General features: G+C 70.3%; 52 protein-coding genes (2 of these 52 only partly in view). 28 read left to right on the forward strand and 24 right to left on the reverse strand.

What is annotated here, in order from left to right; translation table 11 throughout:
- Together ACO0LV_RS14985 and ACO0LV_RS14990 are read left to right on the forward strand one after the other, a co-directional pair.
- On the forward strand, positions 1–2,326 hold the 3' portion of the coding sequence (locus tag ACO0LV_RS14985) for a circularly permuted type 2 ATP-grasp protein (RefSeq protein ID WP_424788722.1). The gene continues 281 nt to the left of window position 1, outside the view; the window shows 2,326 of its 2,607 coding nt (coding positions 282–2,607); the start codon falls outside the window, past its left edge; its stop codon occupies positions 2,324–2,326.
- Complete coding sequence (locus ACO0LV_RS14990; protein WP_424788723.1) at positions 2,323–3,315, forward strand: transglutaminase family protein; 993 nt, start codon at positions 2,323–2,325, stop codon at positions 3,313–3,315. Before ACO0LV_RS14985 ends, ACO0LV_RS14990 begins: the two co-directional genes overlap by 4 nt.
- Positions 3,316–3,327: 12 nt before the next feature.
- On the opposite strand, the gene ACO0LV_RS14995 is transcribed toward ACO0LV_RS14990, so the two are convergent.
- The 4 genes from ACO0LV_RS14995 to ACO0LV_RS15010 are packed head-to-tail and all read right to left on the reverse strand — an operon-like array spanning position 3,328 to position 7,590.
- Positions 3,328–4,755, reverse strand: coding sequence for a glucose-6-phosphate dehydrogenase (locus ACO0LV_RS14995; RefSeq protein ID WP_424788724.1), 1,428 nt, complete (start codon positions 4,753–4,755; stop codon positions 3,328–3,330).
- Positions 4,756–4,814: 59 nt separating this feature from the next.
- Entirely contained in the window at positions 4,815–7,118 is a 2,304-nt protein-coding gene (locus ACO0LV_RS15000) for a heavy metal translocating P-type ATPase (RefSeq protein WP_424788725.1), read from the reverse strand.
- Positions 7,119–7,159: 41 nt separating this feature from the next.
- Positions 7,160–7,381: a hypothetical protein gene (locus tag ACO0LV_RS15005; protein WP_424788726.1), complete on the reverse strand. Its 222-nt coding sequence runs from the start codon at positions 7,379–7,381 to the stop codon at positions 7,160–7,162.
- Positions 7,381–7,590, reverse strand: a complete 210-nt coding sequence (locus ACO0LV_RS15010) for a heavy-metal-associated domain-containing protein (protein WP_424788727.1) — start codon at positions 7,588–7,590, stop codon at positions 7,381–7,383. The genes ACO0LV_RS15005 and ACO0LV_RS15010 overlap by 1 nt, the downstream gene beginning before the upstream one ends.
- Before the next feature lie 166 nt (positions 7,591–7,756).
- Between ACO0LV_RS15010 and ACO0LV_RS15015 the strand changes: the two genes are divergently transcribed.
- Entirely contained in the window at positions 7,757–10,030 is a 2,274-nt protein-coding gene (locus tag ACO0LV_RS15015) for a heavy metal translocating P-type ATPase (RefSeq protein ID WP_424788728.1), read from the forward strand.
- A gap of 25 nt (positions 10,031–10,055) precedes the next feature.
- On the opposite strand, the gene map is transcribed toward ACO0LV_RS15015, so the two are convergent.
- From map to ACO0LV_RS15035, 4 genes are all read right to left on the reverse strand, one after another.
- Positions 10,056–10,823, reverse strand: coding sequence for a type I methionyl aminopeptidase (map, locus tag ACO0LV_RS15020; RefSeq protein WP_424788729.1), 768 nt, complete (start codon positions 10,821–10,823; stop codon positions 10,056–10,058).
- Positions 10,824–11,542: 719 nt separating this feature from the next.
- Complete coding sequence (locus ACO0LV_RS15025) at positions 11,543–12,169, reverse strand: TetR/AcrR family transcriptional regulator (RefSeq protein ID WP_424788730.1); 627 nt, start codon at positions 12,167–12,169, stop codon at positions 11,543–11,545.
- A gap of 32 nt (positions 12,170–12,201) precedes the next feature.
- Positions 12,202–12,666 (reverse strand): (deoxy)nucleoside triphosphate pyrophosphohydrolase, encoded by a 465-nt coding sequence (locus tag ACO0LV_RS15030; RefSeq protein WP_424788731.1) that lies wholly within the window; start codon positions 12,664–12,666, stop codon positions 12,202–12,204.
- 205 nt (positions 12,667–12,871) lie between these two features.
- Positions 12,872–15,622, reverse strand: a complete 2,751-nt coding sequence (locus tag ACO0LV_RS15035) for a glycosyl hydrolase (RefSeq protein ID WP_424788732.1) — start codon at positions 15,620–15,622, stop codon at positions 12,872–12,874.
- A 103-nt stretch (positions 15,623–15,725) separates the two neighbouring features.
- Here ACO0LV_RS15035 and ACO0LV_RS15040 point away from each other — a divergent pair, with 103 nt between their 5' ends.
- The 3 genes from ACO0LV_RS15040 to ACO0LV_RS15050 all read left to right on the forward strand — a co-directional run bounded on the left by ACO0LV_RS15040 (position 15,726) and on the right by ACO0LV_RS15050 (position 18,254).
- The gene (locus tag ACO0LV_RS15040; RefSeq protein WP_424788733.1) at positions 15,726–16,436 is read left to right on the forward strand and encodes a dienelactone hydrolase family protein; all 711 of its coding nucleotides are present in this window, start codon (positions 15,726–15,728) and stop codon (positions 16,434–16,436) included.
- A 115-nt stretch (positions 16,437–16,551) separates the two neighbouring features.
- Positions 16,552–17,274 (forward strand): DUF2993 domain-containing protein, encoded by a 723-nt coding sequence (locus tag ACO0LV_RS15045; RefSeq protein WP_424788734.1) that lies wholly within the window; start codon positions 16,552–16,554, stop codon positions 17,272–17,274.
- A complete protein-coding gene (locus ACO0LV_RS15050) occupies positions 17,271–18,254 on the forward strand; it encodes an acetylxylan esterase (RefSeq protein ID WP_424788735.1) in 984 nt (327 codons plus the stop codon). Before ACO0LV_RS15045 ends, ACO0LV_RS15050 begins: the two co-directional genes overlap by 4 nt.
- Positions 18,255–18,301: 47 nt before the next feature.
- Here the strand turns inward: ACO0LV_RS15050 and ACO0LV_RS15055 are convergent, their stop codons facing one another.
- Positions 18,302–20,359 carry a cytochrome c oxidase assembly protein gene (locus ACO0LV_RS15055; protein WP_424788736.1) on the reverse strand — a complete coding sequence of 686 codons (2,058 nt, stop codon included), beginning with the start codon at positions 20,357–20,359 and terminating at the stop codon, positions 18,302–18,304.
- Between the two features lie 331 nt (positions 20,360–20,690).
- Between ACO0LV_RS15055 and ACO0LV_RS15060 the strand changes: the two genes are divergently transcribed.
- From ACO0LV_RS15060 to ACO0LV_RS15085, 6 genes are read left to right on the forward strand one after another with little or no spacing between them, the layout of a single operon-like run.
- Positions 20,691–21,713 carry an AAA family ATPase gene (locus tag ACO0LV_RS15060; RefSeq protein ID WP_424788737.1) on the forward strand — a complete coding sequence of 341 codons (1,023 nt, stop codon included), beginning with the start codon at positions 20,691–20,693 and terminating at the stop codon, positions 21,711–21,713.
- Positions 21,710–22,612 (forward strand): DUF58 domain-containing protein, encoded by a 903-nt coding sequence (locus ACO0LV_RS15065; RefSeq protein ID WP_424788738.1) that lies wholly within the window; start codon positions 21,710–21,712, stop codon positions 22,610–22,612. Before ACO0LV_RS15060 ends, ACO0LV_RS15065 begins: the two co-directional genes overlap by 4 nt.
- Positions 22,599–23,099: a hypothetical protein gene (locus tag ACO0LV_RS15070; RefSeq protein WP_424788739.1), complete on the forward strand. Its 501-nt coding sequence runs from the start codon at positions 22,599–22,601 to the stop codon at positions 23,097–23,099. Before ACO0LV_RS15065 ends, ACO0LV_RS15070 begins: the two co-directional genes overlap by 14 nt.
- Positions 23,096–24,121 (forward strand): vWA domain-containing protein, encoded by a 1,026-nt coding sequence (locus tag ACO0LV_RS15075; RefSeq protein WP_424788740.1) that lies wholly within the window; start codon positions 23,096–23,098, stop codon positions 24,119–24,121. Before ACO0LV_RS15070 ends, ACO0LV_RS15075 begins: the two co-directional genes overlap by 4 nt.
- Positions 24,118–25,242 carry a vWA domain-containing protein gene (locus ACO0LV_RS15080; protein WP_424788741.1) on the forward strand — a complete coding sequence of 375 codons (1,125 nt, stop codon included), beginning with the start codon at positions 24,118–24,120 and terminating at the stop codon, positions 25,240–25,242. Before ACO0LV_RS15075 ends, ACO0LV_RS15080 begins: the two co-directional genes overlap by 4 nt.
- On the forward strand, positions 25,239–26,135 hold the full coding sequence (locus tag ACO0LV_RS15085; RefSeq protein ID WP_424788742.1) for a hypothetical protein: 897 nt from the start codon (positions 25,239–25,241) through the stop codon (positions 26,133–26,135). Before ACO0LV_RS15080 ends, ACO0LV_RS15085 begins: the two co-directional genes overlap by 4 nt.
- Positions 26,136–26,150: 15 nt before the next feature.
- Here the strand turns inward: ACO0LV_RS15085 and ACO0LV_RS15090 are convergent, their stop codons facing one another.
- Positions 26,151–26,570, reverse strand: coding sequence for a hypothetical protein (locus ACO0LV_RS15090; protein ID WP_424788743.1), 420 nt, complete (start codon positions 26,568–26,570; stop codon positions 26,151–26,153).
- Between the two features lie 83 nt (positions 26,571–26,653).
- Here ACO0LV_RS15090 and ACO0LV_RS15095 point away from each other — a divergent pair, with 83 nt between their 5' ends.
- The 3 genes from ACO0LV_RS15095 to ACO0LV_RS15105 are packed head-to-tail and all read left to right on the forward strand — an operon-like array spanning position 26,654 to position 28,335.
- Complete coding sequence (locus tag ACO0LV_RS15095; protein WP_424788744.1) at positions 26,654–26,902, forward strand: hypothetical protein; 249 nt, start codon at positions 26,654–26,656, stop codon at positions 26,900–26,902.
- Positions 26,903–26,923: 21 nt separating this feature from the next.
- Positions 26,924–27,685 carry a sensor histidine kinase gene (locus ACO0LV_RS15100; protein WP_424788745.1) on the forward strand — a complete coding sequence of 254 codons (762 nt, stop codon included), beginning with the start codon at positions 26,924–26,926 and terminating at the stop codon, positions 27,683–27,685.
- A complete protein-coding gene (locus tag ACO0LV_RS15105; RefSeq protein WP_424788746.1) occupies positions 27,682–28,335 on the forward strand; it encodes a response regulator in 654 nt (217 codons plus the stop codon). Before ACO0LV_RS15100 ends, ACO0LV_RS15105 begins: the two co-directional genes overlap by 4 nt.
- Positions 28,336–28,377: 42 nt before the next feature.
- Here the strand turns inward: ACO0LV_RS15105 and ACO0LV_RS15110 are convergent, their stop codons facing one another.
- From ACO0LV_RS15110 to hisC, 4 genes are all read right to left on the reverse strand, one after another.
- Positions 28,378–29,970 (reverse strand): dihydrolipoamide acetyltransferase family protein, encoded by a 1,593-nt coding sequence (locus tag ACO0LV_RS15110; protein WP_424788747.1) that lies wholly within the window; start codon positions 29,968–29,970, stop codon positions 28,378–28,380.
- 39 nt (positions 29,971–30,009) lie between these two features.
- The gene (locus ACO0LV_RS15115) at positions 30,010–31,116 is read right to left on the reverse strand and encodes an alpha-ketoacid dehydrogenase subunit beta (protein ID WP_424788748.1); all 1,107 of its coding nucleotides are present in this window, start codon (positions 31,114–31,116) and stop codon (positions 30,010–30,012) included.
- On the reverse strand, positions 31,113–32,291 hold the full coding sequence (pdhA, locus tag ACO0LV_RS15120) for a pyruvate dehydrogenase (acetyl-transferring) E1 component subunit alpha (protein WP_424788749.1): 1,179 nt from the start codon (positions 32,289–32,291) through the stop codon (positions 31,113–31,115). Before pdhA ends, ACO0LV_RS15115 begins: the two co-directional genes overlap by 4 nt.
- A gap of 238 nt (positions 32,292–32,529) precedes the next feature.
- Positions 32,530–33,618: a histidinol-phosphate transaminase gene (hisC, locus tag ACO0LV_RS15125; protein WP_424788750.1), complete on the reverse strand. Its 1,089-nt coding sequence runs from the start codon at positions 33,616–33,618 to the stop codon at positions 32,530–32,532.
- 122 nt (positions 33,619–33,740) lie between these two features.
- Here hisC and ACO0LV_RS15130 point away from each other — a divergent pair, with 122 nt between their 5' ends.
- A complete protein-coding gene (locus tag ACO0LV_RS15130; RefSeq protein ID WP_424788751.1) occupies positions 33,741–34,136 on the forward strand; it encodes a phage holin family protein in 396 nt (131 codons plus the stop codon).
- A 60-nt stretch (positions 34,137–34,196) separates the two neighbouring features.
- Here the strand turns inward: ACO0LV_RS15130 and ACO0LV_RS15135 are convergent, their stop codons facing one another.
- Together ACO0LV_RS15135 and ACO0LV_RS15140 are read right to left on the reverse strand one after the other, a co-directional pair.
- A complete protein-coding gene (locus ACO0LV_RS15135) occupies positions 34,197–35,666 on the reverse strand; it encodes a WXG100 family type VII secretion target (RefSeq protein ID WP_424788752.1) in 1,470 nt (489 codons plus the stop codon).
- 31 nt (positions 35,667–35,697) lie between these two features.
- A complete protein-coding gene (locus ACO0LV_RS15140) occupies positions 35,698–35,961 on the reverse strand; it encodes a hypothetical protein (RefSeq protein WP_424788753.1) in 264 nt (87 codons plus the stop codon).
- Between the two features lie 185 nt (positions 35,962–36,146).
- On the opposite strand from ACO0LV_RS15140, the gene ACO0LV_RS15145 reads away from it, so the two are divergent.
- The 3 genes from ACO0LV_RS15145 (at position 36,147) to purB (ending at position 39,015) form a co-directional block, all read left to right on the forward strand.
- Positions 36,147–36,641, forward strand: a complete 495-nt coding sequence (locus ACO0LV_RS15145; protein WP_424788754.1) for a low molecular weight protein-tyrosine-phosphatase — start codon at positions 36,147–36,149, stop codon at positions 36,639–36,641.
- Entirely contained in the window at positions 36,638–37,414 is a 777-nt protein-coding gene (locus ACO0LV_RS15150; protein ID WP_424788755.1) for a fructosamine kinase family protein, read from the forward strand. Before ACO0LV_RS15145 ends, ACO0LV_RS15150 begins: the two co-directional genes overlap by 4 nt.
- 167 nt (positions 37,415–37,581) lie before the next feature.
- Positions 37,582–39,015, forward strand: coding sequence for an adenylosuccinate lyase (gene purB / locus ACO0LV_RS15155; RefSeq protein WP_424788756.1), 1,434 nt, complete (start codon positions 37,582–37,584; stop codon positions 39,013–39,015).
- A 97-nt stretch (positions 39,016–39,112) separates the two neighbouring features.
- On the opposite strand, the gene ACO0LV_RS15160 is transcribed toward purB, so the two are convergent.
- Positions 39,113–40,195: a DUF2330 domain-containing protein gene (locus tag ACO0LV_RS15160; protein WP_424788757.1), complete on the reverse strand. Its 1,083-nt coding sequence runs from the start codon at positions 40,193–40,195 to the stop codon at positions 39,113–39,115.
- A gap of 200 nt (positions 40,196–40,395) precedes the next feature.
- Here ACO0LV_RS15160 and ACO0LV_RS15165 point away from each other — a divergent pair, with 200 nt between their 5' ends.
- On the forward strand, positions 40,396–40,731 hold the full coding sequence (locus tag ACO0LV_RS15165) for a metal-sensitive transcriptional regulator (RefSeq protein WP_424788758.1): 336 nt from the start codon (positions 40,396–40,398) through the stop codon (positions 40,729–40,731).
- Between the two features lie 30 nt (positions 40,732–40,761).
- On the opposite strand, the gene glsA is transcribed toward ACO0LV_RS15165, so the two are convergent.
- Positions 40,762–42,033, reverse strand: a complete 1,272-nt coding sequence (glsA, locus tag ACO0LV_RS15170; RefSeq protein ID WP_424788759.1) for a glutaminase A — start codon at positions 42,031–42,033, stop codon at positions 40,762–40,764.
- A 169-nt stretch (positions 42,034–42,202) separates the two neighbouring features.
- Between glsA and ACO0LV_RS15175 the strand changes: the two genes are divergently transcribed.
- The 3 genes from ACO0LV_RS15175 to ACO0LV_RS15185 all read left to right on the forward strand — a co-directional run bounded on the left by ACO0LV_RS15175 (position 42,203) and on the right by ACO0LV_RS15185 (position 47,317).
- Positions 42,203–42,970, forward strand: a complete 768-nt coding sequence (locus ACO0LV_RS15175; RefSeq protein WP_424788760.1) for a CPBP family intramembrane glutamic endopeptidase — start codon at positions 42,203–42,205, stop codon at positions 42,968–42,970.
- A gap of 41 nt (positions 42,971–43,011) precedes the next feature.
- Positions 43,012–45,918 (forward strand): flippase-like domain-containing protein, encoded by a 2,907-nt coding sequence (locus ACO0LV_RS15180; protein WP_424788761.1) that lies wholly within the window; start codon positions 43,012–43,014, stop codon positions 45,916–45,918.
- A gap of 109 nt (positions 45,919–46,027) precedes the next feature.
- Positions 46,028–47,317 carry a protein phosphatase 2C domain-containing protein gene (locus ACO0LV_RS15185; RefSeq protein WP_424788762.1) on the forward strand — a complete coding sequence of 430 codons (1,290 nt, stop codon included), beginning with the start codon at positions 46,028–46,030 and terminating at the stop codon, positions 47,315–47,317.
- A 40-nt stretch (positions 47,318–47,357) separates the two neighbouring features.
- Here the strand turns inward: ACO0LV_RS15185 and ACO0LV_RS15190 are convergent, their stop codons facing one another.
- On the reverse strand, positions 47,358–47,909 hold the full coding sequence (locus tag ACO0LV_RS15190; protein WP_424788763.1) for a winged helix-turn-helix transcriptional regulator: 552 nt from the start codon (positions 47,907–47,909) through the stop codon (positions 47,358–47,360).
- 68 nt (positions 47,910–47,977) lie between these two features.
- On the opposite strand from ACO0LV_RS15190, the gene ACO0LV_RS15195 reads away from it, so the two are divergent.
- Complete coding sequence (locus tag ACO0LV_RS15195) at positions 47,978–48,547, forward strand: dihydrofolate reductase family protein (protein WP_424788764.1); 570 nt, start codon at positions 47,978–47,980, stop codon at positions 48,545–48,547.
- A gap of 11 nt (positions 48,548–48,558) precedes the next feature.
- Here ACO0LV_RS15195 and ACO0LV_RS15200 read toward each other — a convergent pair whose 3' ends face one another.
- Positions 48,559–49,908, reverse strand: a complete 1,350-nt coding sequence (locus ACO0LV_RS15200) for an LssY C-terminal domain-containing protein (RefSeq protein ID WP_424788765.1) — start codon at positions 49,906–49,908, stop codon at positions 48,559–48,561.
- Positions 49,909–50,063: 155 nt separating this feature from the next.
- Between ACO0LV_RS15200 and ACO0LV_RS15205 the strand changes: the two genes are divergently transcribed.
- Together ACO0LV_RS15205 and ACO0LV_RS15210 are read left to right on the forward strand one after the other, a co-directional pair.
- Complete coding sequence (locus tag ACO0LV_RS15205) at positions 50,064–50,672, forward strand: GNAT family N-acetyltransferase (RefSeq protein WP_424788766.1); 609 nt, start codon at positions 50,064–50,066, stop codon at positions 50,670–50,672.
- Between the two features lie 27 nt (positions 50,673–50,699).
- On the forward strand, positions 50,700–51,038 hold the full coding sequence (locus ACO0LV_RS15210) for a hypothetical protein (RefSeq protein WP_424788767.1): 339 nt from the start codon (positions 50,700–50,702) through the stop codon (positions 51,036–51,038).
- A gap of 46 nt (positions 51,039–51,084) precedes the next feature.
- Here the strand turns inward: ACO0LV_RS15210 and ACO0LV_RS15215 are convergent, their stop codons facing one another.
- The 4 genes from ACO0LV_RS15215 to ACO0LV_RS15230 all read right to left on the reverse strand — a co-directional run bounded on the left by ACO0LV_RS15215 (position 51,085) and on the right by ACO0LV_RS15230 (position 55,321).
- On the reverse strand, positions 51,085–51,693 hold the full coding sequence (locus ACO0LV_RS15215; protein WP_424788768.1) for a hypothetical protein: 609 nt from the start codon (positions 51,691–51,693) through the stop codon (positions 51,085–51,087).
- 130 nt (positions 51,694–51,823) lie between these two features.
- A complete protein-coding gene (locus ACO0LV_RS15220) occupies positions 51,824–52,558 on the reverse strand; it encodes a ThuA domain-containing protein (protein WP_424788769.1) in 735 nt (244 codons plus the stop codon).
- Positions 52,558–53,709: a Gfo/Idh/MocA family protein gene (locus ACO0LV_RS15225; RefSeq protein ID WP_424788770.1), complete on the reverse strand. Its 1,152-nt coding sequence runs from the start codon at positions 53,707–53,709 to the stop codon at positions 52,558–52,560. Before ACO0LV_RS15225 ends, ACO0LV_RS15220 begins: the two co-directional genes overlap by 1 nt.
- Positions 53,710–53,773: 64 nt before the next feature.
- The gene (locus ACO0LV_RS15230) at positions 53,774–55,321 is read right to left on the reverse strand and encodes a gluconokinase (protein WP_424788771.1); all 1,548 of its coding nucleotides are present in this window, start codon (positions 55,319–55,321) and stop codon (positions 53,774–53,776) included.
- A 56-nt stretch (positions 55,322–55,377) separates the two neighbouring features.
- Here ACO0LV_RS15230 and lpdA point away from each other — a divergent pair, with 56 nt between their 5' ends.
- Both lpdA and ACO0LV_RS15240 read left to right on the forward strand, forming a co-directional pair.
- Positions 55,378–56,775 (forward strand): dihydrolipoyl dehydrogenase, encoded by a 1,398-nt coding sequence (gene lpdA / locus ACO0LV_RS15235; RefSeq protein WP_424788772.1) that lies wholly within the window; start codon positions 55,378–55,380, stop codon positions 56,773–56,775.
- Positions 56,776–56,819: 44 nt separating this feature from the next.
- A protein-coding gene (locus ACO0LV_RS15240; protein ID WP_424788773.1) for a YqeB family protein crosses the window boundary here: on the forward strand, positions 56,820–57,251 show its 5' portion. 69 nt of this gene lie beyond the right edge of the window; the window shows 432 of its 501 coding nt (coding positions 1–432); its start codon is at positions 56,820–56,822; the stop codon falls past the right edge of the window.

Here is a 57,251-nt window from a genome sequence, read left to right on the forward strand (position 1 = left end):
GCGCGCCGAACTGCTCGATGAGATCCTCACCGACCTCTACGGGCCCCGCCGGCTGATCACCGAGGGCCTGATCCCGGCCGACCTGGTCCTGCCCCACCCCGGATTCCTGCGCGCCGTGGACGGGATCGTCATCCCGGGCCCCCGCCAGTTGTTCCTGCACGCCGCCGATGTGGCCCGGGAGGACGACGGCGGCTGGCGGGTGCTGGCCGACCGCACCCAGGCCCCCTCCGGGCTGGGTTTCGCGATGGCCGACCGGCGGGCGGTGGCCCAGGTGATGGCCGGGTTGTACCGCCAGGCCCGGATCCGGCGGATCGGCCCGTTCTTCCACGCCCTGGCCACCGCGCTACGGGAGGTGGCTCCGCCGTCGGCCGGTGATGCCCCACGGATCGCGATGCTCACGCCCGGGCCCTACTCCGAGACCGCGTTCGACCAGGGGTATCTGGCCTCGATGCTGGGGCTGGCGTTGGTGCAGGGGGAGGACCTGGAGGTACACGGGGGCCGGTTGTGGATGCGTTCCCTCCACGGCGCCGAACCGGTGGACGTCCTGCTGCGCCGGGTGGACGCGGAGTACTGCGACCCGTTGGACCTGCGCGGCGATTCCCGTCTCGGCGCTGCCGGCCTGGTCCAGACCGCACGGGAGGGCAACCTGACCGTGGTGAACACCCTGGGCAGCGGAGTGCTGGAGAATCCGGCGCTGCTGGCCTACCTGCCGCAACTGTGCCGGGTGCTGCGCGATGAGGACCTGGCGCTGCCCTCCACCGTGACCTACTGGTGCGGGGACCGGGCCATGTGCTCCCACGTGATCGCCAACCTGGGCCACCTGGTGATCCGGCACACCGCCCCGGGTGCCCCACCGATCCACGGCTGGGAGCTGGGGGCCGACGCGCGCGCGAGCCTGTCCGCGGTGATCGCCGCCCAGCCGCGCCAGTGGGTGGGCCAGGAGCCGGTCGGAGCCTCCACCACCCCCACCGCCGGGCCCGGTGCGCTGGTGGCCCGCCCCACCACGCTGCGCACCTTCGCGCTGGCCCGGCCCGGTGGCTACCAGGTGATGTCCGGCGGGCTCGCGCAGGTGAGCGGCCCGCAGATCGGGGACGCCGAGGTTCCCAGCGTCTTCGCCAACGACACCGCCGCGGGCGGTGCCGCCGCCGGTGCCACCGCCAAGGACCTGTGGGTGCTGTCCACCGAACCGCAGCCGGTCCTGGAGCCCTGGGAGCCGGGCAGGACCGACGACGACGCACCGGCGGGTGCAACAGGTGCCGCAGCGGAGGGGGCCGGCCAGGGTGGGACCGACACCATCTCCGCAGGTGCCGCCGAGAACCTGTTCTGGTTCGGCCGCTACGCCGAACGCGCCGAGGCCACGGTCCGCCTGCTGCAGGTGGTCGCAGACCTCTGGGCCGACCACCACACCAGCCCGACCTCCCCGGGCGGACGCAGCCTGGACGTGCTGGAACGCGTCCTGGCCGGTACCACCGCGGGCGGCACCCCGCAGCAGGTCCTGATCGGGGAGGAACCGGGCACGGTGGCCTTCGCCGTGGACCGCATCCTGCGCGCCGCCACGGCGGTGCGCGACCAACTGTCCTCCGACACCTGGCAGGCGCTGGCCACGGTGAACCGCGCGCTGGATCGGGCCCGCACCCAGCACCGACGAGGCGGCGTGGTGGACCTGTCCCGGGCCGTCTCCCGAGTCACCGAGGGGATGCTCGCGCTGGCCGGGATCGGCGCCGAGTCGATGATGCGTGACGTGGGGTGGTCGCTGATGGAGATCGGGCGCCGGATCGAACGCGCCCAGCACCTGGTGATGACGCTGCGGGCATGCCTGCCGCACCAGCAGCCCCCCGCGGTGGAAGCCGGAGTTCTGGAGGCGCTGCTGATCGCCCACGAATCCGCCATCACCTACCGGCGCCGCTTCCAGCGGCACGCCCGGGTGGGGACCTTCCTGGACCTGCTGCTGTTGGACCGGCGGAATCCGCGGGCACTGGCCTACCAGGTGGAGGCGATCGCCACGCTGCTCGTGCAGGTGCCCACCCCGGTACGGGACGCCGGTTCCAGGGACCAGTTACTGGCGGATCTGCGGGACCTGCTCGCCGAGGGAGAGACGACGGTGCTGTCCGACGCCGACGACGACGGTCACCGCGCCCACCTGGCGGGCTTCCTGGAGTCCCTGCACTGGCGGTTGGCCGAACTGGCCAACGAGATCGCCCGGGTGCACTTCATCCACCCGGTGCCGAGCCAGTGGCTGGACGCGGTAGGCATCCGGGTACCCGCTGCCGACGAGGCCACCGAGCCCCCGGTCTGGGCCTGGGGGAACGGGGGTGGCGTGCGATGAACACATCCGAGGCGTCCGTGCGCCACTACCGGCTCACCCACGCCACCACCTACACCTACCCGGCCGACGTCACCTCCTCCTACGGGCGGGCGATCCTGCTGCCCCGGACCGGATCCGGCCAGCAGGTGCACATCGCCGGGCTGAGCGTGGATCCCGGCGCCGACCACAACGGACAGCACAGCGACTTCGCCGGGAACGGCTCCACCTACTTCCACGTCACCCGGCCGCACCGGCGCCTGGAGGTCACCGCCCGCTCGGTGGTCACCACCAAACGGCGCCGGGTCGAACCCGACTCCCTGCCCGCGGTGGCATGGGAGGAGGTCAGCCGCGCCGTCGACGCGGTGTGCCGCACCGGTGCACACCCGAGCGTGGGCGGCGCCACCACCGCACTGGCCATCGCCGAGGCGCGCGCCGCGTCCCCGATGATCGACGTGATCGAGGAGGTGCGGGCCTACGCCACTCCCTCCTTCGTCCCGGGGCGCCCCATGGTGGACGTGGTGGCAGACCTGAGCAACCGGATCTTCACCGACTTCGACTTCGTCTCCGGCGCCACCCGGGTGGACACTCGGCTCTCGGAGGTCCTCAAGCGGCGCGTGGGGGTCTGCCAGCATTTCGCCCACCTGCTCATCGGGTGCGCGCGCTCGATGGGGCTGGCGGCCCGGTACGTCTCGGGGTACATCGAGACCCAACCGCCCCCGGGCCGGCCGAAATTGCGGGGCGTGGACGCCTCCCACGCCTGGGCCGCGCTGTGGCTTCCCGGCGGCGGGTGGTTGCACATCGACCCGACCAACGACCAGTTCATCGACAGCCGCTACGTCCAACTCGGCTGGGGCCGCGACTACGGAGACGTCTCCCCGCTGCGGGGGATCGTGTTCACCGAGGGGTCCGGCTCCACCCTGGAGGTGGCGGTGGATCTATGGCCGATCGAGGCCGATCAGGTGGAGTCCACCGTGGCCCAGGTTCGCCAGGAGCTGGGCGAGGACGGTTGACGCAGCCGGTGGTCACTGGCCGGGGCCTGCGCTTCCGGCGGGGTAGGTCTGTAGCGGAACCGTGCCGGCGGCCCAGGCGGCCAGCACCGGCTCCACCACCCGCCAGCACTGCTCCACCACGTCACCGCGTACCGACAACAGCGGGTCCCCCTCCAGTACTCCGGAGAGCACTTCCCCGTAGGCGGGCAACTCCCCCGTGGCAAAGGCGGTGGACATCACCACCCGGTCCAGTTCCCACGGGTCACCGGAGCCGTTGACGTCCAGTTCCAGGTCGAGGCACTCCGGGCCGAGGCCGAGCCGCAACCGCGCCGGCTGGGAGGTGCCGTGCAAGCCCGTGGGCAGGTGCGGGACCGGTTTGAAGGTGATCAGTGCCTCTTTACGGGTACGGCCCAACGCCTTGCCGGACCGGAGCCGGAACGGCACTCCCTTCCAGCGCCAGTTGTCGATGAAACAGGTGACCTCGGCCAGGGTCTCGGTGCCGGCCACGGGATCCACTCCGGGTTCATCGGCGTAGGGGATCACCTCCCGCTCCCCGATCCGTCCGGCGCCGTAGCGTGCCCGCACGCTGTGCCTGGTGGGGTCCCCGGCCCGGGTGGCACGCAGCACCTCGGCGATGCGGTCGCGCACGTCGCGTTCGCCCATGGTGGCGGGCGGGGCCATCGCGATCAGGGCCAGCACCTGGAGCAGGTGGCTCTGGATCATGTCGCGCAGCGCACCGGCGGAGTCGTAGTAGCGGGCCCGGTCCTCCAGGGCCAGGTCCTCGTCGTAGACGATGTCCACCGAGTCGATGTGCGCGGCGCTCCACAGCGGTTCGAAGATCCGGTTGGCGAACCGGAATCCCAGGATGTTCAGGACGGTGGACTTGCCCAGGAAGTGATCGACCCGGTGGATCTGCTCCTCCGGCACCAGGGCGCGCACGGTCCGGTTCAGCGACCGGGCCGAGGCCGCGTCGGACCCGAACGGCTTCTCCATGATCAACCGGGTGCCCTCGGGCACTCCGATCTCACCCAGCGCCCGGCAGGCCTGCTCGGTCACCGCCGGTGGGAGCGCGAAGTAGATGGCCACCGGGCCGGCGCAGACCTGCAGGGCGCGGCGCAGGTCCTCGGGGCTGGTGGCGTCGGTACGGACGTAGACCGACTCGCGTTCCAGCCGGCGCAGGGTTGCCGCACCGGGATCGGACAGGGTGGGCGCGGCCATCTCCTCCCAGGGCGCGACCTCGATGCTGGGCGTGGCCGCGAACGCCTCGCGCAGGCGGGTCCGCCACCGGGTGTCATCCCAGTCCTCCGCACCCGCCCCCACCAGGTTCAGGTACGGAGCCGCGCCGCCGGCGAGGAGGCGCCCCACGCCCGGGAGCAGGAGCCGGCCGGCCAGGTCGCCGCTGGCGCCGAGCACCAGCAGGGTGCGCACCTGTGCCTCGGACCCGCCATCGACGTCGGTCATTGCGCCACCTCCGCATCACCGCCCGCACCTGATTATTGGTGGAGCACGTTGGGGCGATCCTACGAGGCGGTCACCGGGGCCACCTGCGGCGCGGGTGTGTGCGCCCGGGACTTGAAGGACCGCAGCCGCAGGCTGTTGCCCACCACGAACACGCTGGAGAAGGCCATCGCGGCGCCGGCGAGCATCGGGTTGAGCAGGCCGAAGGCCGCCAGCGGGATCGCGGCGGTGTTGTAGGCAAAGGCCCAGAACAGGTTCCCCTTGATGGTGCCCAGCGTCCTGCGGGACAGCCGGATCGCATCGGCCGCGCTGCGCAGGTCCCCACGGACCAGGGTGATGTCGGCGGCCTGGATGGCCACGTCGGTGCCGGTGCCCATGGCCAGGCCGAGGTCGGCCTGGGCCAGCGCGGCGGCGTCGTTCACGCCATCGCCGACCATCGCGACCACCTTGCCCTCACTCTGCAAGCGGGCCACCACGTCCACCTTGTCCTTCGGCAGCACCTCGGCGATGACCGTCTCGATGCCCACCTCGGCGGCGATCCGCTCCGCAACGGCCTTGTTGTCACCGGTGAGCAGTACCGGAGTCAGACCGAGATCCCGCAACTGCCCGATCGCCTCGGCGCTGGTGGGCTTGACCGTGTCGGACACCATCAGCACGCCCCGGGCAGCGCCTTCCCAGGCGACGACGACGGCGGTCGTGCCCTGCGATTCGGCGGCGGCCTTGACCGCGGCCAGACCCGCGGGCAGGCCCTGGGAGATCTCTTCCAGCAGGCTCTCGCGACCGACGATGACGGTGCGGCCCTCCACCACGCCGCGCACGCCCCGGCCCTCCAGATTGGTGAAGTCGTGGGCCTGCGGCAACTCGCCCACCTCGTCGGCGGCGCCGGTGGTGATGGCCCGGGCGACGGGGTGCTCGGAGGAGTTCTCCAGCGCCCCGGCCAGGCGGAGGAGTTCGGCGCGGTCCACGCCGTCGGCCGGATGGACCCCGGTCAGGGCCATCGTGCCGGTGGTGACGGTTCCGGTCTTGTCCAGCACCACGGTGTCGGACTTGCGGGTGGACTCCAGCACCTCCGGTCCCTTGATCAGGATGCCCATCTGGGCGCCGCGCCCGGTGCCCACCAGCAACGCGGTGGGGGTGGCCAGACCGAGCGCGCACGGGCAGGCGATGATGAGCACGGCTACTGCGGCGGTGAAGGCGGCGCTGAGCGGGAAGCCCGCTCCGATCCAGGCGCCCATGGCCGCTACCGCGATCGCGATGGCGCTCGGGACGAAGATCCCCGAGACCCTGTCCGCCAGGCGCTGGATCTCGGCCTTCCCGGACTGCGCGTCCTCGACCATCCTGGCCATCTGCGCCAGTTGCGTGTCGGCGCCCACACGCGTGGCGCGCACCACCAGACGCCCCCCGGCGTTCACGGTGGCCCCGGTGACGGCATCGCCCTCGGAGACCTCCACCGGTACCGATTCACCGGTGAGCATCGAGGCGTCCACTGCCGAGGTGCCGGAGACGATGACGCCGTCGGTCGCGACCTTCTCCCCCGGGCGCACGATGAACTCATCGCCCACCGCGAGCTCGGCCGTGGGGATCCTGGTCTCCACCCCGTCGCGCAGCACGGCCACGTCCTTGGCGCCCATCTCCATCAGTGCGCGCAGCGCGGCACCGGCCCGGCGCTTGGAGCGCTTCTCGAAGTAGCGGCCCAGCAGGATGAACATCGTCACCCCGGCGGCCACCTCGAGGTAGATGTTCGCGGCGCCGTCGGTGGGGGCGATGCTCAGTTCGAAGGCGTGAGTCATCCCCGGTACGCCGGCGGTGCCGAGGAACAGCGCGTACAGCGACCACACGAACGCCGCGCTGGTGCCCAGGGATACCAGGGTGTCCATCGTGGCGGCACCGTGACGCAGGTTCGTCCACGCCGCCTTGTGGAAGGGCCAGCCGGCCCACACGATCACCGGTGCGGTCAGGGCCAGGGAGGCCCACTGCCAGTAGGTGAACTGCAACGCCGGGATCATCGCCATCGCGATCACCGGCACCGACAGCAGCACCGAACCGATCAGGCGCTGGCGCAGGGTGACCAGTTCGGGATCGACCTCATCGCCGGTCTGGTCCTCCTCCGCCCCGGTCTGCGGGGGTTCGGGGAGCGTTGCGGTGTAACCGGTGCGAGCCACGACGTCGATCAGGGAGTCGATCTGGATGCCCTCGGCGATGGTCACGCGTGCCTTCTCGGTGGCGTAGTTCACCGAGGCCTCGACGCCGTCGAGTCTGTTGAGTTTCTTCTCCACCCGCATGGCACACGAGGCACAGGTCATCCCGCCGATCTCCAGTTCCACGGCGCTGCCGGCGCCCTGCTGCTGGGCGGGGGGTGTGGACATCGGTGCCTCTCCTTCGTACTGCTGGCTCGTGCGTCACCGGCTCAGTGGTCGGCGGGCTCCTCGGCGGGGTCCGCCTCCGTGCTCTCGTCGTCGCCGGGTTCGGTGCCCGGGTGGCCGGGTTCCTCGTGACGGATCTCCTCCACGGTTCGGACCCAGTCCTGCACGGTCTCCTCCGGCACCGCGACGTCGCCGATCGCGGCCGCCGCGACGAAGACCACCACGAGACCTGCCCCGTAGAGGCCGAGCCGGAGGGGAACCTTCATCAGGCGCGCACCGCCTCATATCCGGCCTCGTCCACCGCTGCCACGACGGTGGCGTCATCGACCGGGCCGTTCACGCTGAGCACGAGGGTGCCCGTCTGCGCACTGACCTCGACCGCTTCTATGCCGGAGATCTGCCCGACCTCCTCGCGTACGGCGTTCTCACAGTGTGAGCAGGTCATGCCAGTCACCTGGTACTCATGCCGGTCCATGCGTCCTCCTTTAGTTCGCGCGGTACCCATAGGGGGTATAGGGGTTCATCCGATCGTATACCCAGGGTGGGTATCGGTGTCAATCGATGCGATTGAGCCGAGGCCTCGTATATCGTGGGTCATCCTGATACCCTACGGGGGTATATGGCGAATGGAGATTGTCATTATGAGCATCTCAGGACCTCACCACCACAGCGACCCGGGCATCCATCAGGCTCAGGACCCTCGCGGGCACGACGCTGACAGCGAGCACGCCCAGCACAGCGGGCACGCTCAGCACGACGAGCACAGCGGGCACGCTCAGCACAACGCGCACAACGAGCACAACGAGCACAACGAGCACAGCGAGCACGCTCAGCACGGTCACGGTGGCCATGGTCATCATGGCCACGGCGGCCACGACCACGGCGACCACGTGGGCCAGTTCCGCCGGTTGTTCTGGATCATGCTCCTCCTCGGCCTGCCGACGGTGCTGCTGAGCCCGATGTTCGCGCACATCATCGGCTACGACCTGCCCGAGGCCGGCTGGCTCACCTGGGTCGCGCCGGTGCTGGGCACGATCATCTACCTCTGGGGTGGCCGGCCCTTCCTCACCGGCGCCGTCAGTGAACTCAAGGCGCGCAAGCCCGGGATGATGCTGCTGATCGCGATGGCCATCACCGTTGCCTTCATCTCCTCGTGGGGCGCCAGCCTGGGCCTGCTGTCCCACGAGCTGGAGTTCTGGTGGGAACTGGCGCTGCTGGTGGTGATCATGCTGCTGGGGCACTGGATCGAGATGCGCTCCCTGGAACAGACCTCCTCGGCGCTGGACTCCCTGGCCGCCTTGCTCCCCGACGAGGCCGAGCGGGTCGACGGCGACCAGGTCACCACGGTCGCGCCCTCGGACCTGGTCGTGGGCGATGTCGTCATCGTGCGCCCGGGTGGGCGCGTCCCAGCCGACGGTGACGTGGTCGAGGGCAGTGCCGATGTGAACGAGTCGATGATCACCGGGGAGTCCAGACCGGTGCCCCGTTCCGCAGGGGACCGGGTCGTGGCCGGCACCGTGGCCACCGACAATGCGCTGCGGGTGCGGATAGCCGCCGTCGGCAAGGACACCGCACTGGCCGGCATCCAGCGCCTGGTCGCCCAGGCGCAGTCCTCGGCCACCCGGGCTCAGCGGCTGGCGGACAAGGCAGCCGGCTGGCTGTTCTGGTTCGCGCTCGGCGCCGCAGCGGTCACCCTGGTGGCCTGGATGCTGCTCGGCACCCCCGACCAGGCCTTGATGCGAGTCATCACCGTGCTCGTGATCGCCTGTCCGCACGCCCTGGGTCTGGCGATCCCGCTGGTGGTCTCCATTGCCACCGAACGTGCCGCCAAGGGCGGGGTGCTGGTCAAGGACCGGATGGCGCTGGAGCAGATGCGCACGGTGGACGCGGTGCTGTTCGACAAGACCGGCACCCTGACCGCCGGCGAACCGGTGGTCACCGATATCACCACCGCCGGCGACACGACCGAGGAGGACCTGCTGTCCCTGGCTGCCAGTGCCGAGGGTGACAGTGAGCACCCGCTCGCGCGGGCCATTCGCGAGGCGGCCGCGCAGAAGGGGCTGACCGTTCCGGTGGCCAGCGACTTCTCCTCGGCCACCGGCGTCGGTGTCCGGGCCACCGTGCAGGGCCGCACCGTCGCCGTCGGGGGTCCTGCCCTCCTGGCGACGTCGGACCGCTCTGCGCTGTCCGCCACCGAGGCGTGGTCCGGCCGCGGTGCCACCGTGCTGCACGTGCTCCTCGACGGCGAGGTCGCGGGCGCACTCGCCCTGGCCGATGAGATCCGCCCCGAGTCGCGCGAGGCGGTCCGTGCCCTGCACGACCTCGGCATCCACGTGGTGATGATCACCGGCGACGCCGAGCCGGTCGCCACCGCGGTGGCCGAGGAACTCGGAATCGATCAACTCTTCGCCGAGGTGCGGCCCGAGGACAAGAGCAGCAAGGTCGCCGAGTTGCAGGAGCAGGAGCGGGTGGTGGCGATGGTCGGCGACGGCGTCAACGACGCCCCGGCCCTGGCCCAGGCAGACGTCGGCATCGCGATCGGCGCCGGCACCGACGTCGCGATCGCCTCGGCCGGGGTGATCCTGGCCTCCGACGATCCCCGGTCGGTGCTGTCGGTGATCCAGCTCTCCCGTGCGGCGTACCGCAAGATGAAGCAGAACCTGTGGTGGGCCGCCGGCTACAACCTCGCAGCGGTGCCGTTGGCAGCTGGTGTGCTCGCCCCGATCGGATTCGTGATGCCGATGGCGGTCGGTGCGCTGCTGATGTCGCTGTCCACCGTGGTGGTCGCCATGAACGCCCAGTTCCTGCGACGCCTGGACCTGCGTCCCGAGGCCAGCGTGCGGGCCACCCGGGGCGCCGCACCGGTACGCGCGGAGCGACTGAGTCAGGAAGACCCGGTGCCCAGCCACCATTAACCACGGGCGGGCGGCCCGCCGGGCCTCAGTCGCGTGCGGTCAGCACCACCGGGCCGTCGGGGGTGATCGCCACGGTGTGCTCGCTGTGCGCGCCCCGGGAGCCGTCCGCGGAGCGGATGGTCCACCCGTCGGGGTCGGTGTAGATCTCATCGGTACCGGCCATGAACCACGGCTCGATGGCGATCACGAGGCCGGGGCGCAGCGGCATCCCGCGACGGGCCCGGCCGTCGTTGGGCACGTGGGGCTCTCCGTGCATGCTGCGGCCCACCCCGTGCCCACCGAACTGGGTGTTCACCTGGTAGCCGTGGTCGGACGCCACGGCGCCGATAGCGGCGGAGATATCCCCGAGCCGGTTGCCCACCACGGCTACTTCGATCGCCGCCTGCAGCGCGGTCTCGGTGGCCTCGATCAGCCGCTGGTCCTCCGGATCGGGGGAGCCGACGATCATGCTGGTGGCGGCGTCGCCGACCCAGCCCTCCACGGACACCGCGAAGTCCACCGAAAGCAGGTCGCCGTCGGCCAGTGCGTAGTCGTGCGGCAGGCCGTGCAGCACCGCGTCATTGACCGAGGTGCACAACACCTTGCCGAACGGGCTCGCCCCGAATGAGGGGTGGTAGTCGATGTAGCAGGACTCCGCTCCGGCGTCGCGGATCATCTGGTGCGCCAGTGCGTCCAGGTCCAGCAGGTTCACGCCCACGGCGGCGTGCTCGCGTATCGCGGCGAGCACCGTGGCCACGAGCCGGCCGGCGGGCCGCATCTGGTCGATCTCAGCGGGCGTCTTCAGTTCGATCACGCACCCAGCCTACCCGCGGCCGCTGCTGTCCCGGCCGGGCGCGCCCTGCCGATTCGTCGGCTCGGGTGTGTCGCTGCCAGGATGGGCCGGTGTGCCCGGCAAGGATTACGGGCACAAAGCAAAGGCCCCTCGAACTAGGGATTCGAGGGGCCTTGCTTCGTCGTCGAGGGTTGCCGATGCGATGACCATCCGCCGACTCCGGCCGCCGGAGCGACCGAGTCACCTCGTCGACGATCCCATGCGGTCCGTTCAGCGGTGCGGTCCCATCGAAGACCATCCGAGCCGCGAACCCGGGGGCTCTGGCTCGGCCACTGCCGTTTTCCACATGGCGTCGTCAACAACGTCGTCCTGTGCACCTTCACCGGGTAACCCCGGCGGTTGGGTCACAGACCTGATCGATCCGGAGAACCGGACCGGTCGGGCTGACCATCGTCCGGGTCTCCCCAGCCGATGGCCCCGCAGGTTCGGTAAACCAAACCCTTGGTTGACGCTTTCCCCTCCGTTGGGCGATCCGTAAGGATCTCCTTCCTTCGGGGAATCTCTGTGCTGTTGTCGATAAGCAATGTCTAGTACCCGAACAAGGGATTAACAAGGGGTTTCGTCCACGACTTTTCTATCCCCAACTCGTGCACAGGTTCGTCCACAGCACGACCTGGGAGAACGCTGTTCATGCACAGCCCTGTGCACAGAATTTGTGGATGACGCCGGCCGGCGGGTCCTCAGATCTCGACCGGAACCTTATCGGCGGCTACCGCCTGCTCGGGCACACCGACCGCCCGCATCACGAACGCCTCGGTGGCGATGATGGCCCGCTCCCGCTCCGGCCCGGACTCGGGCACCGCGCGAGCGGAAAGGCAGGAGTTGATCAGCGGCACCACCGAGTCCAGGTCCTGCGCGGGCAGCCGCCCGGAGTCGATGCCGGCCGCGAGGATCTCGTGCAGCATGCCCTCCACCAGCACCACGTGGTCGCGCAGCCGGGTGAGCGTGTGCCGGGAGACCACGGCACGCAGCGCCGCGGGGGCCAGGTGGTAGGAGCGGCGCAGGTTGATCTGCTCCCGGACATAGACCCGCAACTGTTCCTGCGGGTCCTGCACCTGCACCAGAGCCTGGCGCAGATCGTCGAGGAACGTCTCGGTCTCGTGCTCGATGAATCCGATCAGCAACGATTCCTTGTCCGGGAAGTGGTTGTACACCGAGGTCCGTCCCACCCCGGCCTGCTGGGCGATCTCCGCCAGGCTGACAGCGTCGAAGCCGGACCGTTCCATCAGGTCCGACAGCGCGGCGAACAACTTGCCGCGCACCTTCTCGCGATGCTCCGCCAGGGAGGCTCCGATGATCTTGGGCACCCCGGCATCATGTCACATGCTGACGGCATGGCCTATTCTGTCGCAAAACGGTGCAGAGTCGACCCACCCTCGCCGGCGATGCCGAGCCGCGACTGGATGGCCCGCACGATCGGCAGATCGGGTTCGAGCCAGGCCACCGTGTGCAACTCCCCCAGGGGGAGCCAGCGCAGATCGTCGTGATCGGCCAGCGGCGCCGGATCGCCGGTGGCGATCTGGGCGAACCACACCCGCATCCGGTGACCGTGCAGGATCGGCCAGTCGGTCCCCGCCGGGCCGGCGATCTGCTCACCCAGGTGGATCCGGATGCCGAGTTCCTCGTGCAGTTCCCGATGCACGGCGTCGTGGTCGGCCTCCCCGGGCTCGACCTTCCCCCCAGGGAACTCCCAGCGCCCGGCGAGGGTCTTGGGCGCGCTGCGCCGCGCCGCCAGCAATCGGGTGGGGTGGCGCAGATCGTCCAGAATCGCCGCTGCGGCGACCAGGGCTCGGGGAGCGGTCATCCAAGCGATAGTACCGATAGGACTTTATCCACAGCCCTGATCCACAGCTGTGTGCACAGGATGTGAGTTGGCACGTCATGGCTGTGGACGGCGGCCCGGGAGGCCATCGCTCCCGACCATGGCGGGCGCGGGGCCGTAGGTCACCTACGCCGAGGCGACGCCCGCCACCGCGTTGCGAGACCGTCGCTACCGCGCGGCCAGCGGTCTACCCGTGTCGGACGACGAGGCGGGGCACCGCCCGGAGTCCGCTCACCACCGTTGTGGTGGCGTGCTGCAGGTCCTGCATCCGGAACCGCACCCCGTGGCGACGCCTGGTCGCCTCGATGCGGTCGGGCAGTCCGGTATCGGCGGCCACGGCGCGCGAGCCCACCGAGTGCACGACCAACTCGATGCGGAGTTCGGTCGCCCCTGCCCCACCCCCGTCGGGCCCGGCCGGCCCGGACGCCGCACGCAGTGCCTCGGTGATGTCGATCCGGTAGGGCGGTGCCCACAGGTGCCCGACCGACGAGCCGTCGATGATCACCTCGGCGACCTCACCTACCGGGGTGTCGACCTCGGCGCGGAAGGACTGCGGCGGCAACCCCCGCTCGGCCAGCGCGTCGGGGTCGATGGGCTGCGTGGGTCCCAGGTCCAGTAACACCTGCGCCGCCGAAGCCGGCTCGCCGGCCCGGACATTCTCGGGGATGGTGACCACCGCCTCATAACGCAGGCTGTCCAGGTGGGCCGGTACCTCGTCGTCGCTCTCCCACACGTGCGGCAGCCGCACCGGCCGCAGCGGACCCTCCGCGGGTCCGGCTGACCAGCCGCCGATCTCCAGCTCCTCCTCCCGGGGACGCACGCCCTGCTCACCGGGCGCCGGCCACGGTTCGTCGGCGACGCCGGTGAGGAGCACCTGGGCGCCATAGGGCGCCAGTTCCACCTCGATCCAGGGCGGGGCCGCATCGGTTCGCTCGAGCGTCCGTGCGTCCAGCACGGTGCCGTGGGCCGGATCGGCCAGGGCCCAACAGGAGTAGCCGGCGCGCGGCCGCACTCCGGTGCGGAACTGCTCGGCGCCGGTGTTGACGACCAGGTAGACCTGTACCGGGCCGAGGTCGCGGTGCACCACGCCGACCACGTCGGCACCGGTGCGCACCGCACAGTCCGCCCCGATCCGCCCGACGAGCACCTCCGCCAACCGGTCGGCCGGGACCACCTCGCCGAGTTCGGCGCCGTCGGGCACGGCATGGTTCGGCACCGCGTCCCCGGGCACGGAGTCTCCGCGCAGGTCCACACCGCGCGGGCGGACCCAGCGTTCAGGTGCCGGCTGCACCTGCCCGGGATCGTCGTCGATCGTCAGCACGGCCACCCCGGCGTCCCGGGCAGCCCGCAGGAACGCCCGTGCCCGCGATCCCAGGGGGCCGAGCCAGGGGACGACGACGGCGCGGAAGGTGTGCGGGTCCAGTCCCGCCAGGGCGTCGTCGTCGAGCAGGTCGAAGTCCAGCCCCGCGGTGCGGATCCGGGCCGGGATGTCACCCAGCGCACGCGCGGTGCCGCGCCACAGGTTGCACCCGTACGGCCCCCCGGTGCCCATCTCGGCGTAGATCGCCGCGGATGGGACCAGGACCGCGACGTCCGCCACCGCGCGGCCCTGGCGCAGCAGCCACCCCAGTCGGGTCAGGTACCGGCTCAGTTCCGGCATGACCGGCCACCAAGGGTTGCGATCATCGAGCGCCCCGGCGGCGTAGAACAGATTCCCCACACCGGGCGCATCCTCGGCGGAGTAGGGCCATCCGTGCATGAAGAACTGGTTCACCCCGGACAGGAAGTGCTCATGTGCCTCTCCCTTCAGATCCAGTGGGGTGGCGCGCAGCGACGGGGAGTGGATCCAGGTGAACGCCTCGGCCGAGACCACCGGGCGCGCGTACCGGTGCGCGGCGGCCGCGGCCCACCGGGTCTCGGGCAGGCCCAGCCAGCCCCAGCCCTCCCCTTCGAAGGCCTGGGCGTGGCGGTAGGAACTGATGGTGGCCGGCGGTTCCCCGTAGTTCTGGATCCGCAGGTCGACTCCGGCGTCCTGGGACCAGCGTCCCAGCACCGCGACGAAGTTCTCCTCGTACAGCTCCGACAGGGTGCGGTAGTAGTCGGCGCGGAAGGTCGCGTGGCCCGGGCCCTCGACCCGGAGCAGGTACAGGTGCGGCAACGGATCGTACCCACGGCGTCGGGTGAACTCCTCGGGCAGGTGCACGGTGAAGTCGGAGCCGTAGACCTCCAGTGAATCGCAGAACACCGCGCCGATCCGGTCCGGGCGCGCCGCCGCCAGGAGTGGGTCGGCTACGGCGCTCAGGTGGGCGCGGGTGGCTGCGGCGCTGTAGTGGTCCAGCACCGGGCCTTCGGCGCCGTTGGCTGCGCGCTTGACCTGCTGGCCGGTCAGCACCGACCAGACCAGCAGCACCGTCCTGGGCCCGGCTCCGGGTGGGATGGTTGCCGCGGCAGGCCCGATCGGCACCGGTTCGTAACCCCCCGGTGCCGCCTCCCCGGGGGCGCCGGGGGCGAGGAAGACGGCGAGCAGGTCATCTCCGGGCCACGAGGCGCTGCGGGCGACCTGGTGGGTCGCCGGACCGATCTCGCGTACCTCCCAGCGCAAGCCACGGGCGGCGTGTTCGGAGCCGATGTGCCCGCCTCCGTATGACCACCCGCTGCCCAGCGTGAGGTCCAGGCGCAGCCCCAGTTCGGCCGCCGTGGCGGCGGCGTAGTCCAGGTGGTCCAGGAACGCCTGGGATCCGAACTCCTCCGACTCCTCGGTGAGGGGGTAGACGAAGGAGAGTTCGGCACCGCCCAGTCCGGCCGCACGCATGGCGTGCAGTTGGCGGGCGATCCCGGACCGGTCCACCTGCGGGCCGAACCACCACCAACGCACCATCGGGCGGGCGTCATCGCAGGGTTCGGCCATACCGTCCAGCACGGATCTCAGACTTGCCATGCCCTTCACCCTGCCAGTGCTGCCGCTCTCGGCTCGCCCAGCCGCGCCGGAGCCGGAGCCGACGCGACGGCGCGCATCGCGCGGACAGGGCAGACTTGGGCACATGAGCACTGATGGCGAGTTGTTCGAGGTCCCCACGTCCGCCGGCGCGATGCCGGCCTACCGATGGTTGCCCGCGCAGGGGCAGGGCCCGGGTGTGGTGCTGGTGCAGGAGATCTTCGGCGTGAGCACCTACATCCGGCGCCGTGCCGCGGACCTGGCCGAGGCCGGTTTCGTGGTGCTGGTGCCGCAGTTGTACTGGCGGCTGCCGCGGAACGATCTGGATGAGTCCGACCCGGCGGTCCTGGAGCAGGCGATGTCGCTGGCCGGGCAGCTGGAGTGGGCCGACGCCACTTCTGACACGGGTGCGGCGCTGTCGGCGCTGCGTGCCGATCCGGCGGTGAACGGCAGGGTCGGACTGCTGGGCTTCTGCTACGGCGGCGGGGTGGCCTTCCAGGTGGCGGCCGAGGACTCACCGGACGCGCTGGTCAGTTACTACGGCTCGGCGTTGCCCGGGTTGCTCGATCTGGCCGAGTCCATCACCTGCCCCAGCCTGCACCACTTCGGCACCGCTGACGCCTACATCCCGATGGAGCAGGTGGCCCTGATCCGCCGGGCCGTTACCGCCGCCCCGGTGCCGGCGCAGTTCGAGACCTATGACGGCGCCGGGCACGCCTTCGACAACCCCGCACCGGCGTTCCACCACCCTGAGGCCAGTGCGCTGGCGTGGCCGCGCACCCTGGAGTTCCTCTCCGGGCACCTGCACGCCACCTGACCGGGTTCGCCGTGAAGGACACCTATTCACGATCCGACGCCGCCTGCGCACCCGGTGCACCAGGCCCTGCCACCCCGCATTGCGGGCCCACGCCGCCGCCTCGAAAGCCACACTCGTGAGCGCGAGGAAGAACCCCCATCGGCCACGTGGCCCGCGCAGCGTGGTTGCGCTGCTGCTGGCCCTGGCACTGGTCGCCGCAGTGCTGTACGGCGCCGATCACCTACTACGGACAAGGGCGGAGTCGCACCTGGCATCAGAACTTCGCCAGGCGCTGCCGGAAGTCTCCGACGATCTGCAGGTGCAGATCGACGGTGCGCTCTTCTTACCGCAGCTGATCACCGGGAGGGTTGGGTCGGCGCAGGTGAGCGCCTCCGAAATCCAGATCGACGCGTTCTCGGCCCACGACACCCACGTGTACCTGCGTGGGATACACCTGCGTGAGCCCTACCGGGTGGAGCACCTGCAGGTTGATGCCCTCGCCCCGGCCCAGACGCTGCAGGCGCTGCTCGCGGCGGCGGGAGTGCCCGACGGGGTCCGCATCGACCTGGAGGGCACCGATCTGACCGCCCGGTCGCAGTTGCTCGGGGTACCGCTCGCCGCGGTCCTCGTTCCGGAGGCCCGCGGTCGGTCCATCGCCATCACGGTGGGCACGATCGAACTGGGTGGTACCCGCATCGAGGCCGCCGACCTGCCCGACGCCATGACGGGATGGCTCAGCGACCTGGAGGTGGAACTGAGCGACCTACCCGAACCGCTGCTGCTGGACCACCTCGAGGTCCGCCCCGGCGGGGTGGCCCTGCGTGTGACCGGCACCGATGTGGCCATCGAGGATCTGTGACCCGGGCCGCAGACTTCGCCGCGTGGTTCGGCCCGGACGCCTTCGATGCCACCTATGGCTATGATCTCGCCGCGCTTCGCGGTGTGCGCCCCTGTCCGACTCCGCCGGGGTTCGCCGAACACTGGCGCGCACGGTACCAGCGGGCCCGTGCGGTGCACGGCACGATGCGAAGGGCCGCGCTCGGCCCTGTCGGCGCCCATGAGTTGTACCGCATCGACTTTCCCGGCACCGATGACCGGCGGCTGGGTGGCTGGCTCGCCCTGCCGCGCGACGGGCGGGTGCACCGCGGTGTGGTGCAATCGCACGGGTACGGTGGCCGGAGCGGACCCGAGCCGGGCATTCTGAGCCCGGGCACAGCGGTGTTGTGGCCGGTGGCCCGGGGGCTGCCGACGGCGAGCCTGATGCCGGACCTGCCGGCCCTGGCTGCCGAGCATGTGCTGGTCGGCATCGACTCGGTCGACTCCTACATCCTGGGAGGGTGCGCCGAGGACATCTGGTGCGCCGCCACGGCGCTGCGCGACGCCGTCGGGCAGGTGCCGTTGCACTTCGTCGGTGAGAGTTTCGGTGGTGGGATCGGGGCGTTGGCGCTGCCCTGGGATGACCGGTTCGTCTCCGGGGTGCTCCGGGTACCCAGTTTCGGTCAGTACGACCTGCGCCTGCAGATGCCGTGTACCGGCAGTGGGGAGGCGGTGCGCTCCCATGTGGCCGCACATCCCGGGGCGCGTGCGGTGCTGGCGTTCTTCGACGCCTCCACCGCGGCAACGTTCCTGGACGTGCCGATGTTGCTCGGCTGCGCGCTGTGGGACCCGGCGGTGCCGCCCCCCGGGCAGTTCGGCGTGCGCAACGCGATCGACGGCGCTGAGGAGTTCGTCTCCGACGCCGGGCACGCCGAGTACCCCGGAGAAGCCGAGCAGTTGGCAGCCTGGCAGCGGCGCGTGCACGGGTTCATCGACGAGGTCGACCGGATCGCTGCGCCCTGAACCGCCAGCTCGGACCGCACCCGGCACCGTGCCCGAGCGGAGAGACTTCACCGCCGGCCGCGGTCACGTCGGGCGAGCATCCGGGCGTAGGCGCGGGCCTCGGCATCGTCGAGTTCGTCATCGGGTGCCGGCACCTCCGGGCGAACCGCAGCCGGCGGAACGGCCCGCGGGCCGGCACCGCCGTCGCCGCGCGCGACGAGGGGCGGCAGCTCCTGGGAGCCGGCCCGCTGGGCCCGGGCCGCCACGGCGATGAGTGCCAACATCGGGATCCCGCCCAGAACCCCCAGCACGAGCGCCCCAGCGCGTTGGTCGGCCAGCGCGTCCACACCCCAGGGAAGACCGAGCGCGCCGAAGTAGTCGGCGGCCAGCAACCGGTCCATCCGCGCCAGCACCACCACCCCGACCGCGAGCAGTGCTGCCGCCACCAGTCCGAGTGCCACCACGTGCACCGGGGTGGGCCGCCCGCCGACGGCGTGCCGCAACGCCGGGTCGGTGGGGAGGAAGATGGTCACGAAGAGGTAGCCCAGCACGCTGAAGTGGACCAGCATGAGCACCAGCCCGATCCGGGTGGTCAGCGCGAGGTGGAACAGCCCGGTGGCGTGCAGGACCACCCACGAGAGCGCCACGGTGGCGGTGGTCACCACCGGACGCGCCCAGAATCGGCCCGCACGTGAGCCGGTCAGCGCCAGCAGGTACTCGCGCGGGCCGCGGGAGTCATCCGGTCGTGGCGGCAGTGCCTGCAACGCCAGGCTCACCGGCGCACCCATCGCCCACAAGGCCGGGACCACGAAAGTGATCGTCACCAGTACCACCAGATGCGCCGAGAACATCACCTGGCCATACACGGCCGGACCTCCCATGATCACCCAACCCAGCACTGCCACCCCGGTCAGGAAGGCGCCGGTGCGTCGGCGCGGCCACGGCTGTTCCGGTGCTTGCCGGCCCACCCGGCGCGCCCCGGCCAGGTACACCACCGCGAGCGCGACGACGCCGGTGGCGAGTAGCACGTCGGGGTCCGCCTGCGTCAGCCACGTTCCGATCTGCGGTGGCGGGGGCACGGGCCGCCCGGAGAGTTCCTCCGCCGGAACGGGGACGTAGGGCAGGGTGTCGGGCACCGGGGTGGGGGTGACCGCCAGCGCCGCGGACACCCCGATCACCGTCCCCATCAGCAAGACCTCACCGCCGGCCAGGCGCCAGAACGCCCCGACCCGGGAAGCACCGTTGGACAGTGCGGTGACGGTGCGGCGCCGGTGCCACCAGCCCAGCGCCCCCAGGCCGGTGAACATCACGGCCTTGGCCACCAGCAAACCCCCGTAGCGGCCGGTCAGGTCGCCGGGATCGTTCAGCCGCAACCACCCGCTGGCCAACCCGGAGACACCCACCAGTACGAAGCACCACAGCGCCACCGTGGAGTATCGGCGCACCACGTCGGCGGTGTGCTCCCCGAGAGTCCGGGCGAGCAGGCACAGCACCACCAGGCCGCCCACCCACACCGACACCGACGCCAGGTGCAACCACATCGCCGAGATCGCCGTCTCGTGGTCGGCGGCCGAACCGGCGTGCCCACGCACCGACCACGGCACCAGCACCGCGAAGGCCGGCACGGCGGCTACCGCCACCCCGCGGTAGGAGGTGATGCCCACCGAGACGACCGCCGCCAAGGCAATCAGCACGGTGGCCACCAGCGAGGCGCGGCCGGCAGACAGTTCAGTGAGGTAATAGGCCAGTTCCTGCCCGAACTCCGCTCCGCCTACCGGGCGCCCGGCAGCGCGGGCGTACCGCAGCAGCACATCGGCCAGGTTCAGCACCGCCCATACCGGGGTAGCCCACGCAAGCATCGTCATCGCCCGGCGCCACGCAGGGGCCTCGCCACCCCGGTAGGGCAGCACCCCCAACAGCAGCACCAGCGTGCCCAGCACCACCGCCGCAGCGAGGTGATGAGCCGCTCCCAGGACCGGCCCACCCCAACGCACCCAGGCCCCGGGGTCCCCGAGAAGTTCGGCCTGCGCCGACCCGGACAGCGATAGCGCCGCCAGGGCGGCCAGGGCCGCGACCGGGACCACCGCCAGCACGAGGCGGGCCCCGGACGCCAGGGGAGTGCTCACACACCGAGCCTAATCGGCGGGCACGGACGCAGGAGCGGCCCGGTCGTGGCTGCCGTGGCCGCGGTGATGCGCACGTGGGTGACCCGCGTGCGCACCACCGCTGGTGCCATGGCAACCGGCCCGAGGCGGGCCATTCCCGTCCCCTGACCTCATTGTTGCGTCGTGCTCGGGCCGGGGTCGATGGGCAGTGCTGCCCATCACGGTCCCGCGTCACTACCAGATTCGGCTGGCATAATCGCCGTGGCGGCACCGATCGTTACCCGACCGATTTTCCGAACCGAGATCCTGTCTCGCCCCGCCGATGAGCAGCCCCGATACGTGAGTGGAGACCATGTCCAGCACCGCTGCGTCGCACCTGGCGCCGAGAACCTCCCCGATCTCCTACGACGAGACGGCGCGGGCCACCGAACTGCTCGGCCGGATCACCCGCGTGTTCGATCAGCGGATCGTGGGTCAGCAGGCGCTGCGGACCGCGCTGGTCTCGTCCTTGCTGGCCGGGGGGCACGTGCTGCTGGAGTCGGTGCCGGGCCTGGCCAAGACCACCGCGGCGCACACACTGGCGCAGGCCGTCGGGGGGTCCTTCCACCGGATCCAGTGCACCCCGGACCTGATGCCCAACGACATCGTCGGGACCCAGATCTACAACTACGCCACGGGCGAGTTCTCCACCCAGCTCGGTCCGGTGCACGCCAACCTGGTGCTGCTCGATGAGATCAACCGTTCCAGCGCCAAGACACAGTCGGCGATGCTGGAGGCCATGCAGGAGAAGCAGACCTCCATCGGCGGTGAGATCTTCCCGCTGCCCAAGCCCTTCATGGTGCTGGCCACGCAGAACCCGATCGAGGAGGAGGGCACGTACGTCCTGCCCGAGGCGCAGATGGACCGGTTCCTGATGAAGGAGGTGCTGACCTACCCGGGCCCGGATGAGGAGGTGGACATCCTGGTGCGCATCAACGACGGCTCGATGGCGGCGCCGATCACCGCCGAGCCGGTGTCGTTGGCCGACGTGGAGTTCATGCAGGCCCTGGCCGCGAAGGTGTACGTGGACACCTCGATCAAGCAGTACATCGTGGCGCTGATCAACACCACCCGCGGCGGCGGCCCGCGGCCACTGCCGAACCTGAACCAGCACGTGCGGGTGGGGGCCAGCCCTCGCGGGGGGATCGCACTCATGCGCATCGCCCAGGCCCTGGCCATCCAAGCCGGCCGCGCCTACGTGGTACCCGATGACGTCAAGGCACTGCGGCACTCCATCCTGCGGCACCGGATCGTGCGCACCTACGACGCGCTGGCGAACAACGTGGCCCCGGAGTCGCTGATCGACGCGGTGTTCGCGGCGGTGCCCAGCCCGTGACGACCCCGGCGTCCCGGACCACGTCCCGGCTGGCCAAGATCCGGGCACGCCTCGACCTGCCCACCGTCCGGCGGGCCTCGGGGCTGCTGGAGGGGCGGCACCGGTCGATCTACTCCGGGCACGGCCAGGACTTCGACGAGATGGCGTTGTACCAGTTCGGTGACGACGTCGGGGACATCGACTGGAAGGCCTCGGCATCCAACGCGATCCCGGTGATCCGCCGGTTCGTGCGCGACTCGAACCTGGCGATGGTGCTGGCCCTGGACACCGGGCGGAACATGGCAGCCACCGCGCCATCGGGCGGGCCGAAGTCGGACGTGGCGATGTTCGCGGCCGAGGTGGTCTGTTTCCTCGCCCGTGCCCGCGGCGACACCGTGGCGATGGTGGCCGGGGACTCCGAACGCATCCAGCAGATCCCGGCCCGCGGCGGCAACCTGCACATGGAGATGCTGCTGCGTCGCTACGAGGCGATGCTGGACCTGGCCTCCCCGCCCTCGGACCTGCAGCGGGTGCTGGACCGGGTGCTCACCTGGTTCCCGCGCCGGTCGCTGGTGGTGGTGATCACCGATGAGGCCCGGCCCGAACCGGACCATGAACTGTCGATCAAACGACTGCGCACCCGGCACGAGGTGATGGTCTTCCGGGTGGGGGACGCGCTGCCCACCGACGAGGTGGATCAACCCGTGCAGGACGTGGACGTGCCGCTGGAGATCCCCGAGTTCCTGCGCTCGCGGAGCGACCTGGCGGCCGAGGCGGCCCAGGCCGCGGCGCAGCGGCGCCTGGACGTGGAGGCGATGCTGCGCCGGCAGGGCGTGGAAGGGGTGACCGCGAACAGCGAGGACGAGTTGGTGGACCGGATGATCGAGTTGTTGCGGAGGCAGAAGCGTGTCCGCCGCTGACGTGATCGCCGCCGAGATCACCGCGGTGTCCATCCACGACCCGGTGGACCCGTTCGCGTTCGCACCCTGGGTGCTGATCATCGGAATCGCGCTACTGGTGCTGATCGCGGCCTGGTACGTGTTCGTGTTCCGGTACACCCGCGAGCGCCCGGCCACCACGGAACGCCGTGGCCGCCGCGATCAGTGGGCCTCGTTGCGCAGCACCACGCTGGAGGAGGTCGACGCCGCCGAGGAACGCTACCGCGAGGGTGAGACGGACCTGCGCAGCCTGCACCTGGACCTGAACCACATCCTGCGCACTTTCGCCAACGGCCGGCTGCGGATGGACACCAGTTCCCTGACCGTGAGCGAACTGGCCCGGCTGGAGGGCACCGACCGGCTCACCGACCTGCTCAGTGACTACGAGGAGCCGGCCTTCGCGATCGACTCCGACGCCGAGGCGCTGTCCGCCACGAACGACGCGCGGGCGGTGATCTCCGAGTGGTGACGATGCACCCGTGGGCGATCGCAGCCGTTGTGCTCGCCGTGGTGATCCTGGGGATCCTGGGCTGGTTCGCCCGGCGCCGCCCCACCGAGCACCAGGACGTGCGCTGGGTGGCCAACGCCGGTTACCTGACCACGTTGCGCTCCTACCGGTCCCGGCTCAGCCGCTACCGCACGGCGCTGGGGTTCATGGGGGTGCTGCTGCTGGGCGCCACGGTGCTGACCGGGGTCCTGGCCGCGCGCCCGGTCGAACGGGACCTGCGCGCGGAGGAGATGGCCTACCGCGACATCGTGCTGTGCCTGGACGTGTCCGGTTCCATGATCGAGTACGACACCGAGATCGCCGAGAAGTTCCTGACCATGCTGCCGGAGTTCGATGGGGAGCGGATCGCGCTGTCGATCTGGAACTCCACCTCCCGCACCGTGTTCCCCCTCACCGATGACTACGACCTGGTCGAGGCCGAACTGACCGAGGCCGCCGAGGCGCTGGACTTCGACATCTACTCCCCCGTGGACAACCTGAACTCGGCCAAGGTGGACCGGCTGATCCGGTTCATCACCGGCACCGAGGGCGGCAGCGGAGATGCCTCCTCCCTGATCGGTGACGGCCTGGCCAGTTGCGCCCTGAACTTCGACGAGGCCGACACCGAGCGTTCCCGCACCATCATCCTCGCCGGGGACAACGAGGTGTTCGGTGAGGGCGTGTTCAGCCTGGACGAGGCCGTGGACATGGTGAACGAACGCGACATCAGCCTGCACGGGATCTACGCCCCCACCAACAATCCACGGCAGGCCGAGGAGGAGGCCGAGTACCGCGATGCGGTCGAACGCCACGGCGGGTTGTTCCACCACGTCGACGACCCGGATGCGGTGCCGCAGATCATCGATGAGATCTCCGCCCAGCAGGCGGTGGACCTGGACGCGACCCCCGAGGTGATCGTCACCGACACCCCGGAGCGCTACTTCAGCATCCTGGTGGTCCTGTTGGTGCTCTACCAACTGGGCGTGTGGAGGTTGCGCTCATGACGCTGCGGATGATGTGGCCGCTGTGGGTCACCGCGATCGTGTTCGCCCCGCTGCTGGCGCTGACGATCTGGCAGTCGGTGCGTGGCCGCGGGCAGCGCAGGTTGCACTGGCTGCGCCGGTGCGGGATGGTCCTGGCCCTGATCGCGATCGCACTGACCCCTGCGGTACCCAGCAGCCAGAGCACCCAGGTGAGTTCGAACGCCGAGTTGTTCTTCGTCGTGGACCGCACCGGCTCTATGGCTGCGGAGGACTACAACGGCACCCAGCCCCGCCTGGAGGGTGTGCGCCACGACCTGGTGGCCCTGACCGAGGCGATGCCCGGTGCGCGTTACACGATCATCGGGTTCGACTCCCAGGCCACCCGGCAGTTGCCGCTGACCACCGACTCCCGGGCGGTGCGGTCCTGGGCGGACACGGTGAATCAGGAGATCACGACATACTCGGCAGGCTCGGCGATCGACCGGCCGCTGGAGGCGCTCGGGGAGTCCCTGAGTGCCGCGGCAGAACGCAACCCGGCGAACGTGCGGCTGGTGTTCTTCTTCTCCGACGGCGAGAACACCAACGAGGCCGAGGGCGGCGAGGTCGACTCCTACGCCCCACTGGCGGAGTTGGTCGACGGCGGTGCGGTGCTGGGATACGGCACTCCGCAGGGCGGAAACATGCGCTCCTACGACGGTACCGCCAACTCCGGGCCGGGCACCGATGCGCCCTACATCATGGACCCGGCCACCGGGGAGCCCGCGGTCTCGGTGATCGATGAGGGCCAGTTGCGCACCTTGGCTGCGGACCTGGGATTGGCCTACGACCACCGGATCAGCCCGGACGGTGTGGACCACCTGGTCTCGGGCATCGATGTGGACGAGATCGCCGAGGACGGGCGGCGCGACGTACGCCACTACGCCGACGTCTACTGGCCCGCGGCCGCGGTGCTGGCCCTCCTGCTGGCCTGGGAGGCGTGGGAGCTGACCCGGGAGATGCCCAGGAACCGGCGCGGTCACGACGGGGCGGAGCGGGACCGGCGTCGCTCCGGCTCGGGCTCGGGTCCGGGATCCGGCTCGGGTTCCGGTGCGGATACTGGTTCGAGTGCCGGCGACGGCGCCAGGAAGGTGGGCGCACTATGAGTACGCAGATCCTGCCACCGCCCGGTGAGTTCAAGACCACCGAGGAGATCCGGGACGCGCGCTTCGCCGAGACGTTGCGTCGCCGGCGGCGCCTGCTGCTCTGGTGGTCCGCACCGGTGGTGCTGCTGGCGTTCCTGGTGGCGGTGAAGTTCCTCTCCGCGGTGGTCATCAATACCGCCGGGATCAGCGCTTACGACAACGAGAACCACAACACCGCAGCCACCCGGTTCGGCCATCTGGAGTTCTTCAACGTGGTGGAGCCGTGGAAGCCCTACTTCAACGCCGGCACCGCGGTGTACTCCGCCGGGGACTTCTTCGGCGCCACCGTGCCGCTGGGCATGGCCCTGGATCTGGTGCCCAAGGCCCCCGAGGAGGAACCACGCGGGGAACTGGAGTGCGCGGTGCGCACCAACTACTCGCTGTCCTTGGAGGGCCTGGGCGATGAGGCCCTGCTGGCCGAGGACCCCGGCACCGCGCTGGACTACTACGAACAGGCGCAGGAGATGCTGGCCGATTGCGTCGACGGCGGCGGCGGGGGTGAGGAGGCCGAGGAGGCCGACGAGCGTCAACAGGAGAGCCAGGACCAGGCCGAGGAGCAGCAGGAGCAACAGCAGCAGGACCAGCAGGACAGCGGCCAGGGGGAGCAGGAACAGGAAACCCCCGAGGGCGGTGAGGACGAGGATCCCACCGAGACCGACGACGGTGAGAACGGGGACCCGACGGAAACCGAGACCGACAACGGAGACAACGGGGACCCGACCGAGACCGAGACGGAGGAGCCGGGTGACCCGCGCGAGGAGGAACTGGAGGAGCGCAACCGCCAGGCGCAGCGGGACCGTGAGGAGCAGGAGCAGCAGGAAAGCGGCGGCGACGGCTCCGGCCAGAACTGGTGAGGGAACCGGGATTGCCTACCCGGCGGTGAGCCGGCGGCGAGACAGCGTGAGGAAACCGGCCCCCGCCAGGATCGCGGTGATCAGTGACGCCACCAGCCGCACCCAGTGCCCGAGCATGAACTCCTGGGCGATCTGCTCCAGGTAGGACACCGAGTGCACCTGCGCACCTTGCTCGAACATGATGACGTTGCGCGGCCAGGCGAACAATACGGAGAACAGGGCGTTGCCCAGGCCGAAGGCGGCCAGGCTGGAAGCGAGCAGGTACCGCACGGCCCTGGTGCGCCAGACCAGGACCAGGGCAATGAGGCCGACGAGGATGGTCGCCGCCCCGAACGGGGCACCGGCGAGGAGTACCGCGGCGACCCACACCGCCGTAATCGCGGCCGTGACGGCCAGCACCGGTAGCGGCCCGGACGGAACAGGACCACCGATCACACCGGTGATGTGCAGCAGCGGCCGGGTCAGGGCGACCGCGCCCAGGAGCAGGATCAGGTGCAGCCGCTGCGCCCGGGACGGTGATGACGTGGCTTGGCTCTCGGGAGGCGAAGGCGCAGGTGGACGCCCGCTATTCGGCGGTGCAGGGCTGGCTGCTCGATACGGTGCTGGCCATCTCCTTGTTCGCCACCCTGGCCGCCATGATCAGCGCGAACCTGGGCAGCGACCGCGGTCCCCAGGTGGTGCCCTACCTGCGGGCGCTGATGCTCGGCTCGTTGATACGGTGTGCGGCTGGCCGAAGGGCCGGACGTGGCGTTGCTGGTCGGCTATGACTCGCCAACGATGTGCTGCTGATGGCCGCAGCGATCGCACTGGGCACCGGTCTACGGCTGCGCAACCAGTTGCGGGTGAACTCCACCCGGCTGCTGTGGGCCACCGAGGAGCGTGAGCGTGCCCTGGCGCAGGCCGCCATCACCACCGAGCGCGCGGATGTCGCACGGGAACTGCACGACTCCCTGGGCCACCAGGGCACGGTGATCTCGATGCACACCAACATCGCGCGGGAGTCCATGGTCACGCACCCGGAGACCGCCCGCGACGCTCTGGAGGTGGTGCAGAAGACCAACGGGGCGATGATGAGCGAACTGCGCCGTACGGTGCGCACCTTGCAGCGGCGGGAACCGAGCCCCGCGCCGGCGACACTCGTCGATCTGCAGCGCTCGCTGCTGGCTCACCTGCCCATCGACGTCGACACTGAGATCACCCTGCCCGGCGAGCTCCCGCGGCACCTGGAGGCCACCGCCTACCGGATCATCCAGGAATCCCTGACGAACGTGGTCAAGCACTCGGAGGCCGATGCCGCCCGGATAGCGGTCACCACCGCAGACGGGCAGGTGCGGATCGTCATCTGCGACCCCGGGCCGCCGCGTCGGGCCGACACCGGCGCGGGCGGGCCCGGTTACGGAATCCGGGGTATGCGGGAACGGGCCGTGAACGTCGGCGGGCACCTCACGGCACAGCAGGAGGACAACGGGTTCGTGGTCCGGGCTCACCTGCCGCTGGACTACCCTCCCACCCGGCCGGACCCGGACGGCCGGGCCGGAGGGACCCGATGATCTCTGTGCTGCTGGCTGATGACCAGGAACTGGTCCGCACGGGTCTGCGCACCCTCCTGAGCCTCGACCCGCGGATCGAGGTGGTGGCCGAGACCGGCGACGGGCACAGCGCGATCCGGGCAGTCCATCGCCACCGACCCGACGTGGTCCTGATGGACCTGCAGATGCCGGCGATGAACGGCATCGAGGCCACCCGCACCATCTGCGCCGCCCCGGAACTGAGCAGCACCCGGGTGCTCATCCTGACCACTTTCGATGACGATGAGGACATTCTCGCAGCCGTCCGGGTCGGGGCCGCCGGGTACCTGCTCAAGGACACACCCTCCGCAGACCTGCGCCGCGCGGTGCACGCGGTCGCCCAGGGGGAGAACCTGCTCTCCCCGCAGGTCACCCGCAAGGTGATGGCGCACATCGCGGCCACGCCGGGCCCCGCCGCCGACCAGGTGGACCTGTCCAGCCTGACCGAGCGGGAGGTCGAGGTACTCACCAAGATCGCCCACGGCCGGACCAACCGCGAGATCGCCGCTGACCTCTACCTCTGTCACGCCACCGCCCGGACCTACGTCAGCCGGATCCTGACCAAGTTGGATGCCCGCGACCGTACCGAACTGGCGATCCTCGCTCACCGAGCCGGGCTCTACCACGACTGAGATCGGCACCGATGAGCACGCAGCCGCTCCTCGTCGGTCCGCTCAGCCCCAGACGAGGCCCTGTGTCGGGTCCGCCATCACCCGGGCAACATCGGCCAGGACGCGCGAACCCAGTTCACCGTCCACCAGGCGGTGGTCGAACGACAACGCCAGCTGCGTCACCCAGCGGGCCTTGAGCTTGCCCTTGTGCACCCAGGGGCGCTGACCGATCGCGCCGAAGGCCAGGATCGCCGACTCCCCCGGGTTCAGGATCGGGGTTCCGGTGTCGATGCCGAAGACACCCACGTTGGTGATGGTCACCGTGCCGTCGCTCATCGCCTGCGGGGTGGTCTTCCCGGCCCGGGCGGTGCCGGTGAGGTCACCGATCGCCACCGCCAGCTCGTGCAGGTTCATCCGGTGGGCGTCCTTGATGTTGGGCACCACCAGCCCGCGCGGTGTGGCCGCGGCGATGCCGAGGTTGATGTAGTGCTTGTAGACGATCTCCTGGGCCTGCTCGTCCCAGGCGGCGCTGATCGCGGGGTTGCGCTGGATCGCCAGGATCAGTGCCTTGGCAGCGATGAGCAGCGGTGTTACCCGGACGCCGTCGAACTCTGCGTCGGCGCGCAGCCGTTCCACGAGTTTCATCGTCTTGGTCACGTCCACGGTGGTGAACACCGTCACGTGCGGGGCGGTGAACGCTGAGGTCACCATCGCCTCGGCGGTACGCCGGCGCACGCTGCGTACCGGCACGCGGGACTGGCGGCCGTCCTCGGAGACAGTGCTCCCATCCAGCCAGGGCTGGTCATCGCCGGGATAGGTGGCCAGGCTCCGTGCCCCCTCCTGAGCCTGGGCGGCCACGACGTCCTCGCGCGTGATGATTCCGCCCGGGCCGGTGCCCGGGACCCGGGCCAGGTCGATCCCCAAGTCCTTGGCGAGTTTGCGCACCGGCGGTTTCGCCAGCACGTGGCCGGTCTGCTCACCGCCCGCGGCGCTCGGTCCCGTGAGACCGGCGCCGGCCCCCGTGAAGCCGGACGAACGCCCCTGAGACCGGTCCGGCGCGCGGCTGGCCTGATCGCGCTTGACCGGTCTCGCGGGAGTGGGAGTGGAGGCGGGGGTGGGGGTGGCGCGGCGGCGACGGCGGGTGCGCACGCCTTTGGTGCCGTAACCCACCAGGACGTCGCCGCTGGGCTCCTCGGTGCCGCTGGCGTCCGGTCCGCCGGAGTCCGTGTCCTGGCCGGCCCCCTGGCCGGAGGCCGCGTCCTCGCCGGCCCCAGCGTTCGTGCCGGTGTCCTCGCCGGGCGCAGCGGCTGCGTCGGTGGCCTCGCCGACCCCCCGGCTCGAGCGAGCGTCGTCACCAGACGCGGCGCCTTCTTGCTGGGCACCGCCGTCGTCGGAAGCCGCCTCCCCGCCCGGGTCGGTGTCGATCACGATGATCGCGGCGCCGACCTCCACGGTCTGCCCCACCTCCACCAGCAACTCGCTGACCACGCCGGTGTAGGGGCAGGGCAGATCGACCAGCGACTTGGCGGTCTCGATCTCCACGATGTCCTGGTTGACCTGAACACGGTCACCGGCGGCGACCTTCCACTCCACGATGTCGGCCTCGGTCAGGCCTTCACCGACGTCGGGGAGGGCGAATGTCACGTACTGGGGCATCGGGGCTCCTGGTTCGGTGTGCAAGTTCAGAGTTCAGGTTCAGTGGCTCAGGGAGTCGTCGATGGCGTGCATGATGCGGTCGAGGTCGGGCAGGTAGTCCTCCTCGAGGTTGGCCACCGGGTAGGGGGTGTGGAAACCACCGACCCGCAGCACCGGCGCCTGCAGGTGGTAGAAGCACTCGGCCGAGATGCTCGCGGCCAGTTCGGCCCCTGCCCCGAAGTAGGTCGGGGCCTCGTGGACCACCACCAGGCGCCCGGTCTTGCGCACACTTGTGGCCACGGTGTCGATGTCCAGTGGGGAGACCGAGCGCAGATCGATCACCTCGGCGCTGGTGCCCTCCTCCTGCGCCGCCTGGGCGGCGGCCACGATGGTGCGCATCGTCGGCCCGTACCCGGCCAGGGTGATGTCGGTGCCCTCGCGTACCACGGTGGCGTTCTGGATGGCGCCCGGGTCGAAGACCGACGGCGGCTGCTCGTCCTGCGCGGAGTGCGCACCCGGGCCGGACTGCTCGGTGCCGACGTCCTGGCCGCCCGGGCCGGTCCGGCCCGGTGGACGCACGCGCACCGGACCCTTCTCCCAGTACCGTGCCTTGGGTTCGAGGAAGATCACCGGGTCGGGGCAGGCGATCGCGTCCTGGATCATGGCGTAGGCGTCCCCGGCCGTTGCCGGGCTGATCACCCGCAGCCCGGGAGTGTGGGCGAACAGTGCCTCCGGCGATTCGCTGTGGTGTTCCACCGCCCCGATCCCGCCGCCATAGGGGATCCGGATCACCACCGGCACCTGCACGGCGCCACGGGAGCGGTAGGACATCTTGGCCAACTGGGTGGTGATCTGGTCGAAGGCGGGGAAGACGAACCCGTCGAACTGGATCTCGACCACCGGTCGGTAGCCGGCCATCGCCATCCCGATCGCGGTCCCCACGATGCCGGACTCGGCCAACGGGGTATCGACCACCCGGCTGGCGCCGAAGTCCTTCAACAACCCGTCGGTCACCCGGAACACCCCGCCCAGGGCGCCGATGTCCTCCCCCATCAGCAGCACCTTCGGGTCACGCTCCAAGGCATGACGCAGGCCGAGGTTGATCGCCCTGGCCAGCGGGAGCTGCTCGGTGCCCGCAGCCGGCGGGGACGTGGGTCCGGTGCTCATTGACCCTCCTCGAATCCGGCCTGGTAGGTGTCGAACCACTCCCGGTCGGCGGTGACCAGGTGGTGCTCGGTCGCGTAGACGTGCTCGAACATCGCGCTGGGCGGCGGTGGAGCGAGGGATCGGCAGTAGTCCCGCAACCGCTCTCCCAGTTCCTCGGCCTCCCGGTCCAGTTCGGTGAAGAAGTCCGAACCGATGCCCTCAGCCTCCAGCAGGAGGCGGAGCCGGTCGATCGGGTCGCGGCTGCGCCACAGATCCTCCTCGGCGCGGCTGCGGTAGCGCGTGGGATCGTCGGAGGTGGTGTGGGCGCCCATCCGGTAGGTGACCGCCTCAATCATCGTGGGCCCGCCACCTGCTCTGGCCCGGCGCAGCGCCTCGAGGGTGACGGCGTGGCATGCCAGCACATCGTTACCGTCCACGCGCACCGAGGGGATGCCCACGCCGGTGGCCCGCTGGGCCAGTGGCACCGTGGACTGGCGGGTGGCCGGCTCGGAGATCGCCCACTGGTTGTTCTGGCAGAAGAACACCACCGGGGCATCGTTGACGGCGGCGAAGACCATCGCCTCGTACACATCGCCCTGGGAGGTCGCGCCGTCGCCGAAGTAGGCGACCGCGGCCCGGTCGCGGTCCGGATCCCCGGTGCCCACGTCCCCGTCGCGCTGCATCGCCATCGCATAGCCGGTGGCGTGCAGGGTGTGCGAGCCGATCACCAGCGTGTAGAGGTGGAAGTTGTGCCGGGCCGGATCCCAGCCGCCGTGGTCCTGGCCCCGGAACAGGTGCAGCAGCTCGGTCAGATCCAGTCCGCGGGTGTAGGCCACCCCGTGCTCGCGGTAGGAGGGGAAGGCGTAATCGCGTGGGTTCATCGCCCGACCGGACCCGATCTGCGCGGCCTCCTGGCCGAGCGAGGGCGGCCACAGGCCGAGTTCGCCCTGTCGCTGCAGCGAGGTGGCCTCGGCATCGAAGCGCCGCACCAGCACCATGTCCCGGTACAGGCCGGCGAGCGCGTCGGTGTCGAGGTGCTCCACCAGGGGGTCGTAGCGGTGGTCGGACACGCGCTCCCCGGTTGGGGTGAGCAGTTGCACGGTGTGCGCGGAGGCATCGAGGTTGCCGGCGCCGCCGAAGGCGTCCTCGGTGTGATGAGGTACCGGTGCCGGAGAGGTCTCACTGCTGGCGACCACAGGTTCTCCTTGATCGAGGACTAGCTGTTGTACACACACCCCGGGGCGCCTGGGTGTGGCGCATCCGGGGTGTGAGTGGTGTACATCAGCCGGGGTTGGTGGGTCACACCATGCATCCGGCCTCAGCAACCTACGCAAGCGTAGGCTACGCAACCGTAGGTTGCTGCTGTGCGATTCTCCCCAATCGGGTAGCAGCGTTTTGTAGGTTTCCTCCAACAGCCGGAGTGTCTGTGTGGCGTCAGCGCCGGACTGCCGCAGAGACCCAGCGCGATGCCACGGACAGCGCGATGTCGTTGGCCTCGGCCTCTGCCACGGTGACCCGGACCCCGTGGCCGGCGAAGGGGCGCACCATCACGCCCGACGCGGCGGCGTCCTCAGCCAGTGCCAGCGCCCGGTCCCCCACCGGCAACCAGTAGAAGTTCCCCTGGGGTTCAGGGATCTGCCAGCCCTGCTCCCGCAACGCCGAGACGACCCGGTCCCGCTCGGAGACGATCTCGTCCACCGCGGCCGAGACGGCCTCGCGCTGGTTCAGCGCGGCCACCGCGGCGACCTGAGCCAGACTGTTCACCCCGAACGGGGTGGACGCGGTGCGAAGGGCGCGCACGAGCCGGCGCCGGGCCAGGGCGTACCCGACGCGCAAGCCGGCGAGCCCGTAGGCTTTCGAGAACGTACGGAGCACGACGAGGTTCTTGTACCTCTGCAGCAGCGGGACGGAGTCGATCGGGTCGGGACTGCGTACGAAGTCGACGTAGGCCTCATCCAGGATCACCATGATGTTCCTGGGGACCCGGTCCAGGAAGGCGACCAGGTCGGCGTGTGACATCGCCGCGGAGGTGGGGTTGTTCGGGCTGCACAGCAGCACCACCCGGGTACGCCCGGTGATGGCCTCCGCCATCGCGGCCAGGTCATGACCGCCGTCGGCCCGCAGCGGCACCTGCACCCCGTCGGCCCCGGTGACCTGCACCAGGATCGGGTAGGCCTCGAAGGATCGCCAGGGATAGACCACCTGATCGCCGTCGGCGCACATTGATCGCAGCAGGAGTTCGATCAGCGCCACCGAGCCGTTCCCCACCAGCACCTGATCGACCATCAGGTCGTGCCGGTCCGCGATCGCCTCGGTGAGCCGGTCGGCGTACATCTGCGGGTACCGGTTCGCGTCCTCGGCGGCATCGATCACCGCTGCGGTCACCGCCGGCAGCATGTGCCCCGGGAGTTCGTTGGAGGAGAGCTTGAAGACCGAGGCGTTGGATCCGCCGGCCCCGGGCACGTAGTGCGGCAGATCCTCCAGCGCGGCACGCAGCCGCACCCCGCCGATCTCCGAAGTCACGGGACTGGGTGGTTTCTCCGGCATGGGCCCAGCATGCCAGGCCGGCACGGGCTGCGGGACGGCTCGCCGTGGATTCGCCCAGGTGCTGTGCTCACGGCAACACGCGGTGCCACAATGGGCCCATGCGTTTCATCCTGCGACTGATCATCTCCGGTTTCGCCATCTGGGTGGCCTCCCTGTGGATCAACGGGATCGAGGTGGAAAGCGACGGCTCCTGGCAGCACACCCTGTTCGTGGTCGCCGTGGTCGCGCTGATCTTCACGGTGGTGAACACCCTGGTGAAGCCCTTGGTGAAGATCATCTCGCTGCCGCTGTACATCCTCACGCTGGGGTTGTTCTTCCTGGTGGTCAACGCGCTGATGCTGATGCTGACCAGCTGGCTCAGCGGACTGGTCGGGGTGGGCCTGGACGTGGACGGGTTCGGTACGGCTGTGTTGGGCGCGCTCCTGATCGCGGTGATCACCCTGGTCCTGAGCCTGGTGATCCCGGGGTCGAGGAACTCCAACGGGCGTCGCTGAGGCCGGTGCGGTGCCGGTTCGTGGGCGCACCCGCGCAGACAGGCTGGCAACCGGGTTGACTCAGGGCACCCGCACGGACTGGACGTAGGTCGAGGTGACCTCGGTGCGGGGATCGAGCATGCCGGAACTGGCGGCCCGCCAGTTCCGCACCGCCGGGTCGGTGCTCGCATCGACCAGGTGCGCCGTCTCGGCATAGGCCGGGATGTCGTGGCTCTGCGTCACACCCCCTACCCGGTACCACGGCGATGCGGCGGTGACGTCCCGTGTCACGGTGGTTCGCTCGGGCGTGATGGGAGCGGGCCTACCGTCCGGGCCCGTGACGAGATCGTCGGTGTGTTCCAGTTGCAGGACGGCGACACCCTCGGGGATCTCGATGTGGTTCACCGGGGCGCCGATGGTCAGGACCGAGGAGATCGCGAACTCTCCGCGCACCTCCTCGCGGGCCGCCAGGTCCGCCGCCACCAGACCACCCTGGGAGTGACCGGCGATCAGCACCTCCTCACCTGCCCCGACCCCGGCGGCGCGCATCGCGGCGATCACCGCCGCGCTCGCCGCGGAGTCCTGCCGCGCGAATACCTGCACGTTGGAGGCCCAGTCGTTGGGAAAGGGCCCGTTCCAGAAACTGTGCCGGGACTGGGTGCCCGGAACGAGCACCTGCCAGCTCACGGTGCCATCGGGGGCAACCAGCCGGTCCACGCGCACGGTGCCCGGCTCAGCGCCGCGCTCGGGGTAGAGGGCACCGATGTTGCGGACCAAGCCGGTGACGGTGGTGGTCGGCGGTGGATGCTCCCCGGCCCGTGGTGCCGAACCCTGGTTCGGGGACGCCCCGGCCCGGATCGGCGGAGGCGCAACCTTGCGACTCGCCACCCGAGTGCTCACCCCGGCGGTGGTGACGTGGTTCACCACCGAGGCGAAGACCTGGATCGAACTTCCCCCCTGCAGTGCACCGCCGACGTCGTAGATGGAGGTCAGTTCGCGCAACAGGTACCCGGTCTGGGCGCCCGACGGCGACCAACGTCGGTTCACCGCCGACTCCACCACTGTGCCCTGGATCGCCCCCAGCACCCGACCCGGGTAGGCGAACAGGTCCCCGAAGGCGCCCCGGACGCTGAGGGGACGCGGTGCCCGGCACATCGGACCCCGGTGCGGCACCTGGTAGGTGCTGATGTAGTGGCGCACCCGCTGCTCACGGTCCAGGTACTCCCGGGCAGCGGTACGCAGATCCCCGGCCAGGCTGGTCAGCGCCGAACTGAGCGCGGGGCGCCGGGCCAGCGCCGTCCACACCGCCTCCGCCGCGCGCTTCCCACTCACCGGCGCGTACGGGATCGTGGACTCCAGGGTCGCCCCCGCCCTCCGTGCGTGGTTCAGGGCCTGGTCGAGTTCGGCCTGCGCGCGGCTGATCTGGTGTGCCAGGGCGCGCAGTTCGCCCGGATCCACCTGCACCCGAACCCCGTGCACCGTCAGTTGCTCGCTGGCATGCGCGGCCGTGGAATCCCACAACGGCACATCGGCCACCGGCTCGATCCTCACGCGGCACCACCGGTGCCGACGGACACGATGGTCATCGTGCCTGCCCGTACTGCGCCTGCACGACGCGCAACTCATTCTCGTGCGCGCCGGCCGACCACCCCGCAGTGGCGAGTTCATCAGCCAGGGCCGTCACCGCTCGCGCCAGCGAGGACAACCGGTAGGCGTAGGCGATGGCGGCATGGCCGCGCCAGTCACCGGTGCCGGCGAGCGTCAGCAACTGCCTCGCCTGCTCGGCATGGTGCCCGGCCGCGCCCAGCAACCATGTCGCCGACGGTAACGGCTGCAGACCTCCCACGGCTGCCCCCTCGGTGTTCGCTGCTCCGGTGCCGGCAGGCTAGAACGCCGGACCATCTGAACGTGCTTGCCCGCCGCGCCCTGTGGATACCGGCTCGCCCCATGCGGGCCTGCGGATGCCGGGCGCAGGACACGCAGAGCCACCCGGGGCGTCGACATCGGCGCCCCGAGGAGCACAATGGGGGTATGTCCAAGCCCTACACCGTGACCGTCGTCTGCACGGGAAACATCTGCCGCTCCCCGATCGCGGAGGTCCTCCTGCGCGAAGCCTTCTCCGAGGCCGGGTTGGATGATCGCGTCCAGGTGGGCTCCGCCGGGACCGGCGACTGGCACCTGGGGCATGACATGGATCACCGTGCCCGCGCGGTCCTGGAGGGTGCCGGGCACTCCTTCCCGGTGCACTCCGCCCGCCAGTTCCTGGCCGAGGCGTTCACCGACTCCGATCTGATCCTGGCCGCGGACGTGGGCCACTACCGGGACCTGGTCGCGATGGCCCCCGATGAGCAGGCCGCGGAGCGGGTGCACCTGTTCCGTAGCTTCGATGAGCAGGCCCGCGTCGATGCGGACCTGAACCTGGCCGACCCCTACTACGGCGACGAGCGGGACTTCACCCTGACCTACCAGGCGGTCACAGCCGCTGTGCCCGGTGTGGTGGAGTACGTGCGCGGCCAGCTACCGTGACCTGGACCAAGACCCGCTTCCCCGCCCCGCACGCGGCCTGTTTCGAGGCCGACGGGCTCCGGTGGCTGGGCCGGGCCGAGGACGGGGTACGGGTGGCGCAGGTGGTCTCGGTGGGCCCGGGCCGGCTGGAGTTGGAACGGATCGACTCCGGGCCGGCCGCGCCGGAGGCCGCGGCCGACTTCGGTGCGAACCTGGCTCGCACCCATGCCGCGGGTGCGCCGTACTTCGGGTTCATCCCCGGCGACACCCCCGGTTACATGGGTCAGGCCCCGCTACCGCCGGCGCCCGGGCCGGCCGAGGCCACCGGGTGGGGTGAGTTCTACGCCCACCACCGGGTGCTGCCCTTCCTGCGCAGAGCCGTGGAGCAGGGCAGGATCGGTTCGGACGGTGCGGCGGTGATCGAGCGGGTCGTCGAGCGGCTGGTCGCCGGTGACCTCGACCATGACCAGCCCGACCTCGTACAGGGTGCCGCCCGCCTGCACGGGGACCTGTGGAACGGCAACGTGCTCTGGGATGCCCGCGACGGGTCGGCGGTGCTGATCGATCCCACCGCCCACGGTGGGCACGCCGAGACCGACCTGGGGATGCTGGACCTGTTCGGGCTCGCTCACCTGGAGCGGGTCCTCACCGGCTACCAGGAGGTCTCGGCCCTGGCCCCGGGGTGGCAGGAGCGCGTGTCGCTGCACCAGTTGAACCCGCTGCTGGTGCACACGGTGCTGTTCGGTGGTGGGTACGCCGAAGCCGCGGTCTCCGCGGCGCAGCCCTACGCCTGAGGCGCACCGAGCACCGGTCCTCCACCCGGGGCGTGCACCCTCGACGGCACGCCCCGACCACCGGCGCCAGCCGCCCGCGCCCCCGACATGCTCCCGGCCGGCCGACCATGTGGTCGGCCTCGCCACGCCGGTCCACCGCCGTGCACCGCCTCTGGGAAGATGTGTCCATGGACTTCTCCGTGCGACTGGCCGACCTGGAACCCTCGATCGCCCTCGGCCCCCTGGACGGACGCTACCGCGCCGCCGCCGCTCCCCTGGTGGACCACCTGTCCGAGGCGGCGCTGAACCGGGCCAGGGTGCACGTGGAGGTGGAGTGGTTGATCCACCTGGGCGCCGTCGGTGCACTACCGGGGGCACCGCGCCTGAGTGCGGCGGAGGTGGACTACCTGCGGGCCATCCCCGCCGGCTTCGGCGCTGCCGAGGTTGCCGAACTGGCCGGTATCGAGGCAGAGACCCGTCACGACGTCAAGGCTGTGGAGTACTTCCTCAAGCGGCGCCTGGCCGCCTCCCCGGAGCACCTCGGACCGGAGACGGTACTCCCGGACACCAGCGAGATCGTGCACATCTTCTGCACCAGCGAGGACATCAACAACCTCGCCTACGCCCTCACCGTGCGCAGCGCGATCAGTGCGGTGTGGCTGCCCGCCGCGCGCCAGGTGACCGACGACCTCGCGCAGATGGCCCGCGAGCACGCCGACGTGCCCATGCTGGCCCGTACCCATGGCCAGGCCGCCACCCCGGTGACCCTCGGGAAGGAACTGGCCGTGCTGACCCACCGGCTACGTCGCCAATTGCGCCGCGTGGACTCCGCCCAGTACTTGGGCAAGATCAACGGCGCCACCGGCACCTACGGCGCTCACGTGATCTCGGTGCCCCAGACGGACTGGGAGCGGGTGGCCAGGATGTTCGTGGAGCACCTGGGCCTGACCTGGAACCCGCTGACGACTCAGATCGAGAGCCACGACTGGCAGGCCGAACTCTATGGCGACATCGCGCGGTTCAACCGGGTGCTGCACAACCTGGCCACCGACGTGTGGACCTACATCTCGCTGGGCTACTTCACCCAACGACTCTCCGCCCAGGGCTCCACCGGATCCTCCACGATGCCGCACAAGGTCAACCCGATACGGTTCGAGAACGCCGAAGCGAACCTGGAGATCTCCTGTGCGCTGCTGGACACCCTGTCCGCGACCCTGGTCACCTCGCGCCTGCAGCGAGACCTGACCGACTCCACCACCCAGCGCAACATCGGGGTGGGGCTGGGGCACTCGATGCTCGCGCTGGATAACGTGCGCCGCGGGCTGGCCGGGCTGGACGTGTCCGCCGAGGCGATGGCGCAGGACCTGAACGACAACTGGGAGGTGCTCGGCGAGGCGGTGCAATCCGCGATGCGGGCTGCCTCGGTGGCCGGTGCCCAGGGCATGGCCGACCCGTACGAGCGCCTGAAGGACCTGACGCGGGGGCGAAGGGTGGACGGCGCGGCGATGCGGGCCTTCATCGCCGACCTCGGTCTGCCCGAGGAGGTCCGGGCCCGGTTGCTGGACCTCACCCCCGCCACCTACACCGGTCTGGCCGCGCAACTGGTCGCGCACCTGGAATGAGTGCGCAGTTGTCGCACACCCGGAGCGGGCGCTCAGTTGCTCCGCACGGGCAGCAGCAGGGCCAGGCGGACCCAGCAGGACCGGACGGGGCCGCCGGTCAGGTCTCGACGGGGGCGGGGGTCTCGGTAGGGCAGGTCGATGCCCGCTGCGGGACCGGGCCGGCGGAGCGTCGTCGCCACCACACCAGGCCCGAGCCCCCCACAACCAGCACGAACAGCCCGGCACCGAGGGCGAGGGGCCCGGCGGGCAGCCCGGCGATGAGCAGCAGCCGCTCCTCGACCACCACCTCCCGGTGGTCGCCCCCGTTGCTGGAGCGCTCGAACACGAAGTCGGAGACCACCTGCGCGCCCGGGGAGTAGAACGACTGGTCCACCACGGTCAGGTACGGTCCGGCCTCGAGCAGTTCGGACAGGGTGCCGTTGGTCACGGCGGCCGGGTCCGGGGAGTCGGCGTAGCGCAGGTTCACGGTGGTGCTCTGAGCGCTGGCGTCGGCGCGTGTCATGCGCTGGTCGGCGAAGACGTAGGTGCGCACGTGCTGGGGGGTGGTTGCTGCGGCGGACATCCGCATCGGATAGACCACCGAGGAGGAGTCGAAGGTGATGTCCAGCGGAGGCAGTTGCCCGGAGAGGCTCTGATCCGCCGTCATCCGCACCGCCACGTAGTACCAGCCCTCACTCACGTACGGTGCCACCGCGGCGGCGAGAGCGTCGTCCATGACGTACTCGTGCTCGGCCAGCCACCGGGCCAGTTCGTCGGGATCGGAGGCACTGAGCACGCTGGCCTCCACCGGGCCCAGATCCACCTGCTCTAACACCGCCACGTCGGAGCCGGACGTCGGACTGCCATCGCCCTCATCCGAGCGGGGCCACCAGTAGTAACTCACCTCCACCTCCGGGGCGATGACCTCCTCCAGCGCCTCGAAGAGCCCTTCCTCGGCCAGTGCCACCTGCGCGGGGGCCGGGGTTGGCACCAGCAGCGCGGCCTCACCCGAGTTCGACAGCGCCGACAGCGACAGCACGATCCGTTCGGTCTGGCCGTCCCAACTGATCGCGGCGACCTCGCGCTGCACCTGCACCTCGGCGTCCTCGGCGCTCACGAACGCCCCGCACGCACATGCCCGCGCCGCACCCGGCACCAGGACCAGCAGCGCCGCCAGCAGCATCGTGACGAGGGTCGTCACGACCACTCGTCGTAGCGGCGTCAGCGGTGGGCACATGCACGGTACGTTAAGCGCATTCCGCGAGGACGGCGCGGCCTGATACCGGATTGAGACCGCCGGTGGACCGATCGTGACCTTTCCGTAGCCGGAGGCGTGGCGAGGATCACGCGTGGTACCCTATGGGGGTATATGCATTGCGCTGACCTGGAGGGATGTGCGCTATGACTCACACTGTCGAGACCTCGAACGCAGGCGCCGCAGCCGAACCCACGGCCCCGCACGGGTATGACGCGGAGAAGGACGCCTACCTCAGGCGGTTGCGCCGGGTCGAGGGCCAGGTCCGCGGGATCGCCCGGATGGTGGAGTCCGACACGTACTGCATCGACGTGCTGACCCAGATCTCCGCGGTGACCAGGGCGCTGCAGGCGGTGGGTCTGGGCCTGCTGGAGGACCACATGGAGCACTGCGTGGTCGACGCGGCGCGCTCATCCCCCGAAGAGGGCAAGGAGAAGGTGGCTGAGGCCACCGCCGCGATCGCCCGCATGGTGCGGTCCTGAGGGACCCGTCCGTACGGTATCGCCGGAGGTTCACTCGTTGATCAGATCGCCGGCCTCCGCCAGCATCTCCGGCACGTCGGCACCATCCCCCGGTTCCTCCTCCTCGGAGTAGGCGCCCAGGTACTCATCCGGGTCCACCAGGTACACGTCTCTGTCCTGCTGGCTCATCAGGCGCCGGAGCACCTCCCGAATGATCCGGCGTGCGACGTCGTCGAACCCCCCGGCCCGGGACACGTCGATCATCACCCGGGACGTCTGCGGCGGATTGTCGATGAACTCCCGCGCGATCAGTTCCGCCCCGGCAAAGCGGATGTCGCCCTGGATCTCATACACGCTCACCTGCCCCGCCCCATCGGCGAGGTCGGCCACGTAGGCCTCCGACATCACCCCCGAGGTGGCCTTGGGTCCGGACATGATGTGCAGCCCCATGTCCGCGGAGAGTCGTTCGAAGGTGACCACGCCGCGCACGCTGTTCCCGTGCTTGTCCAGCGGCGGGGAGTACACCGCGATGCCCACCTGGCCCGGTAGCACGCCCAGGATCGCCCCCGAGACCCCGCTCTTGGCCGGGATGCCCACCGAGGTGACCCAGTCGCCGGCGGAGTCGTACATGCCGCAGGTGAGCATCACGCTCAGCGTCTGGCGCACCGCCCCGGGCTCGACCACGTGTGCGTGCGTCACGGGGTTCACCCCACCGTTGGCCAGGGTCGCGGCCATCACCGCCAGATCGTCCACGGTCACCGAGACCGAGCACTGGGCGCTGTAGCCGTCGACCACCTCACCGGGGTCGCCACCGATGATCTCGGCATTGCGCAGCAGGTAGGCGATGGCCCGGTTGCGGAAGGCGGTCTTCAGTTCGGAGTCCAGCACGTCCCCGTTCAGTTCCAGGTCCCGCCCGGCCACGGCGCTGTAGAAGTCCAGGACCCGCTGCCGGCGGTGCGCAGCATCGGAGCCGTGCACCAGCGCGTAGGTGGCCAGCGCTCCGGCATTGATCATCGGGTTGCGGGGGCGGCCGGAGTCCGGCTCCAGGGAGATCTCGTTGTAGGCCTCCCCGCTCGGCTCCACGTCCACCTTCTCCAGGACCCCCTCCAAGCCCTGGTCGTGCAACGCCAACGCATAGGTGAACGGCTTGGCGATCGACTGCATCGTGAACTCCGTCCCGGCATCGCCCACGTGGTAGAGATGCCCGTCCACCGTGCACACCGCCAACGCATACAGCGACGGATCCACTTCCGACAGTTGCGGGATGTAGTCGGCCACGTGCCCGACGGCGATATCGGCACACTCGTTCAGTACCTCGTCCAAGTAATCTGATACCGGCGATTTCATCCCGCCATCGTCGCACGCACCGGCACCACCGGCAGGTCCGGGCATCGAGCACCCGCACCCGAAGCCCGGGCACCCCCGCACTGCGATCACGGCGGAGCCGCCGCTCGCGCACGGGCCCCTCTCATCGATGCGCTATAACGACCCCATGAGCACACCAGTCACCCAGCGGCGCCGGCTCGGCCTCGAGGTGTGGATCGTGATGGGCCTGTCGCTGGGACGCTCGGCGGTATACGCGGTGGTCAACATCATCGACCGGGTGAGCCGTGGGCCGCTGGGCGAGCAGACCGCCACGCTGAACCCCTCCCAGTCGGTGCGGCCGTATCTGGACCTGACCTACCAGATGCTCTCCCTGACCTTCGCCCTGGTACCCGTCGCGCTGGCGCTGTACCTGCTCAGCGCCCACGGGCGTAGCGCGGTGCGCCGCATCGGACTCGACCTGCGTGAACCGGGTAAGGACGTGGCCTGGGGCCTGGGCCTGGGCGCACTCATCGGCATCCCCGGCCTGGGCCTGTACGTTGCCGGGCGGGCGCTGGGTGTCACGGTGGCCGTACAGGCCTCGGCCCTGGCGGAGTACTGGTGGACCATCCCGGTGCTCATCCTCGCCGCGCTCAAGAACGGACTGCTGGAGGAGGTGCTGGTGGTGGGTTACCTCGTGGAACGGCTGGAGGAACTGGGCTGGCGGGTCTGGGCGGTGCTGGTCACCTCGGCGTTGATCCGGGCCGGATACCACCTGTATCAGGGCTGGGGCCCGTTCGTGGGCAACGCGATCATGGGCCTGATCTTCACCTGGTTCTACCTGCGCAGGCGGCGGGTGATGCCGCTGGTGATCGCCCACACCCTGCTGGATGTGGTGGCCTTCGTGGGGTATGCCTACCTACCCGCACAATGGCTGGACACCCTGGGTGTGGGCTGAGCAGCCACAATGCGATAGACCCACCTCCTACTATCGACACCATGAGTTCACCCCGCCGGCCCGGGCCTGTCGAAGCCCGGGAGGGCTTTCGCCCCGCGAGGGCGGCGCAGGCCGATGGCACCGACGCGCCCGGTGCCCCGGAGGATGACGACGAGTGGCACCGGCCGGCAGGGCCCTCGGCCGGCCCCGGGGCCGCAGACGCCGCGGACCACGGATCCGGTGCGTCGGACTCAGCCGCCTCTGCCGGTGTGGCGGCGGGCCTGACGGCGGAGGGTGCCTCGACGGAACCCGATGAACAGACCGAGCACCGCGAGGTCGCCGGTGAGCCCGGCGAGCAGCCACCCGGCCAGGGCCCGCGTACCGTGCAGGTACTGGACCTGCCCAGCGAGCGGGTGCGCCGACCGGCCGACCTGCTGCACCTGATCGCCTCGGCGATCGGCATCGCCGTGGTCCTCATCCTGTCGGTCTACGCCCACTCCACCACCGCCGGAGTCACCCAGGACGTCCAGTCCGCGCTGGCCCAGACGGTCCGTGGCCTGTTACTGGTCCCGGTCACGGTGATCGAAGGTTTCCTGATCCTGGTGCTGCCAGTGATGGTGATCGTCACCCAGGTGCTGCGCCGCAACCTGCGGGGCGTCGGTGAGGCCGTCGTGGCCTCGGCGGCCGCCTACCTGCTGGCGATCGCGGCGATGTGGGCGGTCAACGAGTTCGCCGCCGGCACCGATGCGGCCCGGGCGCTACTGCGCTGGCGTGGCGGGGAGTGGATCATCACCATCACGCCCACGGTGACCGCCCTGGCCGGGCTGCTCACCGCCGTCGGGCGCCGCGGGCGGTTGCCCGTGGTGGGCCTCTCGTGGAACCTGCTGTGGATCGCCCTGGGTATCTCGGTGATCACCGGTGACACCACCCTGGTCGGGGCGATCGTCACGGTTCTGCTGGGCCGGATCGCCGGCATGGCAATGCGGTACGGATCCGGGGTACGCAGCGACCGCGCCCACGGCGCCGACCTGGTGCAGGGAGTCCGGCGCACCGGGATCGAGCCGCTGGCGCTGGTACGGCTCGGGGACCACGCGCAGCATCCCGACCTGCAGCCTCAGACGGTCATGATCGACGACAGGGGCCGGTCGGTCGCCAGCCCGGTGCGCGCGCAGGCTTCTGTCCGCGCGGACCCCGCCACGCCCGGGGAGGTGCCACCGGGCCGCAGTCAGCGCGCCCGCATGCTGTCCCGGTTCCGTGCCGGACAGCCGGTTCCGGCGGCGGCGACGGTGGCCACCGAACGGGATGGGCGCAACCGGGTTTACGCCGTCATCGCGGTGGACGGCACCCGATGGGACGTGGTGGTGCTCGACGACGACCGCCAGGTGATCGGCATGCTCGCCTCGGTCTGGACCGCCCTGCGCCTGCGCGGACTGGCGCGGCGTACCGCGGTCTCGCTGCGCCAGGCCACCGAGCGCGCCGCGTTGATGCACTACGCCGCGACCGCCGCCGGCGTGCGGAGTCCGAAACTGCGCGGTATCGCCAAGGCCGCGGAGTCCACGCTGCTGGTGGGTGAGCACATCAGCGGTGCCCGCAGCGCCCACGACCTGTCCCCCGGCTCCCTCACCCGGGGGGAGATGGCGCGCGCCTGGGAGCAGCTGGCCACCGCCCACCATGCCGGGATCGCCCACCGCAACCTCTCGGTGGAGACCGTGCTGATCGGGACCAGCGAGGATGATGCCGGTCAGGTGTGGCTGACCGGGTGGGAGCAGGGCGAGATCGCTGCCTCTGCACTGGCCCAGCGGGTGGACCGGGCCCAGTTGCTCACCGCGTTCGCCCTGCACACCGACGTCACCACCGCCATCGAGGGTGCGCGACAGGTGCTGAGCGCCGAGGAACTGGCCGAACTGGCCCCGTTGCTGCAGCCGGTTGCCTTCCCGCCGATCACCCGCACCGCTGCGCGTTCGGACAAGCCCACCATGGACGCCCTACGCGCTGCGCTGCTGTCCTACCTGCCCGAGGGGGCTGGGGCCGAACCGATCCGGCTGAACCGCTTCTCGGCCCGCACCGTGGTGACGCTCACCGTCCTGGTGGTGGCGCTGTGGATCCTGGTGACCACCCTGAACTTCGACCAGGTCCGCGAGGTGGTGGCCGGGGCCAACCCGGCGTGGATGCTCATCGCGTTCGGCCTGGGCCTGGTCAGTTACCTGGGTGGCGCGCTGGCGCTGGTGGCGTTCTGCCCGGAGCGCCTGGGCCTGTGGCGCACCATCCTGGTCCAGGTGGCCGCCTCGGTGCTGACCTTGGTCACACCGGCCGGTCTGGGTCCGGCTGCGCTGAGCGTGAGGTTCATGCAGCGCCGCGGGGTACGTACCTCGTTGGCCCTGGCCACGGTGGGGCTGGTGCAGCTGGCCCAGTTCGTCACCACAGTGCTGCTGCTGGTGGTCCTGGCTCTGGCCCTGGGCACCGCTGGGCCGCTGCGGCAACTGCCCTCCCTGGTGGTGGTGATCACCCTGGCCGTGGTGGCCGCAGTGGCCGGGATCGTGCTGCTGGTGCCGCGGGTCAGGGCATGGTTGGCACGCCGGGTGCTCCCCACCTGGCGGCAGATCTGGCCCCGGCTGGTGTGGGTGATCGGGCAGCCGCAGCGGCTGGTGCTGGGCTTGGCGGGCGGACTCCTGGTCACCGCAGGCTTCCTGGCTGCGTTCGTGGCCACCCTGGTCGCGCTGGGCCAGTCGGTTCCGATCACCACCTTGACGATCGTGTACCTGACCGGGAACACGATCGGTTCGGCCGCCCCCACCCCGGGCGGGATGGGAACGGTGGAGTTGGCCCTGTCCGCCGGTCTGCGCACGGTGGGCCTGGCCACGGCGGCGGCCGCTTCGGCCGCGGTGCTGTTCCGGGTGCTCACCTTCTGGCTGCGGGTTCCGCTGGGCTGGGCGGCCTGGCGGTACCTGCAGCGCAAGGAGGATCTGTAAGCGTGAGTGACCTGCGCTGCACCTACCGGGCCCGCGGCAACGATAGGGTGGTCACAGAATGGCGACCCGCCGGCGAAGGCGGACCGACACGACCGGCGAGGCGGTGCACATGACGGTGAGGTTCCGTGCTGCGGCCGGCACCCACCTGGGCACCGTGCGGATGAACAACGAGGACTCCGCCGTCGTCTCCGACCAGCTGCTGATCCTCGCCGACGGCATGGGCGGGCACGCCGCCGGGGAGATCGCCTCGGTGCTGGCGGTGCGCGTGTTCAGTGAGGTGGACCACGGCCCGGGAGCGGACCTGGACACCGCGGTGCTCGAGGCCGGCCGCCGGGCTCGCCGGGCACTGGTGGCGATGTCCGACGCAGACCCGATGCTGGAGTCGCTGGGCACCACCCTGATCGCGGTGGTCACCGATGGATCCAGGGTGCTGATCGGCCACATCGGCGACTCGCGGGTGTACGTGCTCCGCGATGGCTCGATGTACCAGATCACCACCGATCACACCCACGTGCAGCGACTGGTCGAGCAGGGTCAGCTGAGCCCGGACAAGGCCCGCACCCACCCCTACCGGGCGATGCTGTTGAAGTCGCTCGACGACCACTCCCCCGGTCCGGACCTGGACCTGATCGAGGTGAGCCTGGAACCCGGGGACCGGCTGCTGCTGTGCAGCGACGGCCTCTCGGACTATCTCTCCGCCGAACAGATCGGCCGGGCCCTGGCCACCGAGGCGCGCAGCGAGGCGGTGGAGGCGCTCATCGACGCCGCGCTGCGCGCCTCCACCCGGGACAACGTCACCGTGGTGGTGGCCGACGTGGACTCCGGGCCGGCACCCGGCCGCACCGGCGATCGTGCGGACGAGGACGCCGGCGTGGTCGCGGTGCCGCTGACCGAGCCCGGCCACTTCGGTGCGGTGGTGGACGGGATCCGCCTGTCCCAGGAGGCTGCCGACGCCCTCGCCGCGGCACTACCCGGCTTCGAACTGGACCCCCACGAGCCGTGGCGCGGATCGGCTCTGCTGCGCGAATCCGCTCCGGTGGGAACTGCTCGCGGCACCGACAGTCCGGCCATGGGTAGCGCCGACAGCCCCGGTGCCGTCGGTACACCCGACGATGACGCTCCCGACCCGGCTGGGAGCGCGCCGGCCGCTGTCGGCGCTACCGGGGACAGCGAATCCAGTGCCGAGCAACCCGGCATCGCTGCCTCCAACAGCGCTGCGGGGCGGGGCAGCAGTGAGACCGCGAGCGACGACGACACCACCGCCGGCGACACCGCCCCCCGAGAGGCTGATTCCCCGCAGGACCCTGCGCCGGCGAAGCCGTCGGTGCTGCCCGGGGTTCTGTCCGGGATATTCAGCCTGGCGGTTCTGGTGCTGCTGGCCTACTTCCTGTTCGGCTGAGCCGGCTCGGGTGCCCCGGAGCCCTTCGCGCCGGCCGGGCTCAGGTGCCGCTCGGACCGGCCGAAGCAGCCCGGACCCGGGCATAGGAACGGGTCAACTCCGCCAGCACGCCGTCGTGGGGCATCGCTGTTCCGTGCAGATGGGAACCGCGTAGTTCGTCCATGAAGCGCCCCCACATCGGGGGACCGCCCTCGGCGAGCAACTGCGCGCGGATGGCCAACTCCGGGGTGGTGGGCAGCCAGCGCGCGCCCCAGTCGCCGATGTGGGCGATCAGCGGGATCAACTGGATCGCGGCCTCGGTGAGGCGGTAGTCGACCTTCTGCCGATGGCTCGGGTCGTCGTGCCGGGTGAGCAGGCCGGCCTCGGTGAGTTTGCCCAGGCGCGCGGCCAGGATGTTCGAGGCGATGCCCTCCACCGAATTGGTCAGCAACTCCCGGAACCGGCGGTGGCCACTGAAGATGATGTCGCGCAGCACCACCATCGACCACTTGTCACCCAGCAGTTCTGTGGTCATGTTGATCGGACAGCCGGAGCGGCCGGCGGCGATGGGAAGCACGTCGCCGGCTCCGGTCCCGATTTCCGATTGCGTCACACAACCAGATTACGATACGTTCCCACCGGTTGCATATCGCAATCAGCACTCGCTTGGAGGCCTGACCGATGGCGCGACTGATCTACTCGATGATCACCTCCCTGGACGGCTACGTCGCCGACGCCGACGGCGACTTCGGTTCGTGGGCCCAGCCCGATGAGGAGGTGCTGGCCGCCCTCAACGACGACATCGCCCGGGTCGGCACCTACCTGTACGGACGGCGCATGTACGAGTTGATGGCGGTCTGGGAGAGTGACCCCTCCCTCACCGCGGACTCGCCGGCGTCGGAGGACTTCGCCCGCCTCTGGCAACAGGCGGACAAGGTCGTCTACTCCACCACGCTGACCCAGCCGGTCACCGAACGGACCCGGGTGCACGGGGTCTTCGACCCCGAGCAGGTCCGGACACTGAAGGAGACCAGTTCGGCGGACCTGAGCATCGACGGGCCCACCCTGGCTTCGGCCGGGCTGGAGCACGGCCTGGTCGATGAGATCGCCATGTACATCTGCCCGGTCAGCCTCGGCGGCGGTCTGGCCTTCCTGCCCCGCCAGCGACTGGACCTACGGCTCCTGGAGCAGCGCCGGTTCGGCAACGGGGTGGTCCGGTTGCGCTACGCCGTCCGCAACGGCTCACGCTGACGCGGACCTGCTCAGGTGAGCGCGGGTTCATCCTGCTTGCGCCGCGAACCCAGGGTGTAGACCCGGGCGGTGCTGCCGGACAGGGTGATCAGCACCAGGATCTCCACGGCGTTACCGAACAGGTTCAGCGCGAGCGCCTGCTCGGGGGCCCCGGTGAGCCACAGCGTCGCCCAGCCGATCACGCTGGCCGCGCTCATCACCAGCACCCCGATCCGCGCCCAGTTGTGCCGGAGTGCCACGAGGACCCCCAGCACCAGGTAGACCAGCAGGAAGGCACCCACCAGCCAGAGCACATTGCGGGTTGTCCAGTCCCACGGCAGCAGCGGGTCGAGGACGTCCCGGTAGATCACCTCGGCCTCACCGGTCCGCATCGCCTGCACCAGTGACCACACCCCGATCGCCACCCGCGCCGCGATCGTGGCCAGCACGAACGCGACCGTCAGCGGCACCGCCCGCGGAGGCATCGCCTCCTTCTGTTCGGCGGCGATCCGGGCCTGCATCGCCGGGCTCGGGTCCGCGCTGTCGCGCAGGTCCACGATCGGCAGGTCCCCATCGGTGCGGATCCGGTCCCCACCCCCGTTGCGGTGGTGGTACCCGGAGGAGAAGTTGCGCAGCCAGCGCACGCCGATCCCGGCGTTCCCCGCCTCCGGGGCGGTCAGGGTGGCCAGGATGTGGTCGCGTTCGGCGTCCACCTCGGCGTCGATGCGGTGGGTGACCTGCAGGGTGAACCAATTCAGGCCGACCGCGGTGTCATAGGTGCCGGCGGCCAGCCAGTCCACCTTGCGTCCGCCGGGCAGGCGCCATCCCGGCGGGCAGGGCCAGAACCGTACGTGGTGACGCTTCTTCGGGTTGCCCTCCACCTCCTGCTGGTAGGTGAAGGCCATCCGGCGCCCGAACAGGTACAGCGGGCTGACCGGTGCGTCGGGGTAGGAGCGGCGCAGCAGCGTCGCGGTGACGATGCCCAGGCCGCTGCGCAGGTTCAACTCATCCGCGCGGTGCCAGCCGGCGTTGATCATCGCCTGGTGGATCTGCTCCTCGGTGCCGCGCAGACCGACGTTGATCGGGTCTCCCAGCAGGCCCTCCCGGGTGCGGGAGCGGCCGATGAAGTAGTCCGGCACGTACAACCGGGTCAGCAGCCGGTGCACCCGGGGCAACAGGAAGTAGGTGATGAGCAGCCAGAACGGGATGAACGTCCACAGGTGGCGCCACCCGTCGGTGATGAACTGGTGCAGGAGCAGGAACGCCAGCCACGCAGCCGCGACGGCCGCCAGGAAGAAGAAGAACCCGTCCAGGGCGCGGACCGGATTCCGCTGGACCTCGGCGACCGCATCGTGGGCCGCTTCGGTCAGGGTCCTGGGCATGTGGTCACGCTACCCGGCCGGGCGTGGGGCCACTCGCCCGGACGCGGCGACGGGCCACCGGTCCGGTCACCACCGGCGGCGGAACACCGGTGCGGTGCGGCACTCCACCGCGATCCCCTGGATGGGTGCCACCCGGCTGATCTAGCCTCAACGCTGTGCCCGCAGCCTCACCCACACCCCCGATCCAGGGCCCACGCCTGCAGTTGCGGGATTGGCGGCCCGCAGATCTGCCCCGGCTGGCGGATCTGCTCGATCCCGCCCGGCCCTGGCACGCCACGAACGGCCCCTACTTCGGCACACCGACGACGGCACAGACCCAGGAGGAGTTACGCCGGTTCTCCGCCCTGGCCGCAACCCCGCGCACCGGCCTGCCCACCCCACGCACCATGTTGGCCATCGAGGCCGGCGGGGTGCTCATCGGAGCGGTGACCTGGTACTGGGAGTCACAGGAGACCGACTGGCGCCGGATGGGCATCGTCATCCAGGACGAAGAGTACTGGGGCCGGGGTCTGGGCACCGAGGCGATGGCGCTGTGGACCTCCTACCTGTTCGACAGCACCGACGCGCTCCGGTTGGATTTCGCCACCTACTCGGGCAACACCGGCATGATCGCCATCGGCCTCACCCTGGGTTTCGTCGAGGAGGCACGGTTGCGCCAGGCCCGCCGGTGGGCCGGTGGCGTGCACGATTCGGTGGTCATGGGACTCCTGCGCGAGGAGTGGGAGCAGCGGCGCCGCACCTGGCCTACCGCCACCGGGACCTGACGGCGCTCGCTGTGCCAGGCTGGAGCGATGAACCTCCTCGGCATGACTGTCCTCGGGATCGATGCCACAACTTTCGGCGTCTTCGTGATGGTCCTGGCCACTGCGTTGCTCGCGGGCTCCACCTTGTGGCTCACCAGGGCCAACCCGAACGATGAGTTGCCCTCCGGGTGGGGCAGGCCGCCGGTGTCGCCGATCGGGGCGATGGTCATGCGTGGCGCCGGGGCGGGGCTGGCGATCCTCGGAGTGGTCCTGGTGGCGCCCGGTATCGGGTGGACCGTGGTGCTGGTCCTGGTGATGTTCCTGCCGTTGGGGATCATCAACGTGCGGCACAACTCCAAGGTGCGCGCCTCCGATCCGACACGATGAGTTGATTCGCGGTGAGTTGGTTCGCACCGGGTACCCCTGGCGGATCTCACCCGGAGCCCACCGCGGTCGAGATGGCCAGGAGGATGATCACGGCGAGAACGAGGAGCAGGCTGAACGCCACGGTGTGGCGCCGGGACCAGGGCAGCATGGCGGCGTAACGGGGACGCAGATCCGCGACCCGCGTCGGCTCCTCGATCACCGTGCGGGCAACGCCGGCCCCCACCAACGGGGCCAGCACCGATTCCAGGTGGGCCGGTGGCCACATCGGGGTGGCCATGGTGAGCAGCCGCCGACCGTCCCGGCCGGCCAGCACGGTCCTCCACTCGGTGGCTTTGCTCCCGGGTAGGCGAAGGTTGAGTTGGACCACCTCGGCGACGTTCGCGGGGCCGAACCGTCGCATCCGGCCCAGTGCTGGGTGGTAGTGCACCTCCTGGCCGTGGACCTCGAACCGGGCCCGCCGCCAGGACAGCACCAACAGGACCAGCGCCACAGCCGCGAGGACCCCGAGCCCTCCGGTCGTCACGATGCCCCAGCCAGTCACGTGAAAGAACACGATCATCGCCACCGCACCGACCCAGGAGAGCAGGCCGGTCAGCAGGTGCCCCCGGTGCGGGCGCAGCACACCACCGAACGGAGCCGGCCGCGCCGGGTCCACGTGGCCAGGGCCGGTGTAGGCGCGGATCCCCGGTACCGGAGCCGGTGGACGGTCAGGGCCGGGCAGGCTATACGCGTCCGGCGGGCGCCCCGTGTCGGACAGTCGGTACGGGTCCGGTGAGCGGTGCCGGTCAGGCACGATCGGCCTGGAACACCGCCGGTAGTTCCCGGGTCACCCGCGGGCGCGCCCAGACCACCCCGTTGGCGATGATCCGGCGGATCTCGTCCTGGTAGTACACCGGGTACTCCTGATCGCCGGAGCGGAAGTAGAACACCCGGCCGTGCCCGCGACGCCAGCAGCACCCGGACCGGAACACCTCACCGCCGGAGAAGTTGGAGATGAACACCAATTCATCCGGGGTGGGCACATCGAAATACTCCCCGTACATCTCATCGGCGGGTACCCGCACCGGCTGGGGCAGGCCCGCGGCGATCGGGTGGGTGGGGTCGACGGTCCAGATCAGTTCCTGGTCGTCGGCACTGCGCCAGCGCAGGTTGGCGGTGGTGCCCATGAGCTTGCGGAAGATCTTGGCGTGGTGGGCCGAGTGCAGCGCCACCAGGCCCATCCCGGAGAGCACGTGCTGGTACACCCGCTCGACCACGTCATCGGCGACCTCCTCGTGGGCGGCGTGGCCCCACCAGGTGAGCACGTCGGTGGCGGCCAGCACCTCCTCGCTCAAGCCGTGCTCGGGTTCATCCAGGGTAGCGGTGCGCACCTGTGCGCCCTCACCCACGTGCTCGGTGACGGCTTGGGCCACGACGGTGTGCATGCCGTCGGGGTAGATCTTCGCCACCGAGGCGTCGGTGCGTTCGTGCCGGTTCTCCCCCCAGACGGTGACGCGAAGGGGTCGGGTGGGTGTGCTCATCAGGTCTCCTGGATCGTCGATGTCCTCGAGGCCGCGGCGGTTGCGGGCACGGCGCTACCCAGCCTCACTTCGGTGCCGGTACCGGCCGAGGCGTAGCAGGCATCGAGCACCCGGGCCCGGCGCAGCGCGTCCCGGCCGGTGTACTGCTGGTGCGCCCCGGAGCGGACCTTGGCCAGAAAGCCCGTCACCGCCGCCGCGTGGCGTCCGTGCGGGCCCACGTGCGGGGCGAGCTCGGCCGGCACCCCGGACACCTCGGTCCACACGTTCAACCGCTCGTAGGGATCGCGCCCAGTGCCACCCCACTCGATGCTGGCCCCGCCCTCGGAGCCGTAGAGCATCACGTAGCACTGGTCATACGGGATCCATTGCGCCCAACTGGACTCCAGCAGCAACGTGGCCCCTCCGTCCAGGCGCAGGAACGCCGTGGCCAGGTCCTCCACCTCGAACGGGGTGCCCTCCTCCAGTTCGCTCACCCCGAAGCCGGAACCGCCCCGCCCCAGCGGCCCGAACTCGGCGTGCGTGGCTGCCGAGGCCGTGATCACCTCGGGTTCACCCATCAGGTGCAGCGTCATGTCCAGCATGTGAACGCCGATGTCCATCAACGCCCCACCACCGGCCCGTTCGTTCTTGGTGAACCAGGTGCCCAGTCCCGGTATCCCGGCGCGCCGCAACCAGCCCGTCTTGGCGTAGTAGATGCGGCCGAGCACCCCGGAGTCGATCACCTGCTTCAACGCCTGCACCTCACCGCGCTGGCGGTGGTTGAACGCGACGTCCAGCACCCGCCCGGCCTGCTCGGCGGCCCGCACCATCCGCTCGGCCGCCTCGGCGTGCTCGGCCATCGGCTTCTCGCACAACACGTGAATCCCGGACTGCAGCGCGCTGATGGTCATCGGGGCGTGCAGGAACGTGGGTGTGGCGATGCTGAGCACGTCCAGGTCAGCGTCGAGGAGCTCCCGCCAGTCGGTGGTGCGGATCGGCACCTGGTGCGCTTCGCCGTACTCGGCGAGCAGGTGCTCCTCCTGCGCGGCCAGTGCCACCAGATCCACACCGGGGGTCTCGGCGTAGGCGGCCACGTGCTGCTGCCCCGCCCAGCCCAGGCCGATCACACCTGCCCGCAGCGGTGGTACCCGGGCGTCGTCGTCAGTCGTCATGATCCGATCCTGCCATCGATGAGCGAGCGTGCCCCGCGAGCCGCCGGCTCACGGCGACGCCGGTTCACCCCACCGGACCGGCGATGAGCGCCTGGTAGGCCACCTCGAACCGGGCCTTGCGCTGGGCGTAGTAGTCCGCCCGGGCCGGGTCGGGCCGGTAGTGGGAACCGGTCCGCGCGCGGCTGCGCTGCACCCCGGGGGCCAGGTGTTCCAGAGCGAGTAGCGCGGTACCTCGTAGGGTGGAGCGCTTGTGCCGCACGTGCACCACCTCGGTGCCCAGCACGTCGGCCAGGATCTGCAGCCAGCCGGGCAGGCCCTTGGCCATCCCGCCGCCCACGGCGATCCGGGCGGGCGGGCCGGTGACGGTGCGCAACTGCTCGGCGATCCGGCCCAGCGACAGGGCGGTGGCCTCCATCGCGCCGCGGTAGATCTGATCGGCGGTGGTGGCCGCGCCCAGGTCCAGGATGTGCGCCCGGGCCCCGGTGGCCCACCCGGTGGAGCGCTCCCCGCTGAGGAACGGCAGCATCAGTGGTGTGCCCTCACCGGGTTCGGCGGACAGCACCGCATCCAGGAGGGCACCGTCAGGGCGTCCACCGGCATCCGCCGTCGGACCTCCGACCCGCAGGATGCTCTCGGCCCAGCTGGACACCCGGCCCACGTCGCTCACCGCACCGCCGAGCAGGGTGCGCTCGGTGCTGATGCGGTAGGACCACAGTCCGCTCGGTAACCGCCCGGCCGCGGTGGGCACGATGGTGCGCATCGCCCCCGAGGTTGCCGCCGATACCCCCACCACACCGGGTGTGGCCGCATCGGCTCCGATGTTGGCGGCCAGCCCGTCCCCGATCACCGGGTACCAGTCCGCCTCCGCCAGCGCCGGCCAGCGCCGGGCCAGAGCGGTCGCGGCGGCGCTTCCCGGCAGCGGCCGGATCGGCTCGTCCGGCTCGTGCACCGGGCTGAGTTGATCGGCGGTGATCCGGACCGCCGCCAGGATCTCCTCGTCCCAGGTGCCGGCCACGCGGTCCAGCATCCCGGACCACGACGCCGCCGCACTGCCCACCGCCGTGGTCCCCAGCAGGTGCAGGTAGACGTACTCCCCCAGCGTCAGCCACCGGGTGGCGGCGGTGAACATCTGCGGGTGGTCCTGTGCCAGCCACCGCAGCCGGGCCGGCGTGTAGGAGGTGTGCAACCGGGTACCGGTGCGCTGGTGAACCTGTTCCTCGTCCAGCTCCCGGCGCAGGTCCAGCACCTGCTCATGGCAACGGGTGTCGGCGTAGGTGAAGCACGGGGTGACGGCCGCGCCGGCAGCATCCACTCCCACCAGGGAGGAGGAGAAGGTGTCGATCGCGACCCCGGCGACGCTCTGGCCCGCGGGCAGTTCGGCGAGGATGTCATCGGTGATCTCGGCGATCTCGGCTACCACCTCATCGGCATCGATCACCGCGGTGCCGGAGGCGCCGGTGATGAAGGCGTGGCCGGACTTGCCGCGCAGGCCGGGAACCTCGGTGCCGGTGGCGTCGAACACTCCCCCGCGGGTGCCGGAGGAGCCGACGTCGAAGGCCAGGACCAGGGGACCAACCGCGTCCACGGTGTCCTCCACCACGCTGGTATCCACGATCACTCCTCATCCGGTGATGTACCTCGGCGCAAGCAACGATAGAGTCTGATGCTGTGAGTTCACACTATGACGTCGTTGTTCTGGGAGCCGGTCCCGGTGGGTACGTCGCGGCGATTCGCGCGGCGCAACTGGGCAAGAAGGTTGCCGTGGTCGAGAAGCAGTACTGGGGCGGTGTGTGCCTGAACGTGGGCTGCATCCCCTCCAAGGCACTGTTGCGCAATGCCGAACTCTCTCACGTGCTGACCAAGGAGAAGAAGAAGTTCGGCATCGAGGGCGACGCCACGATGTCCTACGAGCCCACGCATAAGCGCTCCCGGCAGGTCTCCGACGGGATCGTCAAGGGCGTGCACTTCCTGATGAAGAAGAACAAGATCACCGAGGTGGACGGCTGGGGCACGCTGACGTCGGCGACCTCGATGACCGTGGAGGGTGACGACGGCAAGACCGATCTGACCTTCGACAACCTCATCATCGCCACCGGCGCGACCAGCAAACTGGTTCCCGGCATCGAGCTCAGCGAGAACGTGGTCACCTACGAGGAGCAGATCCTCGACGCCGAGTTGCCCGAGTCGATCGTGATCGCCGGTTCCGGCGCGATCGGCGTGGAGTTCGCCTACATCATGACCAACTTCGGGGTGGACGTGACCATCGTGGAGTTCCTGGACCGGATGGTGCCCACCGAGGACGCCGAGGTCTCCAAGGAACTGCTCAAGCACTACAAGCGACTCGGCGTGAAGGTGATGCTGTCCACCAAGGTGGAGTCGGTCTCCGACACCGGCGACGGCGTGCAGGTCACCGTCTCCCCCGCCGACGGCGGAGACGCCCAGGTACTGGAGGCCGACCGGTTGCTCTCGGCTACCGGGTTCGCCCCCCGCCTGGAGGGTTACGGCCTGGAGAACATCGACGTGGCCACCGAGCGTGGCGCGATCGTGGTGGACTCCCGGGGCCGCACGAACGTGGAGAACGTCTACGCCGTGGGCGACGTGACCGGCAAACTGATGCTGGCCCACACCGCCTCGGCGATGGGAATCGTGGCCGCGGAGACGATCGCGGATGCCGAGACGATGGAGGTCGACTTCGACTTCATCCCCCGGGCCACCTACTCCCAGCCCCAGATCGCCTCCTTCGGCTACTCCGAGGAGCAGGCCAAGGAGAAGGGGTACGAGGTCAAGACCTCCAAGTTCCCGTTCTCCGCCAACGGCAAGGCCGCAGGCCTGGGCGACACCTCCGGGTTCATCAAGGTGGTCGCCGATGCCAAGTACAACGAGATCATCGGCGCGCACATGATCGGACCGGACGTGACCGAGCTGCTCCCGGCCCTGACCCTGGCGCAGCGGTGGGACCTGACTGCCGATGAGGTGGCGCGCAACGTGTTCGCCCACCCGACCCTGAGTGAGGCGATCCACGAGGTGATGCACGGCATCGCCGAGGGGAACATGATCCACCTGTAGGTGTCCGCTGGGAGCCCGTCCGCGCGTACCACTAGCATGCGGGGGTGAGTTCCGAGGATTCCTCCGTTCCCGACGGCGCGACCCGGGTGGGCGGGCTGGGGCTGGCTGACCGCTGGCTCACCGTGCTGCTCTTCGGTGCCCTCGGGTTGAGCGTGGGCCTGCTGGTTCCGTTGCTGGCGAACTGGGCAGCCGAGGTGCCGTGGATGCCGTTCCAGGGTCCGCTGCAGTTGATCGGCTCCTTCGACCACGACTGGCTCACCTGGGGCCGGCCCGCTATCGGAGCCGTGCTGGGCCTTCTGGTGGCGCTGTTCGTGCTCCGGGTGTCACCGGTGCTCACCCTCACCGATGAGCGCATCGAGATCCGCTCCGGTGATGAGGTGACCGTGATCGAGCGGGAGAAGGTGGACGGCGTGCGCCGCAAGGGGAGCAACATCGTGATCCTCAGCGCCACCGGCCGTGAACTCTTCCACGGCGAG

It is taken from the genome of Pseudactinotalea sp. Z1739, from assembly GCF_049725055.1.
Lineage (GTDB): Bacteria > Actinomycetota > Actinomycetes > Actinomycetales > Beutenbergiaceae > CALKWS01.

Bases quoted from the DNA above. Each gene is read 5' to 3' on its own strand.
- ACO0LV_RS14990 (WP_424788723.1), top strand. From the start codon at position 2,323: ATGAACACATCCGAGGCGTCCGTGCGCCACTACCGGCTCACCCACGCC.
- ACO0LV_RS15115 (WP_424788748.1), bottom strand. From the start codon at position 31,116: ATGAGCACCGGACCCACGTCCCCGCCGGCTGCGGGCACCGAGCAGCTC.
- ACO0LV_RS15005 (WP_424788726.1), bottom strand. From the start codon at position 7,381: ATGAAGGTTCCCCTCCGGCTCGGCCTCTACGGGGCAGGTCTCGTGGTG.
- ACO0LV_RS15010 (WP_424788727.1), bottom strand. From the start codon at position 7,590: ATGGACCGGCATGAGTACCAGGTGACTGGCATGACCTGCTCACACTGT.
- ACO0LV_RS15105 (WP_424788746.1), top strand. From the start codon at position 27,682: ATGATCTCTGTGCTGCTGGCTGATGACCAGGAACTGGTCCGCACGGGT.
- ACO0LV_RS15180 (WP_424788761.1), top strand. From the start codon at position 43,012: ATGAGTTCACCCCGCCGGCCCGGGCCTGTCGAAGCCCGGGAGGGCTTT.
- ACO0LV_RS15175 (WP_424788760.1), top strand. From the start codon at position 42,203: ATGAGCACACCAGTCACCCAGCGGCGCCGGCTCGGCCTCGAGGTGTGG.
- ACO0LV_RS15100 (WP_424788745.1), top strand. From the start codon at position 26,924: ATGGCCGCAGCGATCGCACTGGGCACCGGTCTACGGCTGCGCAACCAG.
- ACO0LV_RS15110 (WP_424788747.1), bottom strand. From the start codon at position 29,970: ATGCCCCAGTACGTGACATTCGCCCTCCCCGACGTCGGTGAAGGCCTG.
- ACO0LV_RS15085 (WP_424788742.1), top strand. From the start codon at position 25,239: ATGAGTACGCAGATCCTGCCACCGCCCGGTGAGTTCAAGACCACCGAG.
- ACO0LV_RS15000 (WP_424788725.1), bottom strand. From the start codon at position 7,118: ATGTCCACACCCCCCGCCCAGCAGCAGGGCGCCGGCAGCGCCGTGGAA.
- ACO0LV_RS15200 (WP_424788765.1), bottom strand. From the start codon at position 49,908: ATGCCCAGGACCCTGACCGAAGCGGCCCACGATGCGGTCGCCGAGGTC.
- ACO0LV_RS15220 (WP_424788769.1), bottom strand. From the start codon at position 52,558: ATGAGCACACCCACCCGACCCCTTCGCGTCACCGTCTGGGGGGAGAAC.
- ACO0LV_RS15195 (WP_424788764.1), top strand. From the start codon at position 47,978: ATGGCGCGACTGATCTACTCGATGATCACCTCCCTGGACGGCTACGTC.
- purB (WP_424788756.1), top strand. From the start codon at position 37,582: ATGGACTTCTCCGTGCGACTGGCCGACCTGGAACCCTCGATCGCCCTC.
- ACO0LV_RS15165 (WP_424788758.1), top strand. From the start codon at position 40,396: ATGACTCACACTGTCGAGACCTCGAACGCAGGCGCCGCAGCCGAACCC.
- ACO0LV_RS15040 (WP_424788733.1), top strand. From the start codon at position 15,726: ATGAGCACTGATGGCGAGTTGTTCGAGGTCCCCACGTCCGCCGGCGCG.
- ACO0LV_RS15095 (WP_424788744.1), top strand. From the start codon at position 26,654: ATGACGTGGCTTGGCTCTCGGGAGGCGAAGGCGCAGGTGGACGCCCGC.
- ACO0LV_RS15035 (WP_424788732.1), bottom strand. From the start codon at position 15,622: ATGGCAAGTCTGAGATCCGTGCTGGACGGTATGGCCGAACCCTGCGAT.
- ACO0LV_RS15145 (WP_424788754.1), top strand. From the start codon at position 36,147: ATGTCCAAGCCCTACACCGTGACCGTCGTCTGCACGGGAAACATCTGC.
- ACO0LV_RS15130 (WP_424788751.1), top strand. From the start codon at position 33,741: ATGCGTTTCATCCTGCGACTGATCATCTCCGGTTTCGCCATCTGGGTG.
- ACO0LV_RS15185 (WP_424788762.1), top strand. From the start codon at position 46,028: ATGACGGTGAGGTTCCGTGCTGCGGCCGGCACCCACCTGGGCACCGTG.
- ACO0LV_RS15060 (WP_424788737.1), top strand. From the start codon at position 20,691: ATGTCCAGCACCGCTGCGTCGCACCTGGCGCCGAGAACCTCCCCGATC.
- ACO0LV_RS15210 (WP_424788767.1), top strand. From the start codon at position 50,700: ATGAACCTCCTCGGCATGACTGTCCTCGGGATCGATGCCACAACTTTC.
- ACO0LV_RS15030 (WP_424788731.1), bottom strand. From the start codon at position 12,666: ATGACCGCTCCCCGAGCCCTGGTCGCCGCAGCGGCGATTCTGGACGAT.
- ACO0LV_RS15080 (WP_424788741.1), top strand. From the start codon at position 24,118: ATGACGCTGCGGATGATGTGGCCGCTGTGGGTCACCGCGATCGTGTTC.
- ACO0LV_RS15015 (WP_424788728.1), top strand. From the start codon at position 7,757: ATGAGCATCTCAGGACCTCACCACCACAGCGACCCGGGCATCCATCAG.
- ACO0LV_RS15225 (WP_424788770.1), bottom strand. From the start codon at position 53,709: ATGACGACTGACGACGACGCCCGGGTACCACCGCTGCGGGCAGGTGTG.
- ACO0LV_RS14995 (WP_424788724.1), bottom strand. From the start codon at position 4,755: ATGACCGACGTCGATGGCGGGTCCGAGGCACAGGTGCGCACCCTGCTG.